This is a genomic window from Brachybacterium sp. 107 (assembly GCF_052379725.1).
Lineage (GTDB): Bacteria > Actinomycetota > Actinomycetes > Actinomycetales > Dermabacteraceae > Brachybacterium.
This window is the reverse complement of record NZ_JBQSYW010000007.1, coordinates 56,034-111,916: the sequence shown is the minus strand read 5'-3', so window position 1 is coordinate 111,916 and position 55,883 is coordinate 56,034. Positions and strand designations below refer to the sequence as shown.

At 67.6% G+C, this 55,883-nt stretch carries 59 protein-coding genes and 1 tRNA gene (2 of these 60 cut by a window edge); 8 read left to right on the top strand and 52 right to left on the bottom strand.

Translation table 11 applies throughout. The features are described from left to right. The 4 genes in view from deoC to rbsK are tightly spaced (at most 5 nt apart) and all read left to right on the top strand, a layout consistent with a single transcriptional unit that may run on beyond the window. On the top strand, positions 1–153 hold the final stretch of the coding sequence (gene deoC, locus ACT3UL_RS09970; RefSeq protein WP_444578078.1) for a deoxyribose-phosphate aldolase. 489 nt of this gene lie to the left of the window's left edge; only the last 153 of its 642 coding nucleotides appear in the window; its start codon lies beyond the left edge, outside the window; its stop codon occupies positions 151–153. Between the two features lie 5 nt (positions 154–158). Then, a complete protein-coding gene (gene fucP, locus ACT3UL_RS09965; protein WP_444578077.1) occupies positions 159–1,622 on the top strand; it encodes an L-fucose:H+ symporter permease in 1,464 nt (487 codons plus the stop codon). 1 nt (position 1,623) lies between these two features. Beyond that, on the top strand, positions 1,624–2,664 hold the full coding sequence (locus ACT3UL_RS09960) for an aldose 1-epimerase family protein (protein ID WP_444578076.1): 1,041 nt from the start codon (positions 1,624–1,626) through the stop codon (positions 2,662–2,664). Between the two features lies 1 nt (position 2,665). After that, a complete protein-coding gene (gene rbsK, locus ACT3UL_RS09955) occupies positions 2,666–3,589 on the top strand; it encodes a ribokinase (RefSeq protein ID WP_444578075.1) in 924 nt (307 codons plus the stop codon). A gap of 55 nt (positions 3,590–3,644) precedes the next feature. On the opposite strand, the gene ACT3UL_RS09950 is transcribed toward rbsK, so the two are convergent. From ACT3UL_RS09950 to rplN, 20 genes are all read right to left on the bottom strand, one after another. After that, a complete protein-coding gene (locus ACT3UL_RS09950; RefSeq protein ID WP_444578074.1) occupies positions 3,645–5,636 on the bottom strand; it encodes an S-layer homology domain-containing protein in 1,992 nt (663 codons plus the stop codon). A 454-nt stretch (positions 5,637–6,090) separates the two neighbouring features. Further along, positions 6,091–6,756 (bottom strand): 50S ribosomal protein L17, sunset domain variant, encoded by a 666-nt coding sequence (gene rplQ / locus ACT3UL_RS09945; protein ID WP_444578073.1) that lies wholly within the window; start codon positions 6,754–6,756, stop codon positions 6,091–6,093. A 27-nt stretch (positions 6,757–6,783) separates the two neighbouring features. After that, positions 6,784–7,779 (bottom strand): DNA-directed RNA polymerase subunit alpha, encoded by a 996-nt coding sequence (locus ACT3UL_RS09940; protein ID WP_444578072.1) that lies wholly within the window; start codon positions 7,777–7,779, stop codon positions 6,784–6,786. Positions 7,780–7,941: 162 nt separating this feature from the next. Then, a complete protein-coding gene (rpsK, locus tag ACT3UL_RS09935; protein WP_193116809.1) occupies positions 7,942–8,346 on the bottom strand; it encodes a 30S ribosomal protein S11 in 405 nt (134 codons plus the stop codon). Positions 8,347–8,450: 104 nt separating this feature from the next. Then, the gene (rpsM, locus tag ACT3UL_RS09930; protein ID WP_444578071.1) at positions 8,451–8,825 is read right to left on the bottom strand and encodes a 30S ribosomal protein S13; all 375 of its coding nucleotides are present in this window, start codon (positions 8,823–8,825) and stop codon (positions 8,451–8,453) included. 215 nt (positions 8,826–9,040) lie between these two features. Further along, positions 9,041–9,154, bottom strand: a complete 114-nt coding sequence (gene rpmJ / locus ACT3UL_RS09925) for a 50S ribosomal protein L36 (protein WP_010532506.1) — start codon at positions 9,152–9,154, stop codon at positions 9,041–9,043. 22 nt (positions 9,155–9,176) lie between these two features. Beyond that, positions 9,177–9,398, bottom strand: coding sequence for a translation initiation factor IF-1 (infA, locus tag ACT3UL_RS09920; RefSeq protein ID WP_193116807.1), 222 nt, complete (start codon positions 9,396–9,398; stop codon positions 9,177–9,179). A gap of 332 nt (positions 9,399–9,730) precedes the next feature. Beyond that, positions 9,731–10,579, bottom strand: a complete 849-nt coding sequence (gene map, locus ACT3UL_RS09915; protein ID WP_444578070.1) for a type I methionyl aminopeptidase — start codon at positions 10,577–10,579, stop codon at positions 9,731–9,733. Then, positions 10,576–11,202, bottom strand: a complete 627-nt coding sequence (locus ACT3UL_RS09910) for an adenylate kinase (protein ID WP_444578069.1) — start codon at positions 11,200–11,202, stop codon at positions 10,576–10,578. The genes map and ACT3UL_RS09910 overlap by 4 nt, the downstream gene beginning before the upstream one ends. Further along, a complete protein-coding gene (secY, locus tag ACT3UL_RS09905; RefSeq protein WP_444578068.1) occupies positions 11,199–12,506 on the bottom strand; it encodes a preprotein translocase subunit SecY in 1,308 nt (435 codons plus the stop codon). The genes ACT3UL_RS09910 and secY overlap by 4 nt, the downstream gene beginning before the upstream one ends. A gap of 156 nt (positions 12,507–12,662) precedes the next feature. After that, entirely contained in the window at positions 12,663–13,121 is a 459-nt protein-coding gene (gene rplO, locus ACT3UL_RS09900) for a 50S ribosomal protein L15 (protein ID WP_444578067.1), read from the bottom strand. Positions 13,122–13,126: 5 nt separating this feature from the next. Further along, positions 13,127–13,309 (bottom strand): 50S ribosomal protein L30, encoded by a 183-nt coding sequence (gene rpmD, locus ACT3UL_RS09895; RefSeq protein ID WP_158542032.1) that lies wholly within the window; start codon positions 13,307–13,309, stop codon positions 13,127–13,129. Then, the gene (rpsE, locus tag ACT3UL_RS09890) at positions 13,306–13,998 is read right to left on the bottom strand and encodes a 30S ribosomal protein S5 (protein WP_444578066.1); all 693 of its coding nucleotides are present in this window, start codon (positions 13,996–13,998) and stop codon (positions 13,306–13,308) included. The genes rpmD and rpsE overlap by 4 nt, the downstream gene beginning before the upstream one ends. A 37-nt stretch (positions 13,999–14,035) precedes the next feature. After that, the gene (gene rplR, locus ACT3UL_RS09885) at positions 14,036–14,422 is read right to left on the bottom strand and encodes a 50S ribosomal protein L18 (RefSeq protein ID WP_444578065.1); all 387 of its coding nucleotides are present in this window, start codon (positions 14,420–14,422) and stop codon (positions 14,036–14,038) included. A 2-nt stretch (positions 14,423–14,424) separates the two neighbouring features. Then, the gene (rplF, locus tag ACT3UL_RS09880) at positions 14,425–14,967 is read right to left on the bottom strand and encodes a 50S ribosomal protein L6 (RefSeq protein WP_444578064.1); all 543 of its coding nucleotides are present in this window, start codon (positions 14,965–14,967) and stop codon (positions 14,425–14,427) included. A gap of 22 nt (positions 14,968–14,989) precedes the next feature. Continuing rightward, positions 14,990–15,388: a 30S ribosomal protein S8 gene (gene rpsH / locus ACT3UL_RS09875; protein ID WP_444578063.1), complete on the bottom strand. Its 399-nt coding sequence runs from the start codon at positions 15,386–15,388 to the stop codon at positions 14,990–14,992. 71 nt (positions 15,389–15,459) lie between these two features. After that, the gene (locus ACT3UL_RS09870; protein ID WP_193103395.1) at positions 15,460–15,645 is read right to left on the bottom strand and encodes a type Z 30S ribosomal protein S14; all 186 of its coding nucleotides are present in this window, start codon (positions 15,643–15,645) and stop codon (positions 15,460–15,462) included. A 1-nt stretch (position 15,646) separates the two neighbouring features. Next, complete coding sequence (rplE, locus tag ACT3UL_RS09865) at positions 15,647–16,216, bottom strand: 50S ribosomal protein L5 (RefSeq protein WP_444578062.1); 570 nt, start codon at positions 16,214–16,216, stop codon at positions 15,647–15,649. Beyond that, positions 16,216–16,602, bottom strand: coding sequence for a 50S ribosomal protein L24 (gene rplX / locus ACT3UL_RS09860; protein WP_343925877.1), 387 nt, complete (start codon positions 16,600–16,602; stop codon positions 16,216–16,218). The genes rplE and rplX overlap by 1 nt, the downstream gene beginning before the upstream one ends. A gap of 1 nt (position 16,603) precedes the next feature. Continuing rightward, a complete protein-coding gene (gene rplN, locus ACT3UL_RS09855; protein WP_193116799.1) occupies positions 16,604–16,972 on the bottom strand; it encodes a 50S ribosomal protein L14 in 369 nt (122 codons plus the stop codon). A 422-nt stretch (positions 16,973–17,394) separates the two neighbouring features. On the opposite strand from rplN, the gene ACT3UL_RS09850 reads away from it, so the two are divergent. After that, complete coding sequence (locus ACT3UL_RS09850; RefSeq protein ID WP_444578061.1) at positions 17,395–17,811, top strand: hypothetical protein; 417 nt, start codon at positions 17,395–17,397, stop codon at positions 17,809–17,811. A 145-nt stretch (positions 17,812–17,956) separates the two neighbouring features. On the opposite strand, the gene rpsQ is transcribed toward ACT3UL_RS09850, so the two are convergent. From rpsQ to ngcE, 14 genes are all read right to left on the bottom strand, one after another. Beyond that, positions 17,957–18,283: a 30S ribosomal protein S17 gene (gene rpsQ, locus ACT3UL_RS09845; RefSeq protein WP_444578060.1), complete on the bottom strand. Its 327-nt coding sequence runs from the start codon at positions 18,281–18,283 to the stop codon at positions 17,957–17,959. Between the two features lie 20 nt (positions 18,284–18,303). Further along, positions 18,304–18,537: a 50S ribosomal protein L29 gene (rpmC, locus tag ACT3UL_RS09840; protein ID WP_193116796.1), complete on the bottom strand. Its 234-nt coding sequence runs from the start codon at positions 18,535–18,537 to the stop codon at positions 18,304–18,306. Beyond that, positions 18,537–18,956 (bottom strand): 50S ribosomal protein L16, encoded by a 420-nt coding sequence (gene rplP / locus ACT3UL_RS09835; RefSeq protein WP_444578059.1) that lies wholly within the window; start codon positions 18,954–18,956, stop codon positions 18,537–18,539. The genes rpmC and rplP overlap by 1 nt, the downstream gene beginning before the upstream one ends. A gap of 5 nt (positions 18,957–18,961) precedes the next feature. After that, positions 18,962–19,819, bottom strand: coding sequence for a 30S ribosomal protein S3 (rpsC, locus tag ACT3UL_RS09830; protein WP_444578058.1), 858 nt, complete (start codon positions 19,817–19,819; stop codon positions 18,962–18,964). A 10-nt stretch (positions 19,820–19,829) separates the two neighbouring features. Further along, complete coding sequence (rplV, locus tag ACT3UL_RS09825; protein ID WP_193116793.1) at positions 19,830–20,183, bottom strand: 50S ribosomal protein L22; 354 nt, start codon at positions 20,181–20,183, stop codon at positions 19,830–19,832. A 53-nt stretch (positions 20,184–20,236) separates the two neighbouring features. Continuing rightward, complete coding sequence (rpsS, locus tag ACT3UL_RS09820; protein WP_096163286.1) at positions 20,237–20,518, bottom strand: 30S ribosomal protein S19; 282 nt, start codon at positions 20,516–20,518, stop codon at positions 20,237–20,239. Positions 20,519–20,536: 18 nt separating this feature from the next. After that, on the bottom strand, positions 20,537–21,373 hold the full coding sequence (gene rplB, locus ACT3UL_RS09815; RefSeq protein WP_444578057.1) for a 50S ribosomal protein L2: 837 nt from the start codon (positions 21,371–21,373) through the stop codon (positions 20,537–20,539). Positions 21,374–21,419: 46 nt separating this feature from the next. Beyond that, a complete protein-coding gene (rplW, locus tag ACT3UL_RS09810; protein WP_193116791.1) occupies positions 21,420–21,722 on the bottom strand; it encodes a 50S ribosomal protein L23 in 303 nt (100 codons plus the stop codon). Further along, positions 21,719–22,648, bottom strand: coding sequence for a 50S ribosomal protein L4, sunset domain variant (rplD, locus tag ACT3UL_RS09805; protein WP_444578056.1), 930 nt, complete (start codon positions 22,646–22,648; stop codon positions 21,719–21,721). The genes rplW and rplD overlap by 4 nt, the downstream gene beginning before the upstream one ends. 5 nt (positions 22,649–22,653) lie before the next feature. Then, complete coding sequence (rplC, locus tag ACT3UL_RS09800; protein WP_193116789.1) at positions 22,654–23,334, bottom strand: 50S ribosomal protein L3; 681 nt, start codon at positions 23,332–23,334, stop codon at positions 22,654–22,656. Positions 23,335–23,345: 11 nt separating this feature from the next. Next, positions 23,346–23,654, bottom strand: coding sequence for a 30S ribosomal protein S10 (gene rpsJ / locus ACT3UL_RS09795; protein ID WP_087484116.1), 309 nt, complete (start codon positions 23,652–23,654; stop codon positions 23,346–23,348). 476 nt (positions 23,655–24,130) lie between these two features. Continuing rightward, the gene (locus tag ACT3UL_RS09790) at positions 24,131–25,075 is read right to left on the bottom strand and encodes a carbohydrate ABC transporter permease (RefSeq protein WP_444578055.1); all 945 of its coding nucleotides are present in this window, start codon (positions 25,073–25,075) and stop codon (positions 24,131–24,133) included. Continuing rightward, positions 25,072–26,103, bottom strand: coding sequence for a carbohydrate ABC transporter permease (locus ACT3UL_RS09785; RefSeq protein ID WP_444578054.1), 1,032 nt, complete (start codon positions 26,101–26,103; stop codon positions 25,072–25,074). The genes ACT3UL_RS09790 and ACT3UL_RS09785 overlap by 4 nt, the downstream gene beginning before the upstream one ends. Then, entirely contained in the window at positions 26,100–27,524 is a 1,425-nt protein-coding gene (gene ngcE / locus ACT3UL_RS09780; protein WP_444578053.1) for an N-acetylglucosamine/diacetylchitobiose ABC transporter substrate-binding protein, read from the bottom strand. The genes ACT3UL_RS09785 and ngcE overlap by 4 nt, the downstream gene beginning before the upstream one ends. Before the next feature lie 262 nt (positions 27,525–27,786). Between ngcE and ACT3UL_RS09775 the strand changes: the two genes are divergently transcribed. Beyond that, positions 27,787–28,677, top strand: coding sequence for a general stress protein (locus ACT3UL_RS09775; protein ID WP_444578052.1), 891 nt, complete (start codon positions 27,787–27,789; stop codon positions 28,675–28,677). A 419-nt stretch (positions 28,678–29,096) separates the two neighbouring features. Here the strand turns inward: ACT3UL_RS09775 and tuf are convergent, their stop codons facing one another. From tuf to ACT3UL_RS09700, 15 genes are all read right to left on the bottom strand, one after another. Then, positions 29,097–30,284, bottom strand: a complete 1,188-nt coding sequence (gene tuf / locus ACT3UL_RS09770) for an elongation factor Tu (protein WP_444578051.1) — start codon at positions 30,282–30,284, stop codon at positions 29,097–29,099. A gap of 128 nt (positions 30,285–30,412) precedes the next feature. Then, the gene (gene fusA, locus ACT3UL_RS09765) at positions 30,413–32,560 is read right to left on the bottom strand and encodes an elongation factor G (RefSeq protein WP_444578050.1); all 2,148 of its coding nucleotides are present in this window, start codon (positions 32,558–32,560) and stop codon (positions 30,413–30,415) included. Positions 32,561–32,650: 90 nt separating this feature from the next. Then, positions 32,651–33,121, bottom strand: coding sequence for a 30S ribosomal protein S7 (rpsG, locus tag ACT3UL_RS09760; RefSeq protein ID WP_299298842.1), 471 nt, complete (start codon positions 33,119–33,121; stop codon positions 32,651–32,653). Then, a complete protein-coding gene (gene rpsL / locus ACT3UL_RS09755) occupies positions 33,121–33,495 on the bottom strand; it encodes a 30S ribosomal protein S12 (RefSeq protein ID WP_193116783.1) in 375 nt (124 codons plus the stop codon). Before rpsL ends, rpsG begins: the two co-directional genes overlap by 1 nt. Before the next feature lie 557 nt (positions 33,496–34,052). Continuing rightward, positions 34,053–35,315, bottom strand: a complete 1,263-nt coding sequence (locus tag ACT3UL_RS09750; protein WP_444578049.1) for a resuscitation-promoting factor — start codon at positions 35,313–35,315, stop codon at positions 34,053–34,055. A 523-nt stretch (positions 35,316–35,838) separates the two neighbouring features. Beyond that, complete coding sequence (locus ACT3UL_RS09745) at positions 35,839–39,723, bottom strand: DNA-directed RNA polymerase subunit beta' (protein WP_444578048.1); 3,885 nt, start codon at positions 39,721–39,723, stop codon at positions 35,839–35,841. A gap of 114 nt (positions 39,724–39,837) precedes the next feature. Continuing rightward, on the bottom strand, positions 39,838–43,326 hold the full coding sequence (gene rpoB / locus ACT3UL_RS09740) for a DNA-directed RNA polymerase subunit beta (RefSeq protein ID WP_444578047.1): 3,489 nt from the start codon (positions 43,324–43,326) through the stop codon (positions 39,838–39,840). A 746-nt stretch (positions 43,327–44,072) separates the two neighbouring features. Next, a complete protein-coding gene (gene rplL, locus ACT3UL_RS09735; RefSeq protein WP_444578046.1) occupies positions 44,073–44,459 on the bottom strand; it encodes a 50S ribosomal protein L7/L12 in 387 nt (128 codons plus the stop codon). Between the two features lie 143 nt (positions 44,460–44,602). Continuing rightward, entirely contained in the window at positions 44,603–45,118 is a 516-nt protein-coding gene (rplJ, locus tag ACT3UL_RS09730) for a 50S ribosomal protein L10 (protein WP_444578045.1), read from the bottom strand. Positions 45,119–45,442: 324 nt separating this feature from the next. After that, complete coding sequence (locus ACT3UL_RS09725; RefSeq protein ID WP_444578044.1) at positions 45,443–46,303, bottom strand: hypothetical protein; 861 nt, start codon at positions 46,301–46,303, stop codon at positions 45,443–45,445. A 111-nt stretch (positions 46,304–46,414) separates the two neighbouring features. Then, positions 46,415–47,134, bottom strand: coding sequence for a 50S ribosomal protein L1 (gene rplA / locus ACT3UL_RS09720; protein ID WP_444578043.1), 720 nt, complete (start codon positions 47,132–47,134; stop codon positions 46,415–46,417). Positions 47,135–47,138: 4 nt separating this feature from the next. After that, entirely contained in the window at positions 47,139–47,570 is a 432-nt protein-coding gene (gene rplK / locus ACT3UL_RS09715) for a 50S ribosomal protein L11 (protein ID WP_444578042.1), read from the bottom strand. Positions 47,571–47,767: 197 nt separating this feature from the next. Next, the gene (gene nusG / locus ACT3UL_RS09710; protein ID WP_444578041.1) at positions 47,768–48,715 is read right to left on the bottom strand and encodes a transcription termination/antitermination protein NusG; all 948 of its coding nucleotides are present in this window, start codon (positions 48,713–48,715) and stop codon (positions 47,768–47,770) included. Positions 48,716–48,788: 73 nt separating this feature from the next. Beyond that, positions 48,789–49,061 carry a preprotein translocase subunit SecE gene (gene secE / locus ACT3UL_RS09705; RefSeq protein ID WP_444578040.1) on the bottom strand — a complete coding sequence of 91 codons (273 nt, stop codon included), beginning with the start codon at positions 49,059–49,061 and terminating at the stop codon, positions 48,789–48,791. Positions 49,062–49,124: 63 nt separating this feature from the next. Beyond that, positions 49,125–49,197: transfer RNA gene (locus tag ACT3UL_RS09700), tRNA-Trp, on the bottom strand. Between the two features lie 381 nt (positions 49,198–49,578). Between ACT3UL_RS09700 and ACT3UL_RS09695 the strand changes: the two genes are divergently transcribed. After that, positions 49,579–50,823, top strand: coding sequence for a pyridoxal phosphate-dependent aminotransferase (locus tag ACT3UL_RS09695; RefSeq protein ID WP_444578039.1), 1,245 nt, complete (start codon positions 49,579–49,581; stop codon positions 50,821–50,823). Positions 50,824–50,862: 39 nt separating this feature from the next. Continuing rightward, positions 50,863–51,987: an adenosine deaminase gene (locus ACT3UL_RS09690; protein ID WP_444578038.1), complete on the top strand. Its 1,125-nt coding sequence runs from the start codon at positions 50,863–50,865 to the stop codon at positions 51,985–51,987. On the opposite strand, the gene galK is transcribed toward ACT3UL_RS09690, so the two are convergent. The 3 genes from galK to ACT3UL_RS09675 form a co-directional block, all read right to left on the bottom strand. Then, positions 51,929–53,200 (bottom strand): galactokinase, encoded by a 1,272-nt coding sequence (gene galK, locus ACT3UL_RS09685; RefSeq protein WP_444578037.1) that lies wholly within the window; start codon positions 53,198–53,200, stop codon positions 51,929–51,931. The two genes, ACT3UL_RS09690 and galK, sit on opposite strands and share 59 nt — an antisense overlap. Positions 53,201–53,428: 228 nt before the next feature. Beyond that, the gene (locus ACT3UL_RS09680; protein WP_444578036.1) at positions 53,429–54,511 is read right to left on the bottom strand and encodes a lactonase family protein; all 1,083 of its coding nucleotides are present in this window, start codon (positions 54,509–54,511) and stop codon (positions 53,429–53,431) included. 30 nt (positions 54,512–54,541) lie between these two features. Next, positions 54,542–55,883 carry the 3' portion of a threonine/serine ThrE exporter family protein gene (locus tag ACT3UL_RS09675; RefSeq protein WP_444578035.1) on the bottom strand. The gene runs 104 nt beyond the window's last position, so only the last 1,342 of its 1,446 coding nucleotides appear in the window; its start codon lies off the right edge, out of view; the stop codon is at positions 54,542–54,544.

Here is a 55,883-nt window from a genome sequence, read left to right as displayed (position 1 = left end):
GAGGCGGTCGCCCTCATGCGCGCCGCCGTCGGCGACCGCCTCGGGGTGAAGGCCTCCGGCGGCATCCGCGATGCAGAGACCCTCCGCGCGATGGTCGACGCCGGTGCCTCCCGCATCGGGGCCTCAGCCGGCTCCGCTCTGCTGGGACGGTGACCGCCATGAACACGATGCGCGACAACTCCGGCACCACCGCCGCCACCACCGCCACGCCCGACGGGGAGGTCGGCCTCCCGAACACCTCCTGGGGCGTGATCAAGGACCGCTCCCGCCAGCTGCGCGACGGGTACCTCGACCGCACCCCGACGTTCCAGTTCATCCTGCTGTCGATCTGCTTCCCCATGTGGGGCATGGCCGCCAGCATGAACGACATCCTCATCACCCAGTTCAAGGCCGTCTTCGAGCTCTCTGACTTCGCCTCCGCCTTCGTGCAGTCCGCCTTCTACGGCGGCTACTTCCTGATCGCGATCCCGGCCAGCCGGGTCATCCGGCGCACCAGCTACAAGACGGGCCTGCTGATCGGGCTGAGCGTCTACGTGCTGGGCTGCGTGCTGTTCTTCCCCGCCTCGCAGGTCGCCACCTATGCGGTGTTCCTCGGATCGCTGTTCTCGATCGCGATCGGCCTGTCCTTCCTGGAGACGTCCGCGAACACGTACTCCTCGATGATCGGCGAGCGCAGGAAGGCCACGCTGCGCCTGAACATCTCGCAGACCTTCACCGCCGTCGGCTTCCTGGGCGGCGCCGTGCTCGGCAAGTACCTGGTCTTCACGGACGGCGACGCGCTGCACGCACAGATCGCGAACGCCGCGACCGAGGCGGAGCGCGCCGCGATCACCTCGGAGGCCCTGGGGCGAACCTTGGATCCGTACAAAGTGATCCTGGTGCTGCTGCTGGTGCTCGTGGTGCTCATCGCGATCACCCAGTACCCGCATGCGAAGCCGTTGCGGGAGGACGCCTCCGAGGCCAAGGCTTCGCTCGGGGAGACCCTCGCCCACCTGCTGAAGAACCGCATGTTCTGCGCGGGCATCCTCACCCAGTTCCTGTACGTCGGGATGCAGACCGCCCTGTGGTCCTTCACCATCCGCCTGGCCATGGACCTGGACCCCTCGATCAACGAGCGCTCCGCCGCCTCGTACCTGATCGCCGGATTCATCGCCTTCTTCGCGGGCAAGTTCATCGCGAACTTCCTCATGACGAAGATCGACGAGGACCTCGTGCTCATCGGCTACGCGGCCCTGGGCATGCTCACCATCGTGTACATCGTCGCGGTTCCGAACTTCACCTCCGTGTACGCGGCGATCGTCGCCTCAGCGCTGCTCGGGCCCTGCTGGGCCACGATCTTCGCCCGCAATCTCGACGTCATCGAGGACAAGCGGTTCACCGAGACCGGCGGCGCGATCATCGTCATGTCGATCATCGGCGGTGCCTTCATCCCCGCCGTGCAGGGCCTGCTCTCCGACTCGCTGGGCTCGATGCGGGTCAGCTTCCTCGTGAACTTCTTCTGCTTCGGCGCGGTGCTGCTGTTCTTCGTCGCCCTGCGTCGGCGCAGCCTCGCACGACGCACCGCTGCGCGGGCCGACGCCACGGCCGGGACCACTGGCGACGCCCGGACCGAGGTGCGCTGAGATGGCGTTCACCCTGGACCTGCCCCGCGCGCTGTTCGGTGAGACCCCGCGCGTGGTGTGCGAGAGCCCGGAATGGACCGTCACCGCACGCCGGTATCGCACCGGCGTGGAGTCGCTGAGCATCCGCAACTCCCGCGGCCACGTGGAGGTGCTGCCCTTCCTGGGACAGATCATCTGGGACGCGGAGTTCGACGGGCAGTCCCTGCGGATGACGAGCATGTTCGAGGAGCCACGGAAGGTGGCGCGGATCGCGGAGACCTACGGGTGCTTCGCCTTCCACTCCGGGCTGCTGGCCGCGGGCTGCCCCTCCCCCGAGGACGACCACGAGCTGCACGGCGAGTTCGCCTGCGCGGACATGGACAGCGCCCACCTGGTGCTCACCGAGGACGCCGTCACGATCCGCTCCGTGCACGAGTACGTCAGGGGCTTCGGCCACCACTACCGCGCGACCCCGTCGGTCACCCTGCGCACCGGATCCGCGCTGCTGGACATCGACCTGGAGGTCACCAACCTCTCGGCGTATGCGCCGATGCCGCTGCAGTACATGTGTCATCTGAACTACCGCTTCCTCGAGGGGGCGCAGATGTCGCAGTCGTTGCCGGAGGGCACCTTCCGCCTGCGCGAGAGCGTGCCGGCGCATGTCACCCCGACCCCCGCCTGGGAGCAGATCACGCAGAGGATCCGCAGCGGCGAGCTCGACGCGGACAGCCTCGTGGGCGCGGAGCAGTTCGATCCCGAGATCGTCTATTTCGCCGATGACCTCCCGGCCCACGGCGGCCCGCTGCGCTTCTCCCTGGCGAACAGCGACGAGTTCGAGTTCGTCACGGAGTTCGACACCTCGCAGTTCCCCACTGCCACCCGCTGGATCCTGTCGAACCCGGACCAGCAGGTCGCCGCCTTCGCCCTGCCCGCGACCAGCAGACCCGAGGGCTTCCTGGCCGCCGAGCGGGCGGGCACACTGGTTCAGCTGCCTGCGGGCCGGAGCACACGATTTTCGGTGACCACCGGGCTGGTGGCCGCCTCCGAGAAAGAGAGCCACTGATATGCCGATCGCCGTCATCGGGTCCAACATGGTCGACCTGATCTCCTACATCCACCGCATGCCTGCCGAAGGGGAGACGGTGGAGGCGCCGGAGTTCCGCATGGGCTGCGGCGGCAAGGGAGCCAACCAGGCTGTCGCCGCCGCCCGCCTGGGTTCCGAGGTCGTGATGGTCTCCCGGGTGGGCAACGACGTCTTCGCCGACACCACGCTGGCGAACTTCGAGCGCAACGGGATCCGCACGGATCATGTGCTGCGCACCGACGCCACGTCCGGTGTGGCCCCGATCTTCGTGGACCCCGATTCCCACAACTCGATCATCATCGTCAAAGGCGCCAACGCGCTCCTGACCCCGCAGGACGTCGAAGCGGCGCGGGAGGACATCGCCCGCTGCGGGCTGATCGTGCTGCAGCTGGAGATCCCGTTGGAGACGGTGTACGCGGCGATCGATCTCGGCGAGGAGCTGGGCATCCCCGTGCTGCTGAACCCGGCGCCGGCCTCTCCCGAGCTGGACCTGGCCCGGATCACCGGCGTGGACTTCCTGGTCCCCAACGAGTCCGAGCTCGAGCTGCTCACCGGCATGCCCGTCTCGAGCCTCGAGGACATCACCAAGGCGACCGATGTGCTGCTGACCGCCGGGATCAGCAATGTGATCGTCACGCTCGGATCCCGTGGCGCCCTGTGGGCCCACGCCGGCGGCCAGGAGATCGTCGAGGCCCCGGCCGTCCGGGCGATCGACACCACCGGGGCGGGCGATGCCTTCATCGGCTGCTTCAGCACCACGTGGGTCCGTTCGGGCGATGTGCTGGACGCGATCCGGGCCGGCAGCGCCTATGCCTCGGACTCGGTCACGCGACCGGGCACCCAGACCTCCTACGCGTGGGCCGACGGCCTCGGGCCCACCGACTCCGCCTCGCAGAACGACTGACAACGCACGGGAACGGTCCCCGCCCCGGGGACAGCACGACATCGCCCGGGCTCGCTCAGACCTCGTCCATCCAGCGGATGAGGAAGGCAGCCATCTCGTCTCGCGGGACCCGGTTCCGCGGACGGAACGTGCTGTTCCCGTAGCCCCGCGAGATGCCGGTCTTCGCGAGCCATCCGATCGCCGGGGCGTAGCCGCTGGTCGATGAGACATCCGTGAACCGAGCGGCGTCCTGGGGAGACGCCGGCGGTGACCCCGCTGCGTGGTAGAGGAGCGAGGCGAGTCCGTCGCGACGGATTCCCTCCGTCGGGCGGAACGTCCCGTCCGTATAGCCGATGGTGATCCCCTTCGCCCGCGCCCAGCACACCTCCTTGTAGTACGAGGACCCGGTGGAGACGTCCGAGAACGGCGATGTCCTCGGGGGCGTGTAGGCGGGGGACCCCATCGCCCGGTAGATGAAGACCACCATATGGTCGCGCCGAGTGAGCTCATCAGGGTGGTACGTGGACCCTCCGTAGCCGTGGACCACCCCCTTGTTCACGAGATCGCCGATCTCCATGAAGAAGGCACGCCCCGGGGGGATGTCGGAGAACTTCGTGGGCAGGAAGCGGACATAGCGACCGTTCAGGGCAGACATCCCGAAGGAGAACGACTGCATGGTCCGGGGACCGTCGGTGAACGTCCCCCCTCGGGGTCGCCCCCAGGAGGCCTCCCACTGCATCGACGTGGGGCACGCATAGGCCGTGGAGCCGCCGCTCTCGTTGATCACGAGCCCCTTCGTCAGCACCGTCACGTTGTACTTTCCCGCGGTGTGGGCACTCTTGGCGACGGTGCCGAGTGCCGAGGAGCCGCCTGCCTTCTCGAAGGCCGTCAGGTGCTTCTTCCATCCGGAGTCCGCATAGCCCTGCGCCTCCTTGCGGACGGTGCCGAACTGCTTGTACAGGTTCAGCCCGGGGCACTCGGTGAAGTTCACGTCGCGGTGCCCCATGATCCGAGGCAGCGAGACCTTCTTGCCAGCGGGGAACCGTGTGCCGGTGCCGGGGGTCCACGACACCTTCACGGTCACCGAGCGCTGGAAGGTGCTCAGCAGCTTCCAGCCGGCGACCTTGCCGATGGCCTTGCGCCCGGCAGAGGGCAGCGTGGTCGAGGAGTAGTCCCCCAGCACGGAGATGCCGAACGTCCCGGTGTTGAACCCGTAGGCATGCGCACCGACGATATTCCGGTGCAGGCCCCCTCCGCGGCCCTCGAAGATCTGGCCGTACTTGTCCACGAGCATGTTGTAGCCGATGTCCGCCCAGCCCAACGTGCCCACGTGATACGCCTGGATCCCTCGGATGATCTGGGCGGACTGGCTCTTGGAGTAGGTGTTGGTGCCCGCCGTATGGTGGATGACCACAGCCTTGAGGTGATCGGCGCTGCTCGTGCCGCGCACCGAGGACTCCTTCGAGCCCCACTTCGCGCGCGACACGTACGCCGGCGCGCCCGATCCGAGCTTCGGGGTGACCGGGTTCTTCGCCGCCGCCGTCGCCGTCGCGGACATGGTGCTCAGCTGCGTGTTCTGCGAGATCGTCGCCTCCGGGCCGGAGAGCAGGGCCGTCTCGTCATCGTCCGGTGCCGGCGAGGTCGTGACCGCATGCGCGATCAGAGCCTCTGTGGCATCCGCTCCGTCGACCTCTGCGCGGAGACGCAGGGCCGTGACCGGTCCGATCCATCCGACCTCGGTGCCCGCGGCCCCCTCCCCCGTCTCCGGGTCCTCTGCGGTATCCAGCGGGATCCACTCCGACCACTCCCCGTCCGGGTCCAGACCCTGCACCTGCACCTGCGGGACGTCGGCGTCGACAGGCCAGGTCACTCCGACCATCGTGGCGGGCTGATCGGGAATCTCCCGAGCAGCGGTGCCGTCGAGATCTATCAGATCCGCGTCCGCGAGCGGGATGTCCACCACGCGGGTCTCGCCATCGGCCACGGCGGGATCGGCAACGGCCGGCGCTGCGACCAGCACGGACCCGATCGTGGGGAGGGCGGCCGCGGCGGCGGAGGCTGCGAGCACGGCACGCCGCGACGGCCTTCGAGCGCGTTCGTGCGCCGGGAGACCGGACACGTCGTCCCCCGACGGCACGGTCGTGAGGCTCGGTGAGGTGGACGCGACGGCGCCCGGTGCGGGATCGACTCTTCGCGTGGACATGGACTGCTCCGGTTCTCCGAGGACGGCTGAGGAGTCCGGGACAGAAGGGACAGCACCTGCCGAGGCACGCACTGCGCGCGAAGGGGCTTCGTCGCCCGATCGCCCGCCAGCGGGCTCCGGGCCCACCGTAACGCGCTCGCCGTGACCGCTTCGTGGGGTTCGGTCACGATCGAGCGACGGTCACGTCGCTGCACATGCCGCAACGCCGAGGGCGGGCTGCCGGGATCTCTCCCGGCAACCCGCCCTCGGCGTGGTGCTCGTGCTGCGGATCAGGTGCGGCAGCATCGTGTGCTGTCCCGGCCCGCGAGCAAGGCGTCGATCAGGCCTCGTCGGCCTCGTCGGCGGACGGCTTCGCATTGACGAAGCCGGCGGTCTCGGCGGCCTCGGCGGTGCGGAACCAGACCTCGGCGACCGTGCGGTCGTACCAGGGCGACTCGGGGGTGTGGAACTTCATCGAGTCCTCGTTGCCCTTGATGTCGAAGCCCTCGGGCGGGGTGTCGCCCTTGTAGGAATCCTCGCCGAAGGGAGCGGTGCTCTCCTCGGTCGCGGTCTCCGCTGCGGCGTCGGACGCCGAAGCACCCTTGGCGGCGCCCTCAGCCTCCTTCACCACGGACTGCTTCGCGGAGAACTCCTCCTGGACGAGCTCGATGACTGCCATGGGGGCGTTGTCGCCCTTGCGGGGAGCCACCTTGGTGATGCGGGTGTAGCCGCCGGGACGCTCCGAGAAGGTCGGGGCGATCTCCTCGAACAGCGAGTAGACGACGCCGCGGTCGCGGACGACGCGCATGACGCGACGACGCGAGGCGAGGTCACCCTTCTTCGCGAACGTGACGAGACGCTCCGCGTAGGGACGCAGGCGCTTGGCCTTGGTCTCCGTGGTGGTGATCGCCTTGTGGCGGAACAGCTCGGTGGCGAGGCCGGCGAGGATCATCCGCTCGTGCGCGGGGGATCCGCCGAGGCGCGCACCCTTGGTGGGGGTAGGCATGGTCGTTCTCCTAGTTAAAGATAAAGGTCAGTACTGGTCGCCGAAGTCGTCGGAGTAGGACTCCAGGGCGGACGGGTCGAACCCGGCCGGGGAATCCTTCAGCGACAGTCCGAGATCGGCGAGCTTCGCCTTGACCTCGTCGATGGACTTCTGCCCGAAGTTGCGGATGTCGAGCAGATCGGCCTCGGAACGGGCGGTCAGCTCACCGACGGTGTGCACACCCTCGCGCATGAGGCAGTTGTACGACCGCACCGTGAGGTTGAGGTCGTTGATCGGCAGCGCCAGATCGGCGGCGAGAGCCTGATCGGTCGGCGACGGGCCGATCTCGATGCCCTCCGCCTCCTGGTTCAGCTCGTGAGCCAGACCGAACAGCTCGACCAGCGTCTTGCCGGCCGACGCCATGGCGTCACGCGGGCTGATGGCCGGCTTGGCCTCGACGTCGACGATGAGCTTGTCGAAGTCGGTGCGCTGCTCGACACGGGTCGCCTCGACCTTGTAGGTCACCTTGAGGACCGGCGAGTAGATCGAGTCGATCGGGACACGACCGATCTCTCCGTCGAGGGCCTTGTTCTGCGAGGCCGAGACGTAGCCACGACCGCGCTCGACGATCAGCTCGATCTCCAGACGGCCCTTCTCGTTCAGGGTCGCGATGTGGAGGTCGGGGTTGTGGATCTCGACGCCGGCCGGCGGGGTGATGTCGGCGGCGGTCACGCGACCGGCTTCCTCACGGCGCAGGTACATCACGACGGGCTCGTCGTTCTCCGAGGAGACGACGAGGTTCTTGATGTTGAGGATGACCTCGGTGATGTCCTCCTTGACGCCGGGGACGGTGCTGAACTCGTGCAGCACGCCGTCGATGCGGATCGAGGTGACCGCAGCTCCGGGGATCGAGGACAGCAGGGTGCGACGCAGGGAGTTGCCGAGGGTGTAGCCGAAGCCCGGCTCGAGCGGCTCGATGACGAACCGGGAGCGGTTGTCCGACACGACCTCTTCGGTCAGCGTGGGGCGCTGTGCAATGAGCACTGTGGATCCTTTCTGCGAGCGTCCGCCATATGACGCTCAGAAGGGGGCGGTGGGCCTAGAGGATGGGTGATGTCCAGGGGCGCCGGGCACGGCCTGAGCCGGCCCGGCACCTGGGTCGGCCGTCCGGAGCAGGATCCGAGATCCCGAGACGGCCGACGACGATCAGACGCGGCGGCGCTTGGCCGGGCGGGTGCCGTTGTGCGGCTGCGGGGTGACGTCCTGGATCGAGCCGACCTCGAGGCCGGTCGCGGTCAGCGAGCGGATCGCGGTCTCGCGACCGGAGCCCGGGCCCTTGACGAAGACGTCGACCTTCTTCATGCCGTGCTCCTGCGCCTGACGCGCGGCCGACTCAGCGGCCATCTGCGCGGCGTACGGGGTCGACTTGCGCGAGCCCTTGAAGCCGACCTGCCCGGCCGAAGCCCAGGAGATGACGGCGCCGGTCGGGTCCGTGATGGACACGATCGTGTTGTTGAACGTGCTCTTGATGTGAGCCTGACCGTTGACGATGTTCTTCTTGTCCTTGCGGCGCGGCTTGCGCGCAGCGGCCTGACGGGTCTTGGTTGCCATACGGCGGAACTCCTCTGGTGGGTATCGGGTGCGCCGGATCCCTCAACGGCGCGAAGTGACTGCGGCCTCGGAAGGGCTCGCGGTCCGACGGCGGATGCCGTGGGTCAGCGAGTCTTCTTCTTGCCGGCGACGGTGCGCTTGGGGCCCTTACGGGTACGCGCGTTGGTCTTCGTGCGCTGTCCGTGGACCGGCAGGCCGCGGCGGTGACGCAGGCCCTGGTAGCTGCCGATCTCGACCTTGCGGCGGATGTCAGCGGCGACCTCACGACGCAGATCACCCTCGATCCGGTAGTTCTCCTCGATGTGGTCGCGGAGCTTGACGAGCTCGTCGTCCGTCAGCTCGCGCACGCGCGTGTCGCCGGAGACGCCGGTCGCAGCCAGCGTCTCGAGGGCGCGGGTGCGTCCCATGCCGAAGATGTACGTCAGGGCGACTTCGAGGCGCTTTTCGCGCGGAAGGTCTACTCCCACCAGACGTGCCATGTGCAGATTCTCCTACTGTCTCGGAGGCCTGATCCGATACCTCGTCCGGTTCTGTTGCCAGGACGCCGCAGCCTCCGCGCTGCGGGTGGCCGGCCCGAGGGCCGGTGGTGTCGGTTCTTCTGTTGTCTGTCCGAATGATCGGACGGTGCCCCAGTGGGGCTGCCACCTCGAGGGTGGCCGTCACGGCTGTTGCCGGGATGGGCGGAGTGCTCCGCTCAGCCCTGGCGCTGCTTGTGACGCGGGTTCGAGCAGATGACCATGACACGCGAGTGGCGACGAATCACCTTGCAGTTGTCACAGATCGGCTTGACGCTCGGCTTGACCTTCATAGCTTTCCTTCTCCCGGGACGATCACTTGTAGCGGTACACGATGCGGCCGCGGTCGAGGTCGTAGGGGCTCAGCTCGACGACCACTCGGTCCTCGGGAAGGATACGGATGTAGTGCTGGCGCATCTTCCCGGAGATGTGCGCGAGCACCTTGTGCCCGTTGTCGAGCTCCACGCGGAAACGCGCATTCGCGAGCGCCTCCGTGATGACGCCCTCGACTTCGATCACGCCGTCCTTCTTCGCCATGCCTCCCCAATCTCTCGCCTCCGGCGAGCCGGTGGCCGAGTTCCGCATTCGATGAATACTCAGTCCATGCACACCGACCGTCGGGTGACGGTACGGTGGTCGACGTGGGTGACGCCGGAGCGCGTCGTCCGCGCGACAGGACGGACCGGCGGAACCGGCCGACGCACTGCACGACGGGACTGCAGACTGCACACGACGAAGACGTCGCGCACGGAGCACACCCAGTCGTCGAGCTTACACGGACTCCCCGGGAACGGCCACGCTCCCCGGGATGACGCCGATCACGTCACCTGCACAGGGACGGCTGACCCTCCCGATCCGGCGCGACGGACTCAGCGGCCCGCGGCGTCCAGGGGATCCGGAGCGGCGGTGACCCCGCGCAGCGTGAGCTCGGCGGCGCCGCCGTCCCCCGCGGTCAGCACCAGCAGCCCGGCATCGGTCACGGCGACCGAGTGCTCGCTGTGGGCTGCCCTGCCGCCGGCCGTGGCGCGCACGGTCCAGTCGTCGTCCTCGAGCTCCCAGGCCCCGGGGCCCTGGATGAGCATCGGCTCGATCGCGAGGCACATGCCCGTACGGACCTTCGGCCCGCGGGAGCGCGTGCGGTAGTTCATGACGTCCGGGGCCTGGTGCATCGCGGTGCCGATGCCATGGCCCCCGAAGCCCTCGAGGTGCGAGAGGGACTCCCCCGCCGCTTCGGAGACGTAGTCCTCGATCGCCGCACCGACCTCGCCGACCCGCTGCGCGGTCGCGAGGGCGGCGATGCCGGCCCACATCGCCTCGCGCGTGGTGCGCACGAGGTCCTCGTCCGCCACGGAGCGCGGCGTTCCCACGATGTGGGTGCGCGCCGCGTCGGAGTGCCATCCGTCGATGATCAGACCGCCGTCGATGGAGACGATGTCGCCCTCATGGAGCGGCTGGTCATCAGGGATGCCGTGGACCACGACGTCGTTGACGCTGATGCACACCGTGGCCGGGTACCCCTGGTAGCCCAGGAAGTTCGGCGTCGCGCCCTCGTCACGGATCATCTCGTGGGCGAGCCGATCCAGCTCGTTCGTGGTGATGCCGGGACGGATGCTCTGCTCGAGCAGGTCGTGCACGCGGTGCAGCAGGTACCCGCTGCGCCGCATCACCAGGATCTGCTCGGGCGTCTTCAGCTCCACCCGCTCCGAGAGGATGCTCATCGTGCTGCGAGCGCCTCCTGCAGCGCAGCGGTCACCTCGTCGATGGAGGCCATGCCGTCCACGCGGCGCACGAGGCCGCGGCCGTCGTAGACATCGATCAGCGGGGCGGTCTGCTCGGCGTAGACGTCGAGGCGGCGACGGATGGTCTCCTCGGTGTCGTCGCTGCGGCCCTGCTCCTCACCACGGGCGACGAGCCGTGCCACGACGGCCTCGGTCTCGACCTCGAGCAGGAGCACGGCGTCGAGCGTGGTCCCCAGCTCGGTCAGCACGCCGTCGAGAGCGTCCACCTGGTCCAGGGTGCGGGGGTAGCCATCCAGCAGGAAGCCGGCCTGGGCGTCGTCCTCGGCCAGGCGCGAGCGCACCATGTCGTTGGTGACCGAGTCGGGGACGTACTCCCCCTTGTCCATGTAGGACTTCGCGAGCACACCGAGCTCGGTCTCCTGGGACACGTTCGCGCGGAAGATGTCACCGGTCGAGATCGCCGGGATCGACAGCGACTCCGCGAGACGCACGGCCTGGGTGCCCTTGCCGGCGCCGGGAGGACCGACGATCAGCAGTCGGCGGGCAGAACCGGCCGGAGCCCGGGTGCTGGCGGAATCGGTCGAGAGGTCGGGGCTGGTCACCGAAGAATCCCTTCATAGTGGTGCTGCTGGAGCTTCGCATCGATCTGCTTCACGGTGTCGAGGCCGACGCCGATGATGATCAGCAGCGACACACCGCCCAACGGGAAGTTCTGCGAGGCGCCGAGGTAGGTCAGGGCGAGCAGGGGCATCAGCGAGATCACCGCGAGGTACATCGCGCCGGGGGTCTGGATCCGGTTGATCACGTAGCGCAGGTAGCGCTCGGTGGGCTTGCCCGCCCGCACGTTGGGCACGAACCCGCCGTACTTCTTCATGTTGTCGGCGATCTCCTCCGCGTTGAAGGTGATCGACACGTAGAAGAACGCGAAGAACACGATCAACGTGACGTAGACCAGGGCGTAGATCCAGGAGAAGGACGCACCGCCCATCACGAGGTGCTGGTTGACCCACTGCACCCACCCGGCCTCGGGGTCCCCGAAGGACGCGGCCATCTGCGGCAGCGAGAGGATCGAGGAGGCGAAGATGACGGGGATGACGCCGGCCTGGTTGACCTTGACCGGGATGTAGGTCGAGGTGCCGCCGTACATGCGGCGACCCACCATGCGCTTCGCGTACTGCACCGGGATCCGGCGCTGCGACTGCTCGACGAAGACGACACCGATCATGACCACGAGGGCCACGAGGATGACGAGGCCGAAGGTCATCCAGCCCTGGAGCTCGAAGACCTGACTCATGGCGCCCGGGAACGAGGCGGCGATCGACGTGAAGATCATCAGCGACATGCCGTTGCCGATGCCGCGTTCGGTGATCATCTCGCCCATGAACATGATCAGCACGGTGCCGACGGTCATGGCGAGCACCATCAGCAGGAGCGCGGGGATCGACTGATCCGGCACCAGCGTGAGGTTGCAGCCCACGAAGAACTGACCCGAGCGCACCAGCGTGATGATCGTGGTCGCCTGGAGCACGCCCAGACCGATCGTCAGGTAGCGCGTGTACTGGGTGAGCTTGGCCGTCCCCGAGGCGCCCTCCTTGTGGAGGGCCTCGAAGCGAGGGATCACGACGCGCAGCAGCTGCACGATGATCGAGGCGGTGATGTAGGGCATGACGCCCAATGAGAAGACGGAGAGCTGCAGCAGTGCGCCGCCGGAGAACATGTTGATCATGCCCATCGCGGAGGCGCCTTGTCCCGACATCGACTGCTCGGAGCACATCATCACGTTGGTGTAGTCGAATCCCGGGGTCGGGATGAAGACGCCAAGTCGATAGATGGCGAGCAGGCCGAGGGTGAAGAAGATCTTCGCCCTCAGCTCGGGGGTGCGCAGCGCGCGCACGAACGAGTTCACCAGTTTCCCTCCTGGAGGTCCGGGGACAGGACCGTAGGACGTCCCGGTCCGTCCGGCTGTCGCGGAAGTCCCGCGACGTGTCGGACCAGCCCCGGTATGACGACGGGGCACCGCAGCACAGATTATTCTGCGCCGCGGTGCCCCGTCAAAAGAGACTCACGCGGTGGTGACGGAACCGCCGGCCGCCGCGATCTTCTTCTCCGCCGAAGCGGAGAACTTCTGTGCAGTGATGTCGAGCTTGACGCTGACCTCACCGGTGCCCAGCACCTTGACGGGCTGGTTCTTGCGCACGGCGCCCTGGGCGACGAGATCCTCGACCGTGACAGTGCCACCCTCGGGGAACAGCTCCTGCAGGGCCGACAGGTTCACGACCTGGTACTCGACGCGGAAGGGATTGGTGAAACCGCGCAGCTTCGGGAGGCGCATATGCATAGGCATCTGCCCACCCTCGAAGCCGAGGCGCACCGTGTTGCGGGCCTTGGTGCCCTTGGTGCCACGTCCGGCGGTCTTGCCCTTGGAGGCCTCACCACGACCGACGCGGGTGCGCGCGGTCTTGGAACCCGGCGCGGGGCGCAGGTCGTGAAGCTTCAGGGGGTTCTGGTTGGAATCAGTCATGAGAGTCAGTCCACCTCTTCGAACGTCACCAGGTGCGTGACGGTGCGGACCATGCCGCGGATCTCAGGGCGATCTTCCTTCACCACCGTGTCACCGATGCGCTTGAGGCCGAGGCCTCGCAGGGTGGCGCGCTGGCTCTGGCTACCGCCGATGTCGGAACGAACCTGGGTCACCTTGATCTGCATCAGGCACCCACCTTCGCGGCCCGGGCAGCTGCGCGGCCCTCGGCCTGTGCCCGGAGCAGTGCCGCCGGGGCGACGTGCTCGACCGAGAGGCCACGACGTGCTGCCACGGCCTCCGGCTCCTCGAGCTGCTTCAGGGCATCGACGGTCGCCCGCACGATGTTGATCTGGTTCGTCGAGCCGAGCGACTTGGAGAGCACATCGTGCACTCCGGCGCACTCGAGCACGGCGCGAACCGGACCGCCGGCGATCACACCGGTACCCGGGGCGGCCGGACGGAGCAGGACGACGCCTGCTGCATCCTCACCCTGGACCGGGTGCACGACGGTGCCCTGGATGCGGGGAACGCGGAAGAAGTTCTTCTTCGCTTCCTCGACACCCTTGGCGATCGCCGCGGGCACCTCCTTGGCCTTGCCGTAGCCGACGCCCACGGTGCCGTCGCCGTCACCCACCACCACAAGGGCGGTGAAGGAGAAACGACGGCCGCCCTTGACGACCTTCGACACGCGGTTGATGCTCACGACGCGCTCGAGGAAGGCCGACTTCTCGGCTTCCTGTCCGCGCCCGCGGCCACCCTGACGGCCACCGCGGTCGTTGCCGCCCTGACGGGCGCCGCGATCGGTGTTGTTGGTGGTGGAATTGTCGTCCCGCCGGCCGGAGGCCGCGGGACCGTTGTTCCGCTGCTGTGCAGCCATATTCAGATCCTCTTCTCGTCCTGTGTCCGGGGGGCGGTCACAGCGCCAGGCCTGCTTCGCGAGCGCCATCTGCGATGGCGGCCACGCGACCGTGGTACTTGTTGCCGCCGCGATCGAACACGACGGAGTCGATCCCGGCCGCCTTGGCGCGCTCGGCGACAAGTGCACCGACGGTGCGAGCCTTGTCCGCCTTGGGCGCCTCGGAGCCGCGCAGGTCGGCCTCCATGGTCGATGCCGACGCGATGGTCTTGCCCAGCGCGTCGTCGACGACCTGGACGAAGACGTGACGCGACGAGCGGGTGACCACCAGGCGCGGACGCAGGGCGGTGCCGACGACGCGACGACGGACACGCAGGTGACGACGGCCGCGCGAGCGCAGCTTGCTGCCGCGGTTGCCCTTGGTGTGCTTGAGTGCGTAACCCATGATCACTTACCAGCCTTTCCGGCCTTGCGCACCACGACTTCGTCCGCGTACCGCACGCCCTTGCCCTTGTAGGGCTCCGGCTTACGGATCTTGCGGATGTTCGCGGCGACCTCGCCCACCTGCTGCTTGTCGATGCCGGCGACCGAGAACTTGGTCGGCGACTCGACGGAGAAGGTGATGCCCTGAGGCGCCTTCACCGAGACGGGGTGGGAGAAGCCGAGGGCGAACTCGAGGTCGGTGCCCTTCGCGGTCACACGGTAGCCCGTGCCCACGATCTCCAGCTTCTTGGTGTAGCCCTCGGTGACACCGAGGACCATGTTGTTGATGAGCGTGCGGGTCAGGCCGTGGAGCGACCTGCTCTCGCGCTCGTCGTCGGGGCGGCTGACCACGATGGAGCCGTCCTCACCGCGCTCGACGGTGATGGGCTCGGGCACGTGGTGCTTGAGCTCGCCCTTGGGACCGGTCACCTTGACGGTGCGATCCTCGATGGTGACGTTCTGGACAGTGGCCGGTACTGCAACCGGCAGGCGTCCGATGCGGGACATAGTAGTTAGTCTCCTCTCCCGCTCACCAGATGTAGGCGAGGACTTCCCCACCCACACCCTTCTTGGCTGCCTGCTTGTCGGTCAGAAGGCCGGAGGACGTGGACAGGATCGCCACGCCCAGTCCGCCGAGGACCTTGGGCAGGTTGGTGGACTTCGCGTACACACGCAGGCCCGGCTTCGAGATGCGACGAATCCCGGAGATGGCACGCTCACGGCTGTCCGCGTACTTGAGCTCGAGGACGAGCTTGCTGCCCACCTCGGCCTCTTCCTCGGTCCAGCCGAGGATGTAGCCCTCTGCCTTCAGGATGTCCGCAATGCGGGCCTTCAACTTCGAGTACGGCATGGACGCGGTCTCGTGGTACGCCCCTGAGGCGTTACGGATCCGCGTCAGCATGTCCGCGATCGGGTCGGTCATGGTCATGTCTGTTGCTTCTTCCTCACCTGGTTTCCCTCGGCATCATTGCTGTGCCTCGGGACCTCTGGCGGTAGTCCTTACCAGCTGCTCTTGGTCACGCCGGGGAGCTCACCGCGGTGAGCCATCTCGCGAAGGCAGACTCGGCAGAGTCCGAACTTGCGATACACGGAGTGCGGACGACCGCAGCGCTGGCACCGGGTGTAGCCGCGCACAGCGAACTTGGGCTTGCGCTCCGACTTCTTGATCAGGGCTGTCTTCGCCATATCAGTTCTCCTTGAAGGGGAAGCCGAGCAGCTTGAGCAGCGCGCGTCCCTCGTCGTCGGTCTTCGCCGTGGTCACGACCGTGATGTCCATACCGCGGACGCGATCGATCTTGTCCTGGTCGATCTCGTGGAACATGACCTGCTCCGTGAGACCGAAGGTGTAGTTGCCGTTGCCGTCGAAGTGCTTCGGCGACAGTCCACGGAAATCGCGGATACGCGGCAGCGCGGTCGACAGCAGACGGTCCAGGAACTCCCACATGCGAGCGTTGCGCAGTGTGACGTGCGCACCGATCGGCATGCCTTCACGCAGCTTGAACTGCGCGATGGACTTGCGAGCCTTGGTGACCTGCGGCTTCTGGCCGGTGATGGCTGCGAGGTCGCGGATGGCGCCGTCGATGACCTTGGAGTCGCGGGCGGCGTCGCCGACACCCATGTTCACGACGATCTTGGTCACTCCGGGCACCAGCATGACGTTCTCGTAACCGAACTGCTCGGTCAGCTCCGTCTTGATGGTGTCGTTGTACTTCGTCTTCAGACGCGGGGTGGGCGTCTGGGTAGCGGTCTCGCTCATCAGATGTCCTTCCCGGAGCGCTTCGCGAAGCGGACACGCACCTGCTTGGAGCGGCCGTTCTCGAGCTCGACGGTCTCGACGCGGTACCCGACCTTGGTCGGCTTGTTGTCCTCAGGATCGACCAGAGCCACGTTCGAGACGTGCAGGGAGGCCTCGCGCTGCTCGATGCCGCCCGCGCCCCCCGCCTGGTTCGGCTTGAGGTGGTGCGTGCGCCGGTTGATGCCCTCGACGAGGACGCGCCCCGTGTCGGGGAACACCTGGAGCACACGACCCTGCTTGCCCTTGTCGCCGGCCTCGAGCCCGCGCGCGGCGAGCTTGTCGCCGTCGCTCGAGCGACCGGTGATGACCTGGACGAGATCGCCCTTCTTGATCTTCATCTTTGCCATATCACAGCACCTCCGGTGCCAGCGAGATGATCTTCATGAAGCGCTTGTCGCGCAGCTCGCGACCGACAGGGCCGAAGATGCGCGTACCGCGCGGCTCGCCGTCGGCCTTGAGGATCACCGCTGCGTTCTCGTCGAAGCGGATGTAGGACCCGTCGGCACGCCGACGCTCCTTGGACGTGCGGACGACGACCGCCTTGATGACGTCGCCCTTCTTGACGTTGCCACCGGGGATGGCGTCCTTGACGGTCGCCACGATGGTGTCCCCGATGCTGGCGTAACGGCGACCGGAGCCACCGAGAACGCGGATGCACAGAATCTCCTTGGCACCCGTGTTGTCGGCGACCTTCAGTCGCGACTCCTGCTGAATCACTCGTTCTCCTATCGTCTCACCGGTTCTCTTCCGCCCCGCGGGAGCGGGACGACCGAGCCTTGCGGAACGGAATGTGGACCATGCCCGGCATCGTCCCTGGTCACAGCATGGACCGGGGGCGTCACCGACGACGGGCCCCGGGCACCAAAAAGCCCTCAGCCGGACTCACGCACTAGCATGGGGAACGCAGAACGTTCGCTTCTCGTGCAAGGTCTCCGACGAGGAGGGATCTGGTGGTACCGGATCCTGTCACGGACTCCAGCTCCCGGGCACCCAGGGGCGCTCAGGGACAGTCGTCCGGCAACTGCTCAAGACTACGCGCTACCACGTGGCGGTGTCACCCTGCGAGGGGCATCAACCTGGTGTGTGCTTGCTCTCGTGACGGCCGAGATGACACAGGAGGAGCGCCTTAGACTCTGTCCATGATCGACATCGACGTCGCACGGCGACTCAAGGACGCAGGCCTCCCCTGGGAGCCCGCGGACGGGGACCTCTTCATGATCGACACCGAGCAGATGCGCGACAAGGCGTTCATGCTCTCCTCCATGGTGATCGAGCGCGGGCCGGGACTGGCCGGCGGACAGGTGTTCCGGTTCAACGGCACCACGGAATGGGCGCTGGACTCGATCGAGCAGCACGAGGCGCTGTGGATTCCGCGGGAGGACCAACTGCGCGCAGCACTGGGCACCGCGTTCCGCGGGCTCCGGCGGGAGGAGGACGGGGTCTTCATTGTCGTCCTCTCCCCCGCTGGTGGCGCAGCGCTCCGTGACATCCGTGCCCCGCAGGCGGAGGATGCCTACGCCGGGGCGCTGCTCGTGCACCTGACGCACCCCAGCTGAATCGTCCCGGTTCACGCACCTGCTGAGTCGTCCCGCCTCGCGCACCGTGGGCGAGAGATGCTCCGGGACGACCGAAGGGCCGGTCCTCCCCGTGGGGAGAACCGGCCCTTCGGACGATCCTGATGCGGTCACGAGGACCGCGGGCTCACTTGGCTCGCTCGGTGACCTCGACCAGACGCCACCGCTTGGAGGCGGACATCGGGCGGGTCTCCATGAGGACGACACGGTCGCCGATACCGGCGGTGTTCTCCTCGTCGTGGGCCTTGAACTTGCTGGTCTTGGTCGTGACCTTGCCGTACCGAGCGTGCTTCACACGCTCCTCGACCTCGACGACGATCGTCTTCTCCATCTTGTCGGAGACCACGAAGCCGCGAACGGTCTTGCGGTAGGGACGCTCGCTGGAGGACGCGTGCGCGCCTTCCTTGTCGAGCTCCTCGACGGCCGGGGTCTCGGCCTGGGTGTTCTCAGTCATCTCTGTTCCTCGCTTCGCGGTCACTCGGCGCTGCCGGGCGCCTGACGGATGCCCAGCTCGCGCTCGCGCAGGATCGTGTAGATCCGTGCGATGTCCTTCTTGACGGACCGCAGGCGGCCGGAGCTCTCGAGCTGTCCGGTGGCCGACTGGAAACGAAGCTTGAACAGCTCGTCCTTGGCCTTCGCCAGCTCCTCGACCAGCTTCGGATCGTCCAGCTTGTCGATTTCTTCGGCGGTGAGCTTGGTCGCTGCCATCAGATGTCACCACCCTCTCGGCTCAGAATGCGGCACTTCATGGGGAGCTTGTGCATCGCCAGGCGCAGAGCCTCGCGAGCAACCTCCTCTTCGACGCCGGCGATCTCGAACATAACGCGTCCCGGCTTGATATTGGCGATCCACCACTCGACCGAACCCTTACCAGAGCCCATGCGGACCTCGGCAGGCTTCTTGGTGAGAGGACGATCGGGGTAGATGTTGATGAACACCTTGCCGCCACGCTTCATGTAGCGGGTCATGGCGATACGTGCAGCCTCGATCTGGCGGTTGGTGACGTAGGCAGGCGCGAGCGCCTGGATGCCGTAGTCGCCGAACGCGAGATCGGTGCCGCCCTTGGCCATGCCGCTGCGGGTCGGGTGGTGCTGCTTGCGGTGCTTGGTCCTGCGGGGGATCAGCATGTCGCTCAGGCCTCCGTTCCGGACTGCTGGACGGGAGCGGAAGCCGGCTGCTCGGCGGGAGCTGCGGCAGGAGCGGCAGTCTGTGCTGCGCCCTCCGTGCTGCCGTCCCGACGTGCGGTGGCGTTGCGCTCGTTACGACGGCCACGCGGGCGCTCTGCACGCGGGCCGCCCCGTCCGCCGGAGCGGGGACCCTGCGAGGCGGCCTGCTGGGCCGCGAGCTCCTTGGCGGTGACGTCGCCCTTGTAGATCCACACCTTCACGCCGATACGGCCGAAGGCGGTCTTGGCCTCGTAGAAGCCATAATCGATGTTCGCACGGAGGGTGTGCAGCGGCACGCGTCCCTCACGATAGAACTCGCTACGGCTCATCTCGGCGCCACCGAGGCGACCGGAGACGGCCACTCGGATGCCCTTCGCACCGGCGCGCTGCGCGGACTGCATGCCCTTGCGCATCGCACGGCGGAAGGAGACACGGGCGGCGAGCTGCTCGGCGATGCCCTGAGCGACCAGCTGGGAATCGGCCTCGGGGTTCTTGACCTCGAGGATGTTCAGCTGGATCTGCTTACCGGTGAGCTTCTCCAGCGCACCGCGCAGACGCTCGGCCTCCGCGCCACGACGCCCGATGACGATGCCCGGGCGGGCGGTGTGGAGGTCGACGCGCACACGATCACGGGTGCGCTCGATCTCGACCTTCGAGATACCGGCTCGCTCCATGCCCTTGGACATGAGCTCGCGGATCGCGACGTCTTCCTTCACGTAGTCGCGGTAGCGCTGACCCTCCTTGGAGGAATCAGCGAACCACCGGCTGCTGTGCTCCGTCGTGATCCCGAGACGGAACCCATTCGGATTGACCTTCTGGCCCATACGGGACTCCTTACTTCTTCACGGGAGCGACGACCACGGTGACGTGGCTGCTGCGCTTCTTGATCTGGAAGGCTCGACCCTGTGCACGCGGCTGGAACCGCTTCATGGTCGGGCCTTCGTCGACGAATGCGGCAGAGACGGCGAGTTCGCGCTCATCGAAGCGCTCCCCTGCCTGATCTGCCTTCACCCGCGCGTTGGCGATCGCGGACTCGACGAGCTTTCGGACGGGCTCACTGGCGGCCTGCGGGGCGAACCGCAGAATGTCCAGTGCCTCGGCCGTGCTCTTGCCACGAATCAGGTCCACAACGCGGCGAGCCTTCATGGGCGACATGCGGAGATGCCGCACCTGCGCCTTGGCTTCCATTGCTGTCCTGCTTTCTTCTGGGTGTCGGGACGTGCTGTCGTGCTGACCTCAGGTCAGCGGCGACGGCCCTTTCTGTCGTCCTTCTCGTGGCCCTTGAAAGTCCGCGTGGGAGCGAACTCGCCGAGCTTGTGGCCGACCATCGACTCGGTGATGAACACCGTGACGTGCTTGCGACCGTCGTGCACTGCGAAGGTGTGGCCGAGGAAGTCCGGTGTGACCACCGAACGACGCGACCAGGTCTTGATCAGATTCTTGGTGCCCTTCTCGTTCTGGACATCCACCTTCTTCTGAAGGTGGTCGTCCACGAAGGGGCCCTTGGCGATACTGCGAGGCATAGTTCCTGATTCTCCCTATCAGCGCTTCTTGCCGGACCGACGACGGCGCACGATGAGCTTGTCGCTCTCCTTGCCCGGTCGACGGGTACGGCCCTCGGGCTGACCCCAGGGCGACACCGGATGACGACCACCGGAGGTGCGGCCTTCGCCGCCACCATGGGGGTGATCCACGGGGTTCATGACGACGCCACGCACGTGAGGGCGCTTGCCCTTCCAGCGCATGCGGCCGGCCTTGCCCCAGTTGATGTTGGACTGCTCGGCGTTGCCGACCTCGCCGATGGTCGCGCGGCAGCGCGCATCGACGTTGCGGATCTCGCCGGACGGCATGCGCAGCTGCGCATACGGACCTTCCTTGGCGACCAGCTGCACGGAGCTGCCGGCGCTTCGGGCGATCTTCGCGCCGCCACCGGGGCGGAGCTCGATCGCGTGGAGGACGGTACCGAGCGGGATGTTGCGCAGCGGCAGGTTGTTGCCGGGCTTGATGTCCGACCCTGCGCCGTTCTCGATCCAGTCACCCTGACGCAGCTTGGCCGGGGCGAGGATGTACCGCTTCTCGCCGTCGACGTAGTGCAGCAGCGCGATGCGCGCGGTGCGGTTGGGGTCGTACTCGATGTGAGCGACCTTGGCGTTGACGCCGTCCTTGTCGTGGCGACGGAAGTCGATCACGCGGTAGGCACGCTTGTGGCCACCGCCCCGGTGACGGGAGGTGATGCGACCGTTGTTGTTACGGCCGCCTGACTTGGACAGCGGGCGGACCAGCGACTTCTCCGGCGTCGACCGGGTGACCTCGACGAAGTCGGCGCCACTCGAGAAACGACGACCGGGCGTGGTCGGCTTGCTCTTACGAATTGCCATGTGGGATTCCCTCAGACTCTCTTCGGCTCCTCGGATATCGGCCGCCTCAGGCGACCGACCCTCCGAAGATGTCGATGGCTCCGTCAGTCAGGGTGACGATGGCGCGCTTCGTGTCGTTGCGCTTGCCGGTCCCGAAGCGCGTACGGCGCGACTTGCCCTGACGGTTGATCGTGTTCACCGAGGAGACCTTGACGTCGAAAATCGATTCGACGGCGATCTTGATCTCGGTCTTGTTGGCGCGGGCGTCCACCAGGAAGGTGTACTTGCCGTTGTCCATCAGCCCGTAGCTCTTCTCGGAGACAACCGGGGCCAGCAGGACGTCGCGGGGATCCTTGTTCAGTGAGGTCACTTCGAGTCCTCCTCGTCCGTCGAGGACTCCTTGACCGCGTTCGCGAACCCGGCGGCCTTGGCGGCCTCCTCGGTCGCGAACCAGACCTCAGCCTTGGTACGTCCGTACCACGGGGAATCCTCGGTGTGGAACTTCATCGAGTCCTGGTTGCCCTTGATGGTGAAGCCCTCGGGAGCGGAGCCGTCGGCCACGGGGGCCGCCGAACCTGCACCGTAGGGAGCATCGTCCACCGCAGCGGCCGGAGCGGCAGCAGCGGCCTTCGCCGTGGCGAAGGAGGAGGTGGGACGAGCCAGGGTTGCCTGGGCCACGAAGTCCTCGAGCGCACCGGAGGTGAAGACCACGTCGTCGGAACGCATGACGTCGTAGGTGTTCACCTGGTCCGCGTACAGGACGTGGGTGGCAGGCAGGTTGCGCGAGCTGAGCGCGCCCAGATCGTCGTCACGACGCACGACGACCAGCAGGTGCCGGCGGTCGGAGACGTAGGACAGGGTGACGCGCGCGGCCTTGGTGGACGCGACATCCCCGGTCAGCAGGGACGAGATCACGTGGATACGACCGTTGCGGGCCCGATCCGAGAGGGCTCCGCGCAGGGCGGCGGCCTTCATCTTCTTCGGGGTGCGCTGGCTGTAGTCGCGCGGCACGGGGCCGTGCACGACGCCACCACCGGCGAACTGCGGGGCGCGGAGGGAGCCCTGACGGGCACGACCGGTGCCCTTCTGCTTCCAGGGCTTCTTGCCGCCGCCACGCACCTCGGCGCGGGTCTTGGTCTTGTGGGTGCCCTGACGAGCGGCCGCCTGCTGGGCGACGACCACCTGGTGGATCAGGGGGACGCTGGTCTGCACGTCGAAGATCGACGCGGGCAGCTCGACGGTGCCGGACTTCTTACCGGCCGTATCGAGCACGTCGACAGTCAGATTCGCTGCCATCGGGCTCAGGCCTCCTTCGCGGGGCTCTTGACAGCCGAGCGGACGAGCACGAGGCCGCCCTTGGGGCCGGGAACGGCACCCTTGACGAGCACGAGGCCCTTCTCGACGTCGACCGCGTGAACGGTCAGGTTCTGGACACTGGTGCGGTCGCTGCCCATACGGCCAGCCATGCGCTGGCCCTTGAAGACGCGACCGGGGGTGGAGGCGCCACCGATGGAACCGGGCTTGCGGTGGTTGCGATGCGCACCATGGGAGGCGCCGACACCGGCGAACCCGTGGCGCTTCATGACGCCCGCGGTGCCCTTGCCCTTGGAGGTGCCGACGACGTCGACCTTCTGGCCGGACTCGAAGACCGACGCGTCGATCTCCTGTCCCAGCGAGTAGTCAGCGGCGTTGCCGGTGCGCAGCTCGACGAGGTGACGGCGAGGGGTCACGCCGGCCTTCTCGAAGTGGCCGCGGAGCGGGCCCGACACCTTGCGCGGATCGATCTGCCCGTAGGCGATCTGCACGGCGTCGTAGCCGTCGGTCTCGATGGACCGGATCTGGGTCACGACGTTGGCACCGGTCTGCACGACGGTCACGGGAACGAGCTTTCCGTTCTCGTCCCAGACCTGGGTCATGCCGAGCTTGGTGCCGAGCACGCCGGACACCGGACGGGCCTTCTGGCCGGTCAGTTCGTTGCTCATGTCCACCTGCCTCAGAGCTTGATCTCGATGTTGACATCCGCAGGCAGATCGAGGCGCATGAGCGAGTCCACAGCCTTGGGCGTGGGATCGACGATGTCGATCAGTCGCTTGTGCGTGCGCATCTCGAAATGCTCACGGGAGTCCTTGTACTTGTGGGGAGAACGGATCACACAGAACACGTTCTTCTCCGTCGGCAGCGGCACCGGGCCCACAACAGTCGCGCCCGCGCTGGTGACCGTGTCCACGATCTTGCGCGCAGAGGTGTCGATCACCTCGTGGTCGTACGACTTGAGCCGGATGCGGATCTTCTGTCCCGCCATGGCGTCCTGTCTCTCTTTCGTCTGGCATGGATACAACCGATCCCCGGTACCCGAGGACGGGCGTGTCGGCCTCTGCGGGGCACACGAGCCCAGCTTTCGGCCGCCGAGAATCGGCTGGTTCTGCAACTGTTCCCTCGTATCGATGCGCAATCTCTGCCAGAGGCAGAGTTCGCATCCTCGGGATGGACCTCATCCGGTGATCATTCGCCGCAGGTCGGAGACCTACGGAGAACGGAACCGGGCATGTCGGTCCGCGCAGACAACTCGTCTAGTCTGCCAGACGCCCCAGTACCCCACAAGAGGACCCCGGGTGCACCCGGTCACAGAACACGGTGAGACCGGTTGTCACCACTGCCCTTCCGTGTCCGCGCGGGAGCCCGCCCGGCCGGCCCGTGCGGGTCCGCACCGGCCGGCGCCGACCGGCACTGGCCCGCAGGGCCCAGCGCAGGCCCGCGCCGGCCCCTGGACGCCCCGGATCACTTGTTCGTGCTGGGACCGACCCCGCCCTGCAGCTGGCGCTGGAAGACCACGTACACCACGATCACCGGGATCACGGTGATCACCACCGAGGCGAACATCCCTCCCCAGTCGACCTTGTAGCCCTGCTGCGCCTGCAGGTTCACGAGCCCCTGGGCGAGCACGTAGTTGCGTCGGTCGGTGTTGAGGACCAAAGGCAGCAGGTATTGGTTCCACAAGCCCAGGAAGTTGAAGATGGCGAGCGAGGCGAGGCCCGGCTTCGCCATCGGCAGCATCACCTGGAAGAAGGTGCGGAAGTCGCCGGCGCCGTCGATGGCCGCCGCCTCGCCGATCTCCTCCGGCAGGCTCGCGAAGAACGAGTGCAGGAAGAACACCGTGAACGGCAGCGCGAAGGCGACATAGGACAGGGTCACCCCCACGAGCCCCATACGCCCCTCGAGCAGGCCCATGTTCCGCAGCACGAAGAACAGCGGGACCACCGCGAGGAAGATCGGGAACGTGAGGCCAGCGACCATTCCGAAGTAGATCACCCGGTTCCCGGGGAAGCGGTACCGGGCCAGGATGTACGCGCACATCGCGCCCAGCAGCATCACGATGATCAGCGCGGAGCCGACCACGATCAGCGTATTCGCGAAGTACTGGCCGATCTTGGCCTCGGTCCACGCCCGGGAGTAGTTCTCGAGCTGCGGCTCGGCCGGCAGGCCGAAGGGATCCGTGAGGATCTCCTGCGAGGTCTTGAACGAGGTGTAGACGGTCCACAGCAGGGGCAAGATCACCAGCAGCGCCCAGATGCTGAGGATGATGTGGTGGAGGGCCGAGTATCCCCGTCCCTCGCTGCTGCGGGGGCGGCTCGCGCGGCTCCCGCCGCGTCGTTGACCGGTGGCGGCGGCCTCGGCGGGCTGGTCCGCGTGCCCAGTGCCGGGACGCGTGGTGGTCGGGTTCATCGTTCGTCCTTCCGGGGTCGCCCGACGGTGATGACCAGGACGGCCACCAGCATCGTCACGATCGCCATGATCACGCCCATCGCGCTCGCCTCGCCGAAGCGGCCGTCGCGGAACGCGGTCTGGTACAGGTGCAGGGACACGACCTTCGTGCTGTTGCCGGTCCCTCCGTTGGGTGTCATCACAGAGATGAAGGTGAAGGCGTCCAGAGCGAAGATGCCGATGTAGACGACGGCGGTGGAGATGTTGTCCCGCACCATCGGGGCGACGACCTGGACAGCGGTGCGCAGCCGCCCGGCGCCGTCGATGCGAGCGGCCTCGAGGACCTCGGACGGGATCGACTTGATCGACGCGACGAACAGCACCATGTAGAAGCCGACGAAGGTCCAGATCATCGCGAAGGCCACCGCGGCCAGGGCGAAGCGCTGATCGCCGAGCCAGGCGTTGTGGATCTCAGGGACCGGCCCGAGCCCGAGCAGTCCGATGACCGCGTTGACGGCGCCCACCACGAGGTTGAGGAACCCGTTCAGCAGGCCACCACCGGGGTGGTAGATGAAGTTGAACAGGATGCCCGTGATGACGGCCGGAACGGCATAGGGGAAGAAGCTGATGACCCGATAGAACCCGGCGCCGCGGACACCACGCACTCCGCCCTGGGTGTTCCCGCCGATGGTCACCATGACCGCGAGCGCGAAGGAGAGCGTGATCGTGATCGTGGGCAGGATGACCAGGAGGATCAGGTTGTTGCGCAGCGACTTCCAGAAGACGGCGTCGCCGAAGATCCGCTCGTAGTTGTCCAGTCCGATGAAGTCCATCGACGGGCTGAGGCCCGACCAGTTCGTCAGGGAGTAGTAGAACGACTGCAGGAACGGTGAGACGACGAACATCAGGTAGACGACGAGCGGAAGCCCCAGGAACACCAGGAAGAACAGCATCCGCTCCAGGGAGGGCCGACGACGGCGGCGGCGCACGACCGGAGTGGTCGTGGCCGCCGCCTCGTCGTGCCCGACGAAGGTATCGGGAGAGGTCATGAACCAGCCTTGAACTTCGTGATCGAGTCGTCCTCCCGAACGGCGTCGATCATGGCCTGCTGCTCCTCGGAGAGGGTTGCTGAATCGATGTCGCCCTTGAGGAACTTCGTCCAGCTGGTGATCGAGTCGGCGCCCAGGCCGTACCAATCGGAGAAGTTGTAGGTGAAGGTGTTGTCGCCTCCCGCAGTGATCATCGCGTTCACCGAGGCGAGCGCGGTGGAGCCGAAGCCGTCCTCGGGCACGGTGTCCTTGATGACTGAGGGGGCCTTGGTGAGCTCCGCGAAGTTCTTCGCCTGCTCCTTGGAGAGCATCACGCGCAGGAATTCGGCGCCGCCGGTGGGGTTCTCGCCACCGGAGGGGACGAAGTACTGCTCCGCCGCGGTGCCGTGGAAGGCCTCGTACGGCATCGTGCTGTCCGGGAGGGACGGGACCGGCGCGCCGGTCATGGCATAGCCCTCGGGCGTGACGTCGGCCTGCTCGTTCTCGATCCAGGAACCGGAGGGGTAGAACACCGATTTGCCCTGCACCCAGTTGGTCTGCGCATCGGTGTGCTTGATGCCTTCGCCGCCGGGCTCGAAGTAGCCGGCCTCGACGGCCGCGGCCACCGCATCGAACGCCTGGATGACGGCGTCCTGCTCAAACGCGCCCTCCTCGAGGTTGTCGATCTTCGTGAGCACCTCGGGGCCGCCCAGCTTGGCGGCCATGGACAGGGCCATCTCCTGGTAGTAGTTCGAGGCGTTCTGGCCGCCGTAGGAGAACAGGTAGCGTCCCTCCCCCTTGACCTCTTCTCCGAGGGTCATGAGGTCGTCCCAGGTCTCCGGGACCGTCCAGCCCTTCTCCTCGAACTCCTTGGCGGAGTACCAGAGTGCGAAGACCGTGTAGACGTAGTTCATCCCGAGGAACTTGCCGTCGAACATGCCTGGAGAGGTGACGCCGGGCAGCAAGTTCTCCTCGATCGTTCCCTCGCCGTCGACCATCGGGGCGGCGAGGAGATCGCCGAGGTCCGCGAGCTGGTCGATCAGCCCATCGATCGAGAGCTTCTGGGCGCCGGAGTTGTCGAAGACATCCGGCGGGGTGCCCCCGGCGAACTGGGGCTGGAGGTCGGGCTGGATGTTGACGGTCGCGTCGACGGTGACCTTGGACTCCGTGTAGATCTCCTCGTACTTCGTCCCAGCGTCCTCGGCATATTTGGTGCCATAGCCGCCATCGAAGATCACGGCCTTCACAGGCAGGGTCCCGTCCACACCCAGAGGGTTCTCCTCGGAGGTCTCCCCCTCGCCGGTGACGGAACCACCCCCCTCCTTCTCCTCCCCGCCACCGCCGCCACCGGCGCAGGCGGCGAGCATCGAGGCGCCGGCGCCTGCTCCCGCGATCGCCAGGAAGTGGCGGCGTGACGCACCGATCCGCTCGAGCGGAGTCATGTCATCAGCAGAAGTTCCCATCAGATTCCTCTTTCGTCTTCGTCGTCGAAAAGGCGGTGTCAACACTGACGTCGTCCCATCGGACGACTGCGTATTCACCCTACGTGGTGGACACTTCGAATTCGAACACTTGACTGCCCCTCCCGGTCACGAGGCGATGACGAGTCGTAGACGCAGAGGAGCCGGTCCGGGCCAGGCGACTCCCACGATTCGTCCGGCAGGCGCCCAGCAGGTTCCGGGTCTGCTGGATTACGGTGGGTCCATGACCCAGCCACGTCACCCCGCCTCGCCTCTGACCGCGCGCCTGTACGACTTGGAGTACCCGCGCTCACTCGGCGTCTACAGCACGTACCAAGAGGTGCAGGCTGTCGTCGACACCCTGGCGGACAACCACTTCCCCGTGCAGAGCACCTTGATCGTCGGCACGGACCTCAAGCTCATGGAGCGCGTCACCGGGCGGAAGACCTGGGGCCGCGTCGTCGGACAGGGCGCGCTCTCGGGCCTGTGGATGGGTTTGTTCCTGGGCCTGCTGCTGATGCTGATCACCCCGAGCAACCTCATGGTCGTGCTCACGAGCGTGCTGATGGGCATCGTGTTCTTCACGGTCTGGGCGCTCATCGGCTACGCCATGACCGGCGGCAAGCGCGACTTCACCTCGATGACCTCGACGATCCCGATGCAGTACGAGCTGCTGGTCGAGCACAAGCATGCCGACGAGGCGCGTCGCCTCCTCGTCGAGACCGGCGCCGCCCCGGCGGTCACGCCGCACTCCCCCAGCACCCAGCTGCCGGGCCACGGGGTCCCGAGCGGATATCCCGGCCCCTCACAGACCGGCCCGTCGCAGCCGAACGCCTCGTACGGGACACCGCCCGCCTACGGAGAGAACCAGTTCTCGCAGCACCGGCCGACGTCCGGCGCCCCCCAGGCTCCGTCCGCGCTGTCGAACTCACAGCGTCCGTCGCGTCCCACCTACGGGAAGCCGGTCGACTCTGCGCCCCAGCCCGCCGCGAGCGACACGCCCTCCCGCAGCGGACGGCCCGCCTTCGGTCGTCCCGCCGACGCAGCGCTCTACGAGGGCTCACCCACCCCGGGAGAGGCTCAGCGTCCTGAGCAGCGCGGGGACGACCAGAACACCGAGGGCAGAACCCGCTGAACGCTCCGCACAGGGCAACGGCCCCCGTCGGCATCGAAGGTGCCTGCCCTGTCGGCACCGGAGGTGCCTGACACCGACCGTGGCCGCCTCCGGCGCCTGGCCGGTCCCGAAAGGCCCCCGTCCGCTCGTTGAGCGGGCGGGGGCCTTTCGGGCACTGGGGCGTCGGCGCGCAGCAGCGTCACCGCCCTCCCTCACCGCATCCAGGCCGTGCGGCACAGACCTCTGTCGCACCAGACGGTCTGCAGGCGGTCTGCGGCACCGGGCGGTATGCGGGCGGAGCCCATGCCGGTCCCTGCACCTGTCTGTACTGTCCGGGAACAGACGAAGGCCCCGACCCGGTGAACCCGGGTCGGGGCCTTCTGGCTGCTCAGCGTCCGCTCGGCGAACGCTTCACCGCTGCGGGGTCGCCCCCGCTGAGATCACTTGATGATCTTGGTGACGCGGCCTGAGCCCACGGTGCGGCCACCCTCACGGATGGCGAAGCCGAGGCCCTCCTCCATGGCGATCGGCTGGATCAGCTCGACCGTCATCTCGGTGTTGTCGCCGGGCATGACCATCTCGGTGCCCTCGGGCAGCTCGATGACGCCGGTGACGTCGGTGGTCCGGAAGTAGAACTGCGGACGGTAGTTCGAGTAGAACGGGTTGTGACGGCCACCCTCGTCCTTGGACAGGATGTAGACCTGGCCCTCGAAGTTCGTGTGCGGGGTGATGGTGCCGGGCTTGGCCACGACCTGGCCGCGCTCGACGTCCTCACGCTTGGTGCCACGAAGGAGGAGGCCGCAGTTCTCGCCGGCCCACGCCTCGTCCATCTGCTTGTGGAACATCTCGATGCCCGTGACGATCGTCTTCTGGGGCGCACGGATGCCGAGGATCTCGATCTCCGAGTTGATCGACAGCTTGCCGCGGTCGACCTTGCCGGTGACGACGGTGCCACGACCCTGGATCGTGAAGACGTCCTCGATCGGCATGAGGAAGGGCTGGTCGAGATCGCGGACGGGGTCCGGGATCTTCTCGTCCACAGCCTCCATGAGCTCTTCGATCTTCTTGACCCACTTCTCATCGCCCTCGAGGGCCTTGAGAGCGGAGACCTGGATGACGGGTGCATCCTCGTCGAAGCCCTGAGCGCCCAGCATCTCGCGGACCTCCATCTCGACGAGCTCGAGGATCTCCTCGTCGTCGACCATGTCGGACTTGTTGAGAGCTGCGAGCAGGTACGGAACGCCGACCTGCTTGGCGAGCAGGACGTGCTCACGGGTCTGAGCCATCGGGCCGTCGGTGGCGGCGACCACGAGGATCGCGCCGTCCATCTGCGCCGCGCCGGTGATCATGTTCTTGACGTAGTCGGCGTGACCGGGGGCATCGACGTGCGCGTAGTGGCGCTTGTCGGTCTCGTACTCGATGTGCGAGACGTTGATCGTGATGCCGCGCTGCTTCTCCTCGGGCGCGTTATCGATCGTGTCGAAGTCGCGCTTCTGGTTGATCTCGGGGAACTTGTCGTACAGAACCTTCGAGATCGCGGCGCTCAGCGTCGTCTTGCCATGGTCGACGTGACCGATGGTGCCGATGTTGACGTGCGGCTTGGTCCGCTCGAACTTGGCCTTGGCCATGATGGTGTCCTCCTAGGACTTCTAATCGTGGTACTTCTTGGATCGGGATCGGATCCCCTCCCGAGTGGGAAGGAGGCCGATGGAGAAGAGGGGGAACAGGAGAAGGATCCTACCTGCTCCCCCATGTCTCACTCGCCCCGGGTCTTGGCGACGATCTCCTCAGCAATGCTGGAGGGGACCTCCGCGTAGCTGTCGAACTGCATCGTGTACATCGCACGACCCTGGGTCTTGGACCGCAGGTCGCCGACGTATCCGAACATCTCGGACAGCGGGACGAGAGCACGGACGATCTTCGCTCCGCTCGCGTCCTCCATCGACTGGATCTGACCGCGCCGCGAGTTCAGATCGCCGATGACATCTCCCATGTACTCCTCCGGAGTGCGGACCTCGACGTCCATGAGCGGCTCGAGGATGACCGGCTGCGCCTTGCGCAGGGCTTCCTTGGCCGCCATGGAGCCGGCGATCTTGAACGCCATCTCCGAGGAGTCGACGTCATGGTAGGCGCCGTCAAGGAGCGAGGCCTTGACGTTGACCACCGGGTAACCGGCGAGGATGCCGGACTGCAGAGCAGTCTGGATGCCCGCGTCCACGCTCGGGATGTACTCGCGCGGGATGCGGCCGCCGGTGACCTTGTTCTCGAACTCGTAGAACACGCCGTCCTCGGCATCGGTCAGCGGACCGAAGGTGACCTGGATCTTCGCGAACTGGCCGGAGCCACCGGTCTGCTTCTTGTGGGTGAAGTCGTACTTCTCCACAGTCCGCTTGATCGTCTCGCGGTACGCCACCTGGGGCTTGCCGATGTTGGCCTCGACGTTGAACTCGCGACGCATGCGGTCCACGAGGATGTCGAGGTGCAGCTCGCCCATGCCCTTGATGACGGTCTGACCGGTCTCCTCGTCGAACTCGACCTGGAAGGTCGGGTCCTCCTTGGCGAGCTTCTGGATGGCGACGCCCAGCTTCTCCTGGTCACTCTTGGTCTTCGGCTCGATGGCCACCGAGATGACCGGCTCCGGGAAGCTCATGGACTCCAGCTGAACCGGGTTCGCCGGATCGGCGAGCGTGTCGCCCGTCGTGGTGTCCTTGAGACCGATGAAGGCGTAGATATGGCCCGCGAAGGCCTCCTCCACCGGGTTCTCCTTGTTGGAGTGCATCTGGAAGAGCTTGCCGACGCGCTCCTTCTTGCCGGTCGTGACGTTCAGGATCTGATCGCCCTGCTTCACCTGACCGGAGTAGACGCGCACGTAGGTCAGCGACCCGAAGAACGCATGCGCGGCGACCTTGAAGGCGAGCGCCGAGAAGGGCTCGTCCCAGTCGGGCTTCCGGATGATCTCCGTGTCCTCGTCGCCCGGCTTGTGACCCACCATCGGGGGCACGTCGAGGGGCGAGGGAAGGTAGTCGACGACGCCGTTGAGCATGAGCTGGACGCCCTTGTTCTTGAACGCGGTGCCGCAGAAGACCGGGTAGGCCTCCGAGTTGACGGTCAGTGCACGGATGCCGCTCTTGAGCTGCTCGAGGGTGAGGTCACCCTCCTCGAGGTATGCCTCCATGAGCTCCTCGGAGCTCTCGGCGACATCCTCGACCAGCTTGGCGCGGTACTCGTCGACCGTGTCCTGGAGGTCAGCGGGGATCGGGATCTCCCGCTGCCACTGGCCCAGGGACGGATCACCCTTCTTCGAGTTGATCGCCGGCATGTCCTCTTCGAGGGTCTCGGGCCAGTCGAAGGCCTTCATCTCGACGAGGTCGACGATGCCGTTGAACTCGTGCTCTGCACCGATCGGGACCTGCATGACCAGCGGCTTCGCGCCGAGGCGGTCCTCGATCGTCTTCACGGTGAAGAAGAAGTCGGCGCCCAGCTTGTCCATCTTGTTGACGAAGCAGATGCGGGGCACGTCGTACTTGTCGGCCTGGCGCCAGACGGTCTCCGACTGGGGCTCCACGCCCTCCTTGCCGTCGAACACCGCGACAGCGCCATCGAGCACGCGCAGCGAGCGCTCCACCTCGACGGTGAAGTCGACGTGGCCGGGGGTGTCGATGATGTTGATCTGGCTGTCGTGCCAGTAGCAGGTCGTCGCGGCGGACGTGATGGTGATGCCGCGCTCCTTCTCCTGCTCCATCCAGTCCATCGTGCCGGCGCCGTCATGGGTCTCGCCCATCTTGTAGTTCACGCCGGTGTAGAAGAGGATGCGCTCGGTCGTCGTGGTTTTGCCGGCATCGATGTGAGCCATGATGCCGATATTGCGGACCTTGTTCAGATCGCTGAGCACTGCAAGTGCCACTGGCTTGTGCCTTTCTGGAGAACGGGAGCTGGTCGAGGTGCCGGAGGGCGGTCGGTGGGGCCTGCCCGGAGAGGAAGGCCCCACCGGAACTCACCAGCGGTAGTGCGCGAAGGCCCGGTTGGACTCGGCCATCTTGTGGGTGTCCTCGCGGCGCTTCACAGCGGCACCGAGGCCGTTGGACGCGTCGAGGATCTCGTTCATCAGACGCTCGGTCATCGTGTTCTCGCGACGGGCGCGCGAGTAGCTGACCAGCCAGCGCAGCGCCAGCGTGGTGGAGCGGCCCGGCTTGACCTCGATCGGGACCTGGTAGGTCGCGCCGCCGACTCGGCGGGAGCGGACCTCGAGGCTCGGACGGATGTTGTCCAGGGCCTTCTTCAGGGTGACGACCGGATCCTGGCCGTTCTTCTCACGGGCGCCCTCGAGCGCGCCGTAGACGATGCCCTCGGCGACGGTCTTCTTGCCGTCGAGGAGGATCTTGTTGATGAGCTGCGTGACGATCGGCGAACCGAAGACGGGGTCGACGGCCAGCGGGCGCTTGGGAGCGGGGCCCTTACGAGGCATTACTTCTTCTCCTTCTTGGCGCCGTAGAGCGAACGAGCCTGCTTGCGGCCCTTCACGGACTGGGTGTCGAGTGCGCCTCGGACGATCTTGTAGCGCACACCGGGGAGGTCCTTCACACGACCGCCGCGGACGAGCACGATGGAGTGCTCCTGGAGGTTGTGGCCCTCGCCGGGGATGTACGCGGTGACCTCGACGCCGGTGGAGAGGCGAACACGCGCGATCTTGCGCAGCGCGGAGTTCGGCTTCTTGGGGGTCTGGGTGTAGACGCGCGTGCAGACACCACGGCGCTGGGGCGAACCCTTGAGCGCGGGCGTCTTGGAGGAGGACGAACGAGCGTCCCGCCCCTTGCGCACCAACTGCTGAATAGTGGGCACAGCTTCTCTTCCTGTTCAGCCACCGGAGCTGTTGGCTCCGACGGATCAACTTCTTCGACCGCTCTCACGGCCGGCGACCCGATGCACCGTCCCCATGGCCCGGGAATATCGGCAGATCGACCCGCCCGTCAGGTGATGGCACCTGCCGGGCGTCCAGGAGGACCGTGATCGGTGCCCGTGGTCGGGGCCGGGCATGGCCGCCGGTTCCACATTCGGGCACACCGCGAGGATCCGCTCCTCGCGGGGGACGCCGTCCGCGGCCGCCCCGGAGGGCATTCGCGGATCTTGTCCCGGGTCACGACCAGAGGGCACTCCGGACGCACTCGCAGTCTACTGACGGCTGTGGTACGCGGTCAAAGCTTCTTCCACGTTCCGACGCAGATCACATGTCGGTCTGTGACGGCAGTCGCCCTGTCGTCGTGCTGCGAGCGCGGCCAGCGCCCTCCGCCCAGCACGACGCGAGCGCGCCGTGGAGATCCACGGCGCGCTCGACGCACTGGTCGGACGGGAGGTCGACGCGCTGTGGAGCGCACCGCCGACGGGGAGATGAGCTCCGCTCAGCGGATGCCCAGCTGCGAGGTGCAGGACGGCCAGGCGCCCCAGCCCTGCCCGGCCTGGACCTTCTTGCCGATCGAGATCTGCTGCTCGCGGGTGGCCTGATGCGCCACCGGAGCATACTGGCCGCCGCCGAAGGCGAGCCAGGTCGACTTCGTGAACTGCAGACCGCCGGAGAATCCGTTGCCGGTGTTGATGGACCAGTTGCCACCGGCCTCGCACTGGGCGAGACGATCCCAGACGGAGCCGTCGGAGACCGACGGGGCACTGGCTGCGGGCTTCTTCTCCGGGGTGGAGTCACGCTCGGAGCTGCGCGAGCTGCTCTCCTTCTGCGTGCTCTTCTTCTCGGTCTTCTTCTCGGTCCGCTGCGAGGGAGCCTGCTCGGAGGACGAGGACTCGGACGTGGGCTCCGGTGCGGGCTCGGGCTTCGGGGCCGGCTTGGTGCCCTTGGTGATGACCTCGGTGACCGGCTTCTCGGCGACCTTCTCCGAGACCAGCTCGGACTCGGTGACCTTGCCGTCGACGGTCTTGTCCGTGAAGACCTTCTCCGTCGTGCCCTTCTTGCCCTCGGTGGTGGTCTTCGTGGTGCCCTCGAGCAGCTCGTCGTCCTTGACGGTCTTCGTCTCGAACGGCACGTCGACGGTCTCCGTGCGCTCGGCCTCGCGGATGCGCTGGACGGTGATGGTCGCGCCGTCCTCGAGGATCGAGTCGCGGTCGACGGAGGCCTTGTCGGTGTCCTCGATATCGCCGAGCACCTTCGTCATCGCGTCGTCGACGGTCAGCGCGGCGACCTCGAAGGTGTCCTGACCGTTCTGCCCGATGAAGGTGACGGTCTTGCGGGTGACCACGTCGATCTGCGCATCCTTCGCGCTGAGCTCGGTATCGGGGGCCGGAGACACGCTGGCGCCCTCGGCCTTGTAGTCGACGTCCTCCAGTGCGTCGGCGACCGTGTCACCGGTGGTGAGGACGCTCTGGTCCTCGCCGTCGACGGTGACCGTCACCGGGGTGCGGTGGATGATCTGGATGTCGAGACCGTCGGTGACCTGCGCCGCGAGGTCGGGGACGACGAGGTCCGTGTCCTTGAGCTCGACGCCCTGGGCCTCGAGCAGCTCGGCGACGGTGGGCTGCGAGAAGGTGCGGACCATCGTCTGCTGGCCGTACACGGTCAGGGCCGCCTCATTGGACATGGCGAAGGCGGTGCCACCGCCTCCTACACCGACGACGCACACTGCAGCTGCCGCGATGATCCACGGGGTCTTCTTCACTGTTCCACCTGTTCTTCTGCCGGCTTCCGGCAGGGCCATCCATCTCTGAGCACGAGTGCCCCGGAGACGGGGCCCGGCGTCCCGGTGCGAGCGCGCCTCCGGAACGGAGCGCAGCAGGGAAGGCCGCACAGGAATGCCAGATGCCATCGTTTCGCAGGGAGCGCCCGAGGTGAAGGGCAACGACGAGACCTTTGGGGCATACCCGAGAGGTCTTTACCCTCCCGTGAACATCCGGGTCGGTCAGGTCACTCCGGAGAGCGCGTAGAGCCCCGATCGTGGCGGTCGCCACGGGCGTGCATCACGGAGACAGGTCACAGGTCCGGGAGCGGGGCGGGGTCCTGCTCGCGCAGCCGGTTCGCCGTCGGCCGTCCTCCGCTGATCCGTCCAGCAGGCGCTCCGACGGTGGCCGTCCGCACTCCCCCACCCCATGCGATGAGGGGCGGCCCCACCGAAGTGGGACCGCCCCTCATGGCGTTCACGTCGCGCCGACGCTCAGTGCGCGGGCGACGGGACGCTCAGCGACTCAGCGGAAATCCGTGCGGAACGGATCGGCGTAGTCGATGTCGTCCAGGTTGACCGCACCGGTCTGACCGAAGCCGGAGAAGTCCAGCTCGTCGTACCCGGGCACCTGGTACATCTGCGCCTTGGCCTCGTCGGTGGGCTCGACCGCGATGCGACGGAAACGGGACAGGCCCGTACCGGCCGGGATGAGCTTGCCGATGATGACGTTCTCCTTGAGCCCCATGAGCTGATCGCTCTTGCGGTTCAGGGCGGCTTCGGTGAGCACGCGGGTGGTCTCCTGGAAGGAGGCCGCCGACAGCCACGACTCGGTCGCGAGGGACGCCTTCGTGATGCCCATCAGCTCGGGACGACCCGAGGCCGGCTGGCCACCCTCGGAGAGGACCCGACGGTTCTCCCGCTCGAAGGACACGCGCTCGGCGAAGTCGCCGGGCAGCAGGTCGGTGTCACCGGACTCGATGATCGTCACGCGACGCAGCATCTGCCGCACGATGACCTCGATGTGCTTGGCGTGGATGTCCACACCCTGGCTGATGTACACCTTCTGCACCTCGTCCACCAGGTGCTGCTGCACCTTGCGGGGACCGAGGATCCGCAGGACCTGCTTCGGATCCACCGAGCCCTGGGTCAGCTGCTGGCCGACCTCGATGTGCTCGCCGGCCGAGACCAGCAGGGTCACGCGCTTGGACACCGTGTAGACGACCGGCTCGGAGCCGTCGTCGGGGGTGACCGTGAGGCGACGCTGCTTGTCGTTCTCCTCGATCTCCACGCGACCGGCGAACTCCGAGATCGGCGCGAAGCCGGCCGGGGTACGAGCCTCGAAGAGCTCCTGGATACGGGGCAGACCGTGGGTGATGTCGCCGTCCGCGCTCGCCACACCACCGGAGTGGAAGGTACGCATGGTCAGCTGGGTACCGGGCTCACCGATCGACTGGGCCGCGACGATGCCGACGGCCTCGCCGATGTCCACCAGCTGGCCGGTCGCGAGCGAACGGCCGTAGCAGTGGACACAGGTGCCGACTGCGGAGTCGCAGGTCAGCACGGAGCGGATCTTCACCTCGCGCACGCCGGCCTCGACGAGCTGCTCGAGGAGCACATCGCCCAGCTCCGAACCGGCCGGGGCCGCCTCGGTGCCGTCGGCGCCGACCGCCGCGGTGGCCAGGACACGCCCGTACACCGTGGACTCCGCGTGCTCGTGGGGACGCAGCACGCCGCCCTCCTCGACCGCGATCGGAAGGACCAGGCCCTTCGTCGTGCCGCAGTTCTCCTCGCGGACGATGACGTCCTGCGAGACGTCGACCAGACGACGGGTCAGGTAGCCCGACTGAGCGGTCTTCAGCGCGGTGTCCGCCAGCCCCTTGCGGGAGCCGTGCGACGCGATGAAGTACTCCAGGACCGAGAGCCCCTCCTTGTAGTTGGAGAGGATCGGGCGCGGGATGATCTCGCCCTTCGGGTTGGTCACCAGACCACGCATACCGGCGATCTGACGGACCTGCATCCAGTTGCCTCGCGCACCGGAGTCGACCATCCGGAAGATGGTGTTGGTCGAGTCGAAGTTCGCCCGCATGGCCTGATCGACCTCGTTGGTCGCCTCGGTCCAGATGTCGATGAGCTCGACATTTCGCTCGGTCTCGGAGATGAGACCGAGGTCGCGGTTCTCCTGAACCTGGGCGGCCCGGTTCTCGAAGCGCGCGATGATCTCCGGCTTGTTCGGAGGGGTCACGACGTCGGACAGCGCGAAGGACGCACCCGACCGGGTGGACCACGAGAAGCCGTACGCCTTCAGAGCGTCCAGCGACGCGGCCACCTGGCCCTTGTCGTAACGCTCTGCGAGCGTGTTGACGATGCCGCCCAGGCGCTTCTTGCCGACCTGGCCCTTCACGTAGGGGAAGTCCGGCGGCAGCGTCTCGTTGAAGTAGACGGTGCCCAGGGTGGTGGTGAGGTTGATCGGGTCACCCTCGGTCCAGCCCTCCGGGGCCTCCCAGTCGCTCGGCGGAACGATGTCCGTGAAGCGGATGCTCACCTCGGCGTTCAGATGCAGCTCACCACGGTCGTGGGCCATGATCGCCTCTGCCTCGGAGGCGAAGGTGCGACCCTTGCCGGCGACGTCCTCGCGGACCGTCGTGAGGTGGTACAGACCGATGATCATGTCCTGTGCGGGCATGGTCACGGGGCGACCGTCGGACGGCTTGAGGATGTTGTTGCTGGACAGCATCAGGATGCGCGCCTCGGCCTGGGCCTCTGCCGAGAGCGGCAGGTGCACAGCCATCTGGTCGCCGTCGAAGTCCGCGTTGAACGCGGCGCAGACGAGCGGGTGCAGGTGGATGGCCTTGCCCTCGACGAGCTGCGGCTCGAACGCCTGGATGCCCAGACGGTGCAGGGTGGGCGCACGGTTCAGCAGCACGGGGTGCTCGGTGATGACCTCTTCGAGGACGTCCCACACCTCGGGACGTGCACGCTCGACCATCCGCTTGGCGGCCTTGACGTTCTGGGCGTGGCTGAGCTCGACGAGACGCTTCATGACGAAGGGCTTGAACAGCTCCAGCGCCATGCCCTTGGGCAGGCCGCACTGGTGCAGACGCAGCTGCGGGCCGTTGACGATCACGGAACGCGCGGAGTAGTCCACGCGCTTGCCGAGCAGGTTCTGACGGAAACGCCCCTGCTTGCCCTTGAGCATGTCGGACAGCGACTTCAGCGGGCGGTTGCCCGGTCCGGTGACCGGACGACCCCGTCGGCCGTTGTCGAACAGCGAGTCGACCGACTCCTGCAGCATGCGCTTCTCGTTGTTCACGATGATCTCGGGCGCGCCGAGATCGAGCAGCCGCTTGAGACGGTTGTTGCGGTTGATCACACGGCGGTACAGGTCGTTGAGATCGGAGGTCGCGAAGCGGCCACCGTCCAGCTGCACCATCGGGCGCAGATCCGGCGGGATGACCGGGACGCAGTCCAGGACCATGCCGGCCGGCGAGTTCGTGGTGGACCGGAAGGCCGAGACGACCTTGAGGCGCTTGAGGGCTCGGGCCTTCTTCTGGCCCTTGCCGGTCGCGATGATCTCGCGCAGCGTGACGGCCTCGGCGTCGAGATCGAAGTCCAGCAGACGACGCTGGAGCGCCTCGGCGCCCATGCCGCCCTCGAAGTACGTGCCGTAGCGGAGCTTCATCGCGCGGTAGAGCTGCTCATCGCCCTCGAGGTCCGCGACCTTGAGCGACTTGAAGCGATCCCACACACGGGTGACGCGCTCGATCTCGGCGTCGTACTTCTTGCGGATCTGGGCCTGCTCGCGCTCGGAGGAGTCGCGGACCTTGCGCTTCGCGTCGGCCTTGGCACCCTCCTCCTCGAGCTGGGCGAGGTCCTTCTCGGCGGAGATCGCCCGCTGGTTCAGCGCGGCGTCCCGCTCGCTGGCGAGCTCCTTGGTCTCCAGGTCGAAACGCGCCTGGAGATCAGGCATGTCCTCGTGACGAGCCTGCTCGTCCACCGAGGTGATCATGTACGCGGCGAAGTAGATGATCTTCTCGAGATCCTTCGGCGCGAGGTCCAACAGGTCGCCGAGGCGGCTCGGCACGCCCTTGAAGTACCAGATGTGCGTGACGGGAGCGGCGAGCTCCACGTGGCCCATGCGCTCACGACGCACGGAGGACTTGGTGACCTCCACGCCGCAGCGCTCGCAGATGATGCCCTTGAAGCGCACGCGCTTGTACTTGCCGCAGTAGCACTCCCAGTCCCGGGTGGGGCCGAAGATGCGCTCGCAGAAGAGGCCGTCCATCTCGGGCTTCAGGGTGCGGTAGTTGATGGTCTCCGGCTTCTTGACCTCGCCGTGGGACCAGCCGCGGATGTCGTCGGCGGTGGCGAGGCCGATGCGCAGCTCGTCGAAGGTGTTGACGTCGAACACTGGTGTCCTTCTCTCGATCGGAAGTGTGGTGTCTGAGGGAACGGGGGTCGAGGGCGGGGCTCAGTGCGAGGGGAACAGGGTCTGGCTGCTCCCCTCGCCCCGAGCCCGCGTCCCTCAGACCTCTTCGATGGAGCCGACGCCCTCGTGGGGTCGGCGGGACAGGTCGATGCCGAGCTCCTCCGCAGCGCGGAAGACCTCCTCATCGCCTTCCTGAACTTCCTGGGCCGTGCCGTCGGAGGAGAGGACCTCGACGTTCAGGCACAGGGACTGCATCTCCTTGAGGAGCACACGGAAGGATTCCGGGATGCCGGGCTCGGGGATGTTCTCGCCCTTGACGATGGCCTCGTAGACCTTCACGCGTCCGGCGATGTCGTCGGACTTGATCGTCAGGAGCTCCTGCAGGGCGTACGCGGCGCCGTAGGCCTCGAGGGCCCACACCTCCATCTCGCCGAAACGCTGGCCGCCGAACTGGGCCTTACCGCCCAGGGGCTGCTGCGTGATCATCGAGTAGGGGCCGGTCGAGCGCGCGTGCAGCTTGTCGTCCACCAGGTGGTGGAGCTTCAGGATGTACATGTAGCCCACGGAGATCGGCTCGGGCAGCGGCTCGCCGGAGCGGCCGTCGAACAGCTGCGCCTTGCCGTCCTCCTTGACCATCCGCACACCGTCCCGGTTGGGGCGGTGGTTGGCGATCAGACCGGTGACCTCCTCGGCCGAGAGGCCGTCGAAGACCGGGACGCCCACCGGGGTGCCGGGCTCGCCGTGCAGAGCGCCCTCAGGGAGCTCGGCGGCGTTCGGGTCGGTCGGATCGAGATCCCAGCCGGCCTTGGCGACCCACCCGAGGTGGGTCTCCATGACCTGGCCGATGTTCATACGACCGGGCACACCCATGGGGTTGAGGATGATGTCGACCGGGGTGCCGTCCTCGAGGAACGGCATGTCCTCGACCGGCAGGATCTTCGCGATGACGCCCTTGTTGCCGTGACGGCCGGCGAGCTTGTCACCATCGGTGATCTTGCGCTTCTGGGCCACGTAGACGCGGACCATGTCGTTGACACCGGTGGGGAGGATGTCGCCATCCTCCTCGTCGTTGAAGACCTGGACACCGATGACGGTGCCGGTCTCGCCGTGGGGGACTCGCAGCGAGGTGTCGCGCACCTCGCGGGCCTTCTCGCCGAAGATCGCGCGCAGCAGGCGCTCCTCCGGGGTCAGCTCGGTCTCGCCCTTGGGGGTGACCTTGCCGACCAGAATGTCGCCGGGGTTGACCTCGGCGCCGATGCGGATGATGCCGCGCTCGTCGAGATCGGCCAGCACGTCGTCGCCGACGTTCGGGATGTCCCGGGTGATCTCCTCGCGGCCCAGCTTGGTGTCGCGGGCGTCGACCTCGTGCTCCTCGATGTGGATCGAGGTGAGGACATCGTCCTGGACCAGGCGCGAGGACAGGATGATGCCGTCCTCGTAGTTGTGGCCTTCCCACGACATGAACGCGACCAGCAGGTTCTTGCCCATGGAGAGCTCGCCCTGGTCGGTCGACGGACCGTCGGCCAGGATGGACCCGACCTCGACGCGGTCGCCCTCGTCGAACAGCACGCGCTGGTTGTAGGAGTTGCCGGCGTTGGAGCGCTGGAACTTCCCGATCGGGTACGTCTGACGGGTGCCGTCGTCGGCCATCACCACGATGAGGTCGGCGGACAGCTCCTCGATGACGCCGGCCTTCGCCGAGACGACCACGTCGCCGGCGTCGACTGCTGCGCGGCGCTCCATGCCGGTGCCGACGAGCGGCATCTCGGCCTTGAGCAGCGGCACGGCCTGGCGCTGCATGTTCGAGCCCATCAGCGCACGGTTGGCGTCGTCGTGCTCGAGGAAGGGGATCATCGCGGTGGCGACGGAGACCATCTGACGTGCGGAGACGTCCATGTAGTCGACGTCGGCCGCATCGACCAGGTCCGGCTCGCCGCCGGTGAGGCGCACGAGCACCTGCTCCTCGACGAACCGGCCGTCCTCACCGATCTTGGCGTTGGCCTGAGCGATGACGTGGCGATCCTCGTCGTCCGCGGTGAGGTAGACGATCTCGTCGGTGACGAGGCCCTTGTCGACCTTGCGGTACGGCGTCTCGATGAAGCCGAAGGGGTTGATGCGGGCGAAAGTCGCCAGCGAACCGATCAGGCCGATGTTCGGACCCTCAGGGGTCTCGATCGGGCACATGCGGCCGTAGTGCGACGGGTGGACGTCACGGACCTCCATGCCGGCACGGTCGCGGGAGAGGCCGCCCGGGCCCAGCGCCGAGAGGCGACGCTTGTGCGTCAGGCCCGACAGCGGGTTGTTCTGGTCCATGAACTGCGACAGCTGGGAGGTTCCGAAGAACTCCTTGATCGCGGCGGTGACCGGTCGGATGTTGATCAGCGTCAGCGGGGTGATCGCCTCGACGTCCTGCGTGGTCATGCGCTCGCGGACGACGCGCTCCATGCGGGACAGGCCGGTGCGGACCTGGTTCTGGATCAGCTCGCCCACCGCGCGGATGCGACGGTTGCCGAAGTGGTCGATGTCGTCCGTCTCGACGCGGACGACCTTGCCGTCCTTGCTCGTGTACTCCGAGACGCCGTCATGCAGCGCGACGATGTACTTGATCGAGGCGACGATGTCCTCGAGGCGGAGGGTCGACTCGGACAGGCTGCCCTCGAGACCGAGCTTCTTGCCGATCTTGTAGCGGCCGACCTTCGCGAGGTCGTAGCGCTTGGCGTTGAAGTAGAGGTTGTTCAGCATGGCCTCGCCCGCATCGCGCGTGGGCGGCTCGCCCGGACGCTGCTTGCGGTAGATGTCCATGAGGGCCTCGTCCTGCGAGGAGACGCGGTCCTTCTCGAGCGTGGAACGCATCGATTCGAACTCGCCGAACTCCTCGAGGATGTCCGAGTGGGACAGGCCCAGGGCCTGCAGCAGGGTCGTGACCGACTGCTTGCGCTTGCGATCGATGCGCACACCGACCTGATCGCGCTTGTCGACCTCGAACTCGAGCCACGCACCGCGCGAAGGGATCACCTTCGTGCTGAAGATGCGCTTGTCGCTGGTCTTGTCGATGCTCTCCTCGAAGTACACGCCCGGGGAGCGGACCAGCTGGGAGACCACGACACGCTCGGTGCCGTTGATGATGAACGTGCCCTTGTCGGTCATGAGCGGGAATTCGCCCATGAAGACCGTCTGGGTCTTGATCTCACCGGTCTCGTTGTTCATGAACTCGGCGATGACGTACATCGGAGCCGAGTAGGTGAGGTCCTTCTCCTTGCACTCCTCGACCGTGTACTTCGGGTCGTCGAAGGTGTGATCCCGGAAGGACAGCGACATGTTGCCGGCGAAGTCCTCGATCGGGGAGATCTCCTCGAGGATGTCTGCGAGACCGGAGGTCTGCGGGACATCCTCGCGCCCGTCGGAAGCGGCCTCCTCGGCACGCTCCTTCCAGCGCGAGTTGCCCAGCAACCAGTCGAACGAAGTGGTCTGCAGACTCAGCAGATCCGGTACGTCGATAGGGTCGCCGAGCTTCGCGAAGGTGACGCGAGGAGAGGCGGTACGAAGTGCGATGTCGGTGGTGCGATCGGTGCTCGAGGCAGCCAAGGGGGGTCCTTCCACAGGCCGATGACGGAATCCCAGGCGCGGCGAACACCCGTCAAGGGTTGTGGAGCAGGCAAAAATACTGTCAGGACAGCAGAACCCACGGGCGACGCACAGCGCAAGGACCGAGCATACACAAATACGCGGATGGACACAACAGTCGCGGTGCGACGAGTCCATCCACGTCGGCCGATATATGCCTGGCGTAGAAGTCTTGCCGGTGCTTCCTGCCCGTCTGGCTCGACCGGTCCTCGCGAGCTCGGCTCAGCGGGACACATGCGGCAGGAACAGCTCCGTACGCCGAACAGGATGGCCGGTAATTCTTCCGGAGTCAAGCACTGGGGGGTCGCCCCGGGGTGTCACGGCACGTCGCAGCGCTGCTGACGCCCCTTCTCTCCACTGCTCGTGGAGTTTCCGCGGGCCACTCGACCTCGTCCTCGAGATCCTCGATCGGCGGCGCCGTCGGCCTCGGCGCCGCCGAACCGCTCCCCCGGATTCGGCGGAGCAGCCGACCTCGCGGATCGGAGCATCCGCTCCTGTCTTGCCCGGAACGTCGACGTGCACAGCTTGCGGCATAGGACACACCCTCCTGCAGCGCGCCGGGCCGTGCCGCGCGTCACGGCGGGGACTGCCCGGCCGCGGATGGGCGCCGGGGACAGCAGAAGGGCCGTCCCGCAGATGCGGGACGGCCCTTCAGGAGCAGTGCGACTGCCATCAGGTGAGGCGCTCACCGGGGCGAGCGCCGGAGATCACTTGACGGTGACGGTCGCGCCGGCCTCCTCGAGCTTCGCCTTGGCAGCCTCGGCGTCGTCCTTCTTGACAGCCTCGAGGACAGCCTTGGGGGCCTCGTCGACGAGCGCCTTGGCCTCCTTCAGACCGAGGGAGGTGAGGCCGCGCACCTCCTTGATGACAGCGATCTTCGCGGAGCCGGCGGACTCGAGAATGACGTCGAACTCGTCCTTCTCCTCCTCCTCGGCAGCCTCGCCACCGGCAGCGCCACCGGCAGCGGCGACGGCCACGGGGGCAGCAGCGGTGACGTCGAAGACGTCCTCGAACTGCTTCACGAACTCGGAGAGCTCGATGAGGGACATTTCCTTGAAAGCTTCGATGAGCTCGTCGTTGCTGAGCTTAGCCATGGTGGCGTTCCTTCCTATGGTCGGGACCTGAGTCCCTGCGGTATCGGCGGCGCACACGCGCCGGGTCTTGCAATCCGGTCGCCCACGTGGGGTCCCGGGGGACAGCGCTGAGGCCGTGAGGAGTGAGGCGGAGCCTCAGAACCTCAGGCTTCCTGCTTGGCCCGCAGCGCGTCCACGGTGCGTGCTGCCTTCGACAGCGGCGCCGCGAACGTGGCGGCGGCCTTGGACATCGATGCCTTCATGGCACCGGCGGCCTTGGCCAGCAGGACCTCGCGGGACTCGAGGTCCGCAAGCTTCTGGACGTCCTCCTTCGAGAGCGCGACGCCCTCGAAGTAACCGGACTTGAGCACGAGCTGCTCGTGGGTCTTGGCGAAGTCACGCAGGGCCTTGGCGGGCCCCACCGGCTCACCCTTGATGAACGCGATAGCGGTCGGACCGCTGAGCGTGCCATCGAAGGCGGTGATGCCGGCCTCGCGGGCGGCGATCTCCGTGAGCGTGTTCTTCACCACGGCGTAAGTGGTCTCGGAACCCAACGAGCGGCGAAGCTCCTTGAGATCCCCCACGCTGAGCCCGCGATACTCGGTGATGACAGCGGCGTCGGACTCGCGGAACAGGTCCGCGATCTCCGAGACGGCATCAACCTTTTCGGGGTTAGCCATGGCCCTCCTTCCAGAGGTCTCTCGCCACCGGGTGAAGAAGTCCTGGGCACAGGAAAGGCCTCGACACGCAAGTGTCGAGGCCTCGATCGCACGAGATCCCCATACCCCGGAGGGCACCGGCCGGGGCCGGACTGGGGCGACCGTGCAACAGTCGCTTCTTCACCTGCGCAGGCCATCCCTGACGGGATCTCTTCGGTCGCTCTCGGGGTCGAGCGCGACAACCGGCGGTCTTCGGTACGTCCAGAGTAGCCCAGGGCCGAGGTCCGGCGCCACGGCAGGAGCGGCGGTCTGCGTCACATCTCGCCGCTCGAGCACGGGGACGCCTCACCCGGAGGAGAGACGGGCCGCACTCCACGCCGCGGCGAGCTCTCCGACCGTGCCGAACCGCTCCGAACGCGCCGGTCGGGTCGCCCGGTCGATCACGTCGGCCGCATCCTCTCCCCCGCAGAACTGGCAGAGATCCTCCGTGAGCCCGGTCCCGAAGTGGCGCACCAGTCGCCCGAGGGTGAACACGGTGGTGCGTGCGTCCAGCGGAGCGCCCAGCTCGAACTCCTCGGGAGCCATGAAGCGGCTCGCTCCGAACATGCGCCCCATGTCGTTGGTGGAAGCGCCACAGCGGTAGGTGTCGAGGTCGATGAGGGTGAGCCGGCCAGAGGCGAGGTCCACCATGAGGCAGCCGTCGTAGAGGTCGCCGGCCACCCACCCGGCCGATTCCAGCGCGACGTGTGCGTCGAGCAGCTGGTCCAGGACCGCCAGCCGCAGCTCGGCGGACGCCGTGGCGAAGCGGCGGTACGGCGATGTCGGGTCCCCGCGCTGTACGGAGGGGACGCCGATCAGCTCGCCCGGCGCCCGGTCGTAGACGAGCGCAGGTCCGTCCGCCGTCTCGATCACCGTGCGCAGGCGGGCGAGGGCCGGATGGTCGACGCTGCGCGCGAGCTCCACGGCGGAGCGCAGCAGCCCGACGCGACCGGCGTGGTCGAGATACGGGACGGCGCCGCCCGGCGGTGGCGGTGCGTCGGTGCCCGCGGTCTTGACGAACAGATCACCCTGCTGGGTCCTGACCAGCCAGGAGACGTTGCCGGAGTCCTGGGTGAGGTGGTCGTACCGCGCGAGGATCTCCCCCGCCGACAGCACGAGGTCCTCGGCGGTCCGGTCGGTGCGTGTCAGCGAGAGCAGATCGGTCACCGGCCTACCGTAACCGGCGGTGGCGTGCCCTCCCCGCCGGACACGACGACGCCCCGCCCACCGTGAGGTGGACGGGGCGTCGGATGCACCGCCGGAGGCGACCGCCGAGGATCAGGCCTCGTCGGTGTCCTCGAGGAGGTTGCGCGTGCGGTTCACGTCGACCGGGATGCCCGGGCCCATGGTGGTGGACACGGTGATCTTCTCGATGTAGCGGCCCTTCGAGGAGGACGGCTTCAGACGGAGGATCTCGTCGAGCGCGGCGACGTAGTTCTCGGCCAGCTGCTGGTCGGAGAACGACACCTTGCCGACGAGGTAGTGCAGGTTGGCTGCACGGTCGGTGCGGAACTCGATCTTGCCGCCCTTGATGTCGGAGACAGCCTTGGCCGTGTCCATCGTGACGGTGCCGGTCTTCGGGTTCGGCATGAGGCCACGGGGGCCGAGCACGCGGCCGAGCTTGCCGACCTTGCCCATCAGGTTCGGCGTGGCCACTGCCGCGTCGAAGTCGGTCCAGCCGCCGGCGACCTTCTCGATGAGCTCGTCGTCGCCGACCTCGTCGGCGCCTGCCTCGAGAGCGGCCTCGGCCTGTGCACCCGTCGCGAAGACGATCACGCGGGCCGTCTTGCCGGTGCCGTTGGGCAGGTTGACGGTGCCGCGCACCATCTGATCCGCCTTGCGGGGATCGACGCCCAGGCTCATCGCGACCTCGACGGACGCGTCGAACTTCGCGGGAGAGGTCTTCTGCGCCAGTCGGAGAGCGTCCAGCGGCGAGTACGCGCGGCCCTCTTCGATCTTGGCAGCGCTGTCCTTGTAACCCTTGCTACGGAAACCCATATCGTCAGTCCTCCACCGTGATGCCCATGGAACGAGCGGTGCCGGCGACGATCTTCGACGCGGCCTCCATGTCGTTCGCGTTCAGATCAGGCATCTTCGTCTCCGCGATCTCGCGGACCTGAGCCTGGGTGACCTTGCCGACCTTGTCGGTGTGCGGCGTTGCGGAGCCCTTCTGAAGGCCGGCGGCCTTCTTGATGAGCTCTGCAGCCGGCGGGGTCTTCGTGATGAAGGTGAACGAGCGATCCTCGTAGACCGTGATCTCGACCGGGACGATGTTGCCACGCTGATCGGCGGTGCGATCGTTGTAGGCCTTCACGAACTCCATCATGTTCACGCCGGCAGCGCCGAGCGCGGGACCCACGGGCGGCGCAGGTGTGGCCTGGCCGGCCTGGATCTGGAGCTTGATGACGCTCGCGATCTTCTTCTTGGGAGCCATTGCTCTTCCTCATTCTGTCGTGGTTCGGGCGGAACTCATCATGCGTTCCTCCCACTGCAGGATCTCTTCCGCTCGGTGGCGGAAGGAGATCTGATGCGACGCTACCTGCACGTCGCGTCGGCGTCGACCGGGATCAGGGGTGATCCTGGTCGTATTCCCGCGGCCCGGAGGCCGTGGCGCCGATCAGTTCTGGGGGATCAGATCTTGGCGACCTGGTCGAAGGCGAGCTCGACGGGAGTCTCGCGGCCGAAGATCGACACGAGGACCTGCAGCTTCTGCGACTCCGTGTGGATCTCGGAGATCGAGGCGGGCATCGTCTCGAAGGGGCCGTCCATGACCGTGACGGATTCGCCGACCTGGAAGTCGGGCATCTTCTGCGCGGTCGACTTCGCCGGGGTGCCACCGGTGGAGCGCTTCTTCTCGGGCAGTCCGACCGACGGCTCCAGCATCGAGTAGATCTCGTCGAAGTTGAGCGGGGTGGGCTCGGTGGCGTTGCCGACGAACCCGGTCACACCCGGGGTGTCGCGCACGACGCGCCAGGACTCCGTGGTCAGATCCATGCGCACCAGCACGTAGCCGGGGATGCGCACGCGGCGGACGATCTTCTTCTGGCCGTTCTTGACCTCGGTCGCGTCCTCCATCGGGACCTGGACCTCGAAGATGAAGTCCTCCATGTCCTGAGTCTCGGTACGCGTCGCGAGCTGCGTCTTCACGCGGTTCTCGTGACCGGAGTAGGAGTGGATGACATACCACTCGCCGAGCGCGGAGCGCAGGTGCATCTTGAGCTGGAGGAGCGGGTCCTCCTCCTCGGACTCCTCGGAGTCGTCGGACTCCTCGGAATCAGCAGACTCCTCGGAATCTGCAGGCTCTTCGGAGTCGTCGGCCTCGACGGCGGCGGAATCGCCAGCCTCCGTGGTGGAGGGCTCCACGTCGTCAGCCTGCTCTGCGTCGTCGGCCTGCTCGACATCGTCCGTCTGCTCGACGTCATCGGCGCCCTCGAGGGAGCTGCCCTCGGCGCTCTGCGACTCGAGGTCGGACTCGGCACCCTCGGGTGCCGCGGTCTCGGCCTGGGGCGACGACGAGAACGACAGCGTGTCGTCGACGTCCTGGTAGGGCTCTTCGGGGGATGAGGTCTGATCGCTCATCAGCGGGAACCTGCCTTCCTGGCGGCTGTGGGACTGATCGGGCACGGTGCGGCGTACGACGGCACGGCCGGACTCAGAGTCCCGCGCCGGGATCCGTGAAGGCGATCCGGGACAGCCAGCTGAATCCGGCGTCGAGGCCGAAGATCAGCAGGATCATCACGATGACGAACGCGAGGACGATGGCCGAGTACGAGACCAGTTCCTTGCGGGTCGGGACGACGACCTTCCTGAGCTCCGCGATGACCTGGCGGACGAACAGACCGATGGCCAGGAACGGGTTTCGGGACCCGGTGCCCGGCGCGTCGCCGCTGGTGGGCGTCGACGGGGCGTTCTGGCTGGAGTTCACGTCTGAGCTGTCCGATCTCGTCGAGGTCAACCGCATCCGACCGGGCGAACCCGATCGGACCGGCAGGGCAGACAGGGCTCGAACCTGCAACCTGCGGTTTTGGAGACCGCTGCGCTACCAATTGCGCCACTGCCCTTCACGAGGGAGAACCCTCGAGAGGTTGATCTGCGGTGCCGTTGCCGACATCCGCGCTTCTGACCAGCGACCAGCATACAAGCCGTGGGGATCTGGTGCGAATCCGCTGGCGGCAGATCACATCGAATCCTTCACGGCCCCGGGACGCGCCCGATGCCGACCGGAGTCGAGGGTACCCCCTGCGGAACCATCCGGCGTCCGCACCGGACTCCCGCGAGACGCCGCGGGCCCCACCCAGCCCACCAGACCTCACGAGGTCCCACAAGGTCTCCCGAGTGAGCACGAGCTCTCCCGAGGTCGCACGAGGGGCCGATCGCTGCGCACGGGCGTCCGCTGGCGGGTCGTTCTGGCAGAGGGACGAGACCTCTGCCACGATAGGCGGGTGACCACCGACGACGCATCCCCCGCCACCAGCACCTCTCAGCCCGCCGCGCGCGCCCGCATCTCGGGCCGGATCGGCTCGATCGCGCCCTCCGCGACCCTCGCAGTCGACGCCACCGCGAAGGCTCTCAAGGCGGCCGGCCGTCCCGTGATCGGGTTCGGCGCCGGAGAGCCCGACTTCCCGACGCCGCAGCACATCGTCGACGCGGCGATCGAGGCCGCGTCCGTCCCGGCGAACCACCGCTACTCCGCCACCGGTGGTCTGCCGGAACTGCGACTGGCCCTCGCCGAGATGATCTCGGGCTCGACGGGGCTCACGATCGAGCCGACGCACGTGCTGGTCACCAACGGCGGCAAGCAGGCTGTCTACCAGACCTTCGCGACGCTGCTGGACCCGGGCGACGAGGTCTTGCTGCCGGCCCCGTACTGGACCACCTATCCCGAGGCGATCCGCCTGGCGGGGGCCACCGAGGTACCGGTCCTGGCCGGCGTCGATCAGGGCTATGTCCCCACGATCGAGCAGCTCGAGGCGGCGCGCACCGAACGCACCCGAGCGATCGTGATCTGCTCCCCCTCGAATCCGACCGGCGTCGTGCTCACGGCGGAGCAGCTGCGCGAGGTGGGCCGCTGGGCCCACGAGCACGGGATCTGGGTGGTCACCGACGAGATCTACCAGCACCTCACCTACGACGGAGTGCCGTTCACCTCGATCCTCGCCGAGGTCCCCGAGCTCGCGGAGACCACGGTGCTGCTGGGCGGCGTCGCGAAGTCCTTCGCCATGACCGGCTGGCGCGTGGGCTGGATGGTGGGCCCCAAGGACGTCATCGCCGCGGCGAGCAACCTCCAGTCCCACCTGACCTCGCACGTGAACAACATCGCTCAGCGCGCCGCGATCGCCGCGGTGACCGGGCCGATGGAGCCGGTCGACGCCATGCGCGAGGCGTTCGACCGCCGTCGTCGCACCATCGTCGAGAAGCTCTCCGCGGTCCCGGGCTTCACCGTTCCCACCCCCACGGGCGCGTTCTACGCCTTCCCGGACGTCTCCGGTGTGCTGGGTCGCGAGATCCGGGGCACGACGGTCTCCACCTCGGCCGAGCTGGCCGCGGTGATCCTGCAGGAGGCCGAGGTCGCGGCCGTCCCGGGCGAGGCTTTCGGCGCTCCCGGGCACCTGCGGTTCTCCTACGCCCTGAACGATGACGAGCTCGCCGAGGGCATCGACCGTGTGGCGGCCCTGCTCTCCGAGTGAGACGGTGCGCCGCGTGGGACTGCACGAGGTGACGCCGCGATGAGCTCCACCTCACCGGCGCTCCCCGGGCGAGGCCCCGCCGCGCTCCCGGGGCGGGACCCCGCGGTGCTGCCCGGGCGAGACCTCGCGGCGCTGCCCAAGGCGCACCTCCACCTGCACTTCACCGGGTCGATGCGCCCGTCCACGCTGCGTCACCTCGCCGACGAGCGCGGCATCCGGCTGCCGCAGTCCCTGACCGACGACGTCGCCCTGCAGGTGGAGCCGACGCGGCGCGGCTGGTTCCGGTTCCAGCGGCAGTACGACGCGGCGCGGGCGGTCGTCGACTCCGAGTCGGCGATGCGGCGCATCGTCCACGAAGCGGCGCTCGACGATGCCGCGGAGGGCTCCGGACGTCTCGAGCTGCAGGTCGACCCGACCAGCTATGCGCCCTTCGTCGGCGGGCTCACCCCTGCCCTCGAGATCGTGGTGGACCAGGCGGCGCGCTCCGAGGAGGAGACCGGTGTGAGCATCGGCCTCATCGTCGCCGCCTCCCGCACCCGGCATCCGCTCGATGCCCGGACCCTCGCCCGTCTCGCGGCCCGGCATGCGGGCCGCGTCATCGGCTTCGGGCTGTCCAACGACGAGCGCCGCGGCGTGACCGCCGAGTACGGGCCGGCTTTCGCGATCGCCCGCCGTGCCGGTCTGCTGTCGGTCCCGCACGGGGGCGAGCTGCTGGGCCCGACCCACGTCGAGGACGTCGTGGACCATCTGGCACCGAACCGGCTCGGGCACGGGGTGCGTGCGGCCGACGACCCGGAGCTGCTGGAGCGGATCGTGGCGGCCGGCATCGGGCTCGAGGTGTGCCCGGCCTCCAATGCGTCGCTCGGCGTGGTCTCCGACCCCGCCGACGTCCCGCTGCGGCAGCTGGTCGACGCGGGCGCCCGGATCGCGCTCGGCGCCGACGACCCGCTCCTGTTCGGATCACGCCTGGTGGACCAGTACGAGACCGCACGGGCCATCGGCTTCAGCGATGCCGAGCTCGCCGACCTCGCCGCCTCCTCGATCCGGATCTCGGCCGCCGACGACGCGACGAAGCGACGTCTCCTGGCCGGGGTGGCGGACTGGCTCAGCGGTCCTGTCCAGCACCCTCCGACGGCAGGGCGAGGAAGAACTTCGGCGCCGTGAACCCGCGCTCGGAGAAGGCAGCCGCGATGGCCGTGGCGACCTGCTCCGCCTGGTCTGCCTCGATCAGCGCGATGGTGGAGCCGCCGAAACCGCCACCGGTCATGCGGGCGCCGTGGGCACCCGCCGCGCGGGCGGCGTCGACCGCCGTATCGAGCTGGGCGACGGTCACCTCGTAGTCGTCGCGCAGCGAATCGTGCGAGGCGTCCAGGAGGTCCCCGAGCTCACGGACGTTCTCCCGCACGGTGCCCGCGGCGAGCAGCGCGTCGAAGTCCTTCACCCGCTGGATCTCGGTGATCGCATGCCGGGCGCGACGGCGCACGACCTCGTCGTCCAGGCGTGCCAGGAGGTCGTCGAGCTGCGTGACGTCGGCGTCGCGGAGCGTCGGCACGCCCAGGGCGGCGGCGGCGCGCTCGCTGTCCGACCGCCTGGCCGTGTACTCGCCGTCGACGTGGGAGTGCTCGGCGCGGGTGTCCGTGATCAGCAGCGCCAGTCCCTGGGAGGCGAGGTCCCAGGGCACCGCTCGGGTCGAGAAGTCGCGGCAGTCCAGGAACAGTGCGTGCCCGGCGCGGGAGAGCACCGAGGCGGACTGGTCCAGTCCTCCGGTGGAGGCGCCCGCGAAATCGGTCTCGGCGGTGATCGCGGCGTGCACCCGCTGGAGGGGCGTGGTGCCCAGCGACAGCAGAGCCTCGATCGCTTCCGCTGCGGCGCACTCGAGGGCTGCGGAGCTGGAGAGCCCGGCGCCGAGCGGGACCTGTCCGTCGATCATGATGTCCATGCCCTGGGTGGTGGCACCGGAGATGTGCGACCGCAGCGCCCACAGCACACCGGCCACGTACGCGGGCCAGCCCTCGACGGCACCGGGCTCGAGAGCCCCGGCATGGATCTCCAGGACCTGGTCGTCCTGGGCGGATCGCAGGCGGACGAGATCGGTGGGCGTGCGCGCGGCGGCCGCGAAGCACCGGTGGGAGATCGCCATCGGCAGGCACAGGCCGTCCTGGTAGTCGACGTGCTCACCGATGATGTTCACGCGCCCCGGGGCGGACCACACACCGTCGGGCGCATAGCCGAAAGACTCCGCGAACAGCGACTCGACCCGCTCGGCGGCCTCACGGCGGTCCGGCGCCGAGGACAGCGTCACGGCAGGGGTCGCGGCGACCGGGGCGCCGGAGCGTCCGGCGTCAGCGGCGGCGCCGGTGTCTGCGGCAGTGGTCATGGTGTTCCTCCCGAGCGGTCGAGGGCCGGAGCACGGGGCAGAGCCCTGTGGCAACATCCGGCACGGCGTCCGCGAGTCTAACCGTCAGCACGACAAGAGTGCTGCACGGTCTCTCCGGGCGTGCATCGGGACCGCGTCGGGCCCCGCTGCTACTCAGGGCCGCACTGCGAGGCGCGGCTCAGGGGCGCTCTGCGAGGCGCGGCTCAGGGGCGCTCTGCGGGGCGCGCTTCAGGGGCGCACTGCGAGGCAGGACACCGACGGGGCGGGGATCGGATCCGCAGCGACCGAGAGGGTCTCCCCCACCCGACGCAGCACATCGATGCGATCGCCCTCCTGGGCCGCCACGAGGACCAGATCGCCGAGCTGTGTGAAGTGCCGAGGGTGGGCGCCCGCCTCGATCTCGGCGACGATCTGCGGCCGCATCATCGTCAGCGACAGCAGGGAGATCGTGTCCGGCCCGCGGTTGGCGACCAGCAGCATCCCGTCGTCGTCGGCGAGCTCGATGTGCGACAGCGCGTTGTCCCCGTCCCGGCCGCTCGCCGGGATCATGGAGCGCACGCTCCAGCTCAGCGCAGTGCCGTTCAGCGCCGTCGGCGCGGAGCGGGTGGTCTCCACGGGTCGTCGCGCCGCAGTGGCGACCATCCCGGAGAGCTCGCAGGAGATGTGCAGCTGATCGGACTCGTGGTCCGGCGCGATGTGCCGCGGCCCGCTCCCCCGGCTCAGGGGGATCTCGCCGGTCAGCCCCATCTGGCCGGTCGAGTCCTGCCGGTAGAGGAACACGCGGTCCAGCCCGAGATCCGGCACGGCCAGCGCCTCGGTACCGGGCAGAGCGACCACCTGATGCGGGTGAGGGTCCCGGCCCTCGCTGCGATCATGATGGTCGTCGACGTCGATGACCTCGACCGGCACCCCGTCGTCGTCCAGGCGCACGGTCTCCACGGTTCCCGAGCCGTAGTCGGCGATCAGCAGGGTCCCCGGGCTGCGTCCCGGAGCCAGATGGCAGCCGCCGGACCCGTCCAGGACCAGATCACCGATGAGCTCCGCGGACGCCCCGTCGTCGTCGACCCGGACCGCGACGACGCGCGTCGGCGTCGTCTCCAGCACCGCGTACAGCAGGGATCCGTCGGCGCTCCAGAGCACGAAGGAGGGGTCCGGCAGGTCGAGTGCGGCGAGTCGCTCGACGGAGGGTGCGGCGCCCGCGGAGCTTCCCGCATCCTGACCGGTCGTGAGCCGCAGCAGCTCGATCCCCGGACCGCGGCCGCTGCCGCTGCGCGAGTAGCCGCCGACGGCGATCAGTGCGGAAGTGCTCATGGGGTCTCCTCGGGATCGGTTCGCGCTCCCTTAGCCGTCCGACGGAGGATCGAGGTCCTCGAGCTCGTCGAAGAGTGCGGGCGACAGCGCTGTCATCTCGCCCGTCATCGTAGACGGCTCGACGACCGGAGCGCCGGTGCGACGCCGGAAGCTGCGCGATCCCATCGTGAGCCGGCGACGGCGAAGAGTGGTGAACGGCAGGGAGATGCTCGGGGTGTAGGCGATGCCGCTGCGGCGGAAGTACGGCAGGATGCGGGAGGCCAGCAGCTGGCCGAGCACGGCTCCGGCGGCGATGCCCACCGCGATCTCGCCGGCGCCGAACAGCTCGCTGGCTCCGGAGCTGACGTCCTCCCCCAGTCCCAGCAGTCCGCGGTAGATGAGGCTGCCCGGCACCAGCGGGATGATCCCGCCCATGACGAAGAGCAGGGTCGGCACCCGCAGGCGATCGCCGAGCACCACCGCGATCAGCCCGGTGAAGAGCCCGGCGAGCGTCACCGCGTACAGACGCTCCAGGAACAGCCCGGTGACGACGTGGGAGATCAGCGCCGAGATCAGCGCGACCAGGGCCATCCAGGGCAGGACCTTCCACGGCACCTGGGTGCCGACGCCGAAGCCGATCCCCATCCCGATCCCGGAGACCACCACCCACACCACGGTGATCAGCGAGATCGGGATCGACGCGCTCACGGAGATGTCCGCGCCGATCGCGTCGGCCAGCAGGATCCCGCCCCGCACCCCGGCGACGAGGCCCACGGTGAGCATGAGGGTCTCCAGGATGCGGCCGGCGGCGGTCACGTACCAGCCGGTCACGGCATCCTGCACCGCCGCGATCGAGGAGAGTCCGCACAGCTGCACGATGATGCAGGAGACCACGACGATCGAGGAGTTCAGGGCGGGGTTGATGAGGTGCACGGCCAGGGCGGCCCCCACGGCGAGGAAGCCGCCGATCGCCTGTCCGTAGAAGGGCGGGATGTGCTTGCGCGCGAGGAACTCCCCGGAGGCGATCAGCAGCCCTGCCGCGACCGTCGCGGCGATCACCACGAGGGATCCCGCCCCGAAGCTCAGCGCCGCCGAGCCGCCCATCACCGCGAAGCCGAGGACCACCAGCGGCAGCTTGTACAACGGGGGCGTCTGGGCGACGGCACCCGCCATCCGTCGGGCCTCCTCGAGCGGGAACTCGCCGGAGATGTAGCCGTGCGTGATGTCCTCGAAGGCCGCCAGGCGGGCGAAGTCCTGGACGCGTGCCGCGGCGGAGCGCACCCGGGTGAACGGGGTGGCCCCCTCGTCCTCGAGGTACGAGATGACGACTTCGTCGAAGGTCACCTGCACGGAGACGTTGCGCAGGCCCGAGGAGCTGGTGATCCGCAGAACG

What these genes read in the sequence shown, in the direction of transcription:
- rpsQ (WP_444578060.1), bottom strand. Translation starts at nt 18,283, where the DNA reads ATGACTGAGAACACCCAGGCCGAGACCCCGGCCGTCGAGGAGCTCGAC.
- rplC (WP_193116789.1), bottom strand. Translation starts at nt 23,334, where the DNA reads ATGAGCAACGAACTGACCGGCCAGAAGGCCCGTCCGGTGTCCGGCGTG.
- rpsM (WP_444578071.1), bottom strand. Translation starts at nt 8,825, where the DNA reads ATGGCACGTCTGGTGGGAGTAGACCTTCCGCGCGAAAAGCGCCTCGAA.
- ACT3UL_RS09850 (WP_444578061.1), top strand. Translation starts at nt 17,395, where the DNA reads ATGATCGACATCGACGTCGCACGGCGACTCAAGGACGCAGGCCTCCCC.
- rplA (WP_444578043.1), bottom strand. Translation starts at nt 47,134, where the DNA reads ATGGGTTTCCGTAGCAAGGGTTACAAGGACAGCGCTGCCAAGATCGAA.
- ACT3UL_RS09790 (WP_444578055.1), bottom strand. Translation starts at nt 25,075, where the DNA reads ATGAACCCGACCACCACGCGTCCCGGCACTGGGCACGCGGACCAGCCC.
- ACT3UL_RS09680 (WP_444578036.1), bottom strand. Translation starts at nt 54,511, where the DNA reads ATGAGCACTTCCGCACTGATCGCCGTCGGCGGCTACTCGCGCAGCGGC.
- fucP (WP_444578077.1), top strand. Translation starts at nt 159, where the DNA reads ATGAACACGATGCGCGACAACTCCGGCACCACCGCCGCCACCACCGCC.
- galK (WP_444578037.1), bottom strand. Translation starts at nt 53,200, where the DNA reads ATGACCACTGCCGCAGACACCGGCGCCGCCGCTGACGCCGGACGCTCC.
- rplB (WP_444578057.1), bottom strand. Translation starts at nt 21,373, where the DNA reads ATGGCAATTCGTAAGAGCAAGCCGACCACGCCCGGTCGTCGTTTCTCG.
- ngcE (WP_444578053.1), bottom strand. Translation starts at nt 27,524, where the DNA reads ATGACTCCGCTCGAGCGGATCGGTGCGTCACGCCGCCACTTCCTGGCG.
- rplV (WP_193116793.1), bottom strand. Translation starts at nt 20,183, where the DNA reads ATGGAAGCCAAGGCGCAGGTGCGGCATCTCCGCATGTCGCCCATGAAG.
- rbsK (WP_444578075.1), top strand. Translation starts at nt 2,666, where the DNA reads ATGCCGATCGCCGTCATCGGGTCCAACATGGTCGACCTGATCTCCTAC.
- ACT3UL_RS09690 (WP_444578038.1), top strand. Translation starts at nt 50,863, where the DNA reads ATGAGCTCCACCTCACCGGCGCTCCCCGGGCGAGGCCCCGCCGCGCTC.
- map (WP_444578070.1), bottom strand. Translation starts at nt 10,579, where the DNA reads ATGAGCATCCTCTCGGAGCGGGTGGAGCTGAAGACGCCCGAGCAGATC.
- rplF (WP_444578064.1), bottom strand. Translation starts at nt 14,967, where the DNA reads ATGTCCCGCATCGGACGCCTGCCGGTTGCAGTACCGGCCACTGTCCAG.
- rplL (WP_444578046.1), bottom strand. Translation starts at nt 44,459, where the DNA reads ATGGCTAAGCTCAGCAACGACGAGCTCATCGAAGCTTTCAAGGAAATG.
- rplD (WP_444578056.1), bottom strand. Translation starts at nt 22,648, where the DNA reads ATGGCAGCGAATCTGACTGTCGACGTGCTCGATACGGCCGGTAAGAAG.
- rpmC (WP_193116796.1), bottom strand. Translation starts at nt 18,537, where the DNA reads ATGGCAGCGACCAAGCTCACCGCCGAAGAAATCGACAAGCTGGACGAT.
- rplP (WP_444578059.1), bottom strand. Translation starts at nt 18,956, where the DNA reads ATGCTGATCCCCCGCAGGACCAAGCACCGCAAGCAGCACCACCCGACC.
- ACT3UL_RS09870 (WP_193103395.1), bottom strand. Translation starts at nt 15,645, where the DNA reads ATGGCGAAGACAGCCCTGATCAAGAAGTCGGAGCGCAAGCCCAAGTTC.
- rpsS (WP_096163286.1), bottom strand. Translation starts at nt 20,518, where the DNA reads ATGCCTCGCAGTATCGCCAAGGGCCCCTTCGTGGACGACCACCTTCAG.
- rpsG (WP_299298842.1), bottom strand. Translation starts at nt 33,121, where the DNA reads ATGCCTCGTAAGGGCCCCGCTCCCAAGCGCCCGCTGGCCGTCGACCCC.
- rplR (WP_444578065.1), bottom strand. Translation starts at nt 14,422, where the DNA reads ATGGGTTACGCACTCAAGCACACCAAGGGCAACCGCGGCAGCAAGCTG.
- rpsE (WP_444578066.1), bottom strand. Translation starts at nt 13,998, where the DNA reads ATGGCTGCACAGCAGCGGAACAACGGTCCCGCGGCCTCCGGCCGGCGG.
- rplQ (WP_444578073.1), bottom strand. Translation starts at nt 6,756, where the DNA reads ATGCCTACCCCCACCAAGGGTGCGCGCCTCGGCGGATCCCCCGCGCAC.
- rpsH (WP_444578063.1), bottom strand. Translation starts at nt 15,388, where the DNA reads ATGACCATGACCGACCCGATCGCGGACATGCTGACGCGGATCCGTAAC.
- ACT3UL_RS09775 (WP_444578052.1), top strand. Translation starts at nt 27,787, where the DNA reads ATGACCCAGCCACGTCACCCCGCCTCGCCTCTGACCGCGCGCCTGTAC.
- rpmJ (WP_010532506.1), bottom strand. Translation starts at nt 9,154, where the DNA reads ATGAAGGTCAAGCCGAGCGTCAAGCCGATCTGTGACAACTGCAAGGTG.
- rplE (WP_444578062.1), bottom strand. Translation starts at nt 16,216, where the DNA reads ATGAGCGAGACCGCTACCCAGACGCCCACCCCGCGTCTGAAGACGAAG.
- ACT3UL_RS09785 (WP_444578054.1), bottom strand. Translation starts at nt 26,103, where the DNA reads ATGACCTCTCCCGATACCTTCGTCGGGCACGACGAGGCGGCGGCCACG.
- rplJ (WP_444578045.1), bottom strand. Translation starts at nt 45,118, where the DNA reads ATGGCTAACCCCGAAAAGGTTGATGCCGTCTCGGAGATCGCGGACCTG.
- infA (WP_193116807.1), bottom strand. Translation starts at nt 9,398, where the DNA reads ATGGCGAAGAAGGACGGCGTGATCGAAGTCGAGGGCGTCATCACGGAG.
- rplX (WP_343925877.1), bottom strand. Translation starts at nt 16,602, where the DNA reads ATGGCAAAGATGAAGATCAAGAAGGGCGATCTCGTCCAGGTCATCACC.
- rplK (WP_444578042.1), bottom strand. Translation starts at nt 47,570, where the DNA reads ATGGCTCCCAAGAAGAAGATCGCGAGCGTCATCAAGCTCCAGATCCAG.
- nusG (WP_444578041.1), bottom strand. Translation starts at nt 48,715, where the DNA reads ATGAGCGATCAGACCTCATCCCCCGAAGAGCCCTACCAGGACGTCGAC.
- rplO (WP_444578067.1), bottom strand. Translation starts at nt 13,121, where the DNA reads ATGACTGATTCCAACCAGAACCCCCTGAAGCTTCACGACCTGCGCCCC.
- rpsK (WP_193116809.1), bottom strand. Translation starts at nt 8,346, where the DNA reads ATGGCAACCAAGACCCGTCAGGCCGCTGCGCGCAAGCCGCGCCGCAAG.
- ACT3UL_RS09960 (WP_444578076.1), top strand. Translation starts at nt 1,624, where the DNA reads ATGGCGTTCACCCTGGACCTGCCCCGCGCGCTGTTCGGTGAGACCCCG.
- rpsJ (WP_087484116.1), bottom strand. Translation starts at nt 23,654, where the DNA reads ATGGCGGGACAGAAGATCCGCATCCGGCTCAAGTCGTACGACCACGAG.
- rpsC (WP_444578058.1), bottom strand. Translation starts at nt 19,819, where the DNA reads ATGGGCCAGAAGGTCAATCCGAATGGGTTCCGTCTCGGGATCACGACG.
- tuf (WP_444578051.1), bottom strand. Translation starts at nt 30,284, where the DNA reads ATGGCCAAGGCCAAGTTCGAGCGGACCAAGCCGCACGTCAACATCGGC.